This is a genomic window from Sphingomonas sp. TDK1 (genome assembly GCF_001650735.1).
In the GTDB taxonomy this organism is placed as follows: Bacteria; Pseudomonadota; Alphaproteobacteria; order Sphingomonadales; family Sphingomonadaceae; genus Sphingomonas.
The window spans coordinates 1-52599 of the sequence record NZ_LXVY01000017.1 but is presented as its reverse complement, the minus strand read 5'-3'; the positions used below and the strand labels follow the sequence as shown (position 1 = coordinate 52599).

At 67.1% G+C, this 52599-nt stretch carries 63 protein-coding genes and 1 tRNA gene (1 of these 64 only partly in view); 28 read left to right on the top strand and 36 right to left on the bottom strand.

Features of this window, described 5'->3' with window-relative positions:
* Positions 1 to 536 carry the 3' portion of a glycoside hydrolase family 16 protein gene (locus tag A7X12_RS10830; RefSeq protein WP_064311639.1) on the top strand. The gene continues 355 nt to the left of window position 1, outside the view, so 536 of the gene's 891 nt are visible here — the last part of the coding sequence; the start codon falls outside the window, past its left edge; its stop codon occupies positions 534 to 536.
* A 21-nt stretch (positions 537 to 557) separates the two neighbouring features.
* Here the strand turns inward: A7X12_RS10830 and A7X12_RS10825 are convergent, their stop codons facing one another.
* Positions 558 to 875 (bottom strand): 2Fe-2S iron-sulfur cluster-binding protein, encoded by a 318-nt coding sequence (locus A7X12_RS10825; protein ID WP_064311720.1) that lies wholly within the window; start codon positions 873 to 875, stop codon positions 558 to 560.
* A gap of 63 nt (positions 876 to 938) precedes the next feature.
* Between A7X12_RS10825 and A7X12_RS10820 the strand changes: the two genes are divergently transcribed.
* A complete protein-coding gene (locus A7X12_RS10820) occupies positions 939 to 1562 on the top strand; it encodes a DNA-3-methyladenine glycosylase family protein (RefSeq protein WP_064311638.1) in 624 nt (207 codons plus the stop codon).
* 52 nt (positions 1563 to 1614) lie between these two features.
* Here the strand turns inward: A7X12_RS10820 and A7X12_RS10815 are convergent, their stop codons facing one another.
* The 4 genes from A7X12_RS10815 to A7X12_RS10800 form a co-directional block, all read right to left on the bottom strand.
* Entirely contained in the window at positions 1615 to 3240 is a 1626-nt protein-coding gene (locus A7X12_RS10815) for an alpha-L-fucosidase (protein WP_064311637.1), read from the bottom strand.
* Positions 3241 to 3429: 189 nt separating this feature from the next.
* Positions 3430 to 3729 (bottom strand): DUF3297 family protein, encoded by a 300-nt coding sequence (locus tag A7X12_RS10810; RefSeq protein WP_064311636.1) that lies wholly within the window; start codon positions 3727 to 3729, stop codon positions 3430 to 3432.
* Between the two features lie 15 nt (positions 3730 to 3744).
* A complete protein-coding gene (locus A7X12_RS10805) occupies positions 3745 to 5385 on the bottom strand; it encodes an FAD-dependent oxidoreductase (RefSeq protein ID WP_064311635.1) in 1641 nt (546 codons plus the stop codon).
* 68 nt (positions 5386 to 5453) lie between these two features.
* On the bottom strand, positions 5454 to 5819 hold the full coding sequence (locus A7X12_RS10800) for a hypothetical protein (protein ID WP_064311634.1): 366 nt from the start codon (positions 5817 to 5819) through the stop codon (positions 5454 to 5456).
* Positions 5820 to 5946: 127 nt separating this feature from the next.
* Here A7X12_RS10800 and A7X12_RS10795 point away from each other — a divergent pair, with 127 nt between their 5' ends.
* On the top strand, positions 5947 to 6363 hold the full coding sequence (locus A7X12_RS10795) for an EVE domain-containing protein (protein WP_064311633.1): 417 nt from the start codon (positions 5947 to 5949) through the stop codon (positions 6361 to 6363).
* Here A7X12_RS10795 and A7X12_RS10790 read toward each other — a convergent pair.
* Complete coding sequence (locus A7X12_RS10790) at positions 6254 to 6874, bottom strand: hypothetical protein (protein ID WP_064311632.1); 621 nt, start codon at positions 6872 to 6874, stop codon at positions 6254 to 6256. The genes A7X12_RS10795 and A7X12_RS10790 overlap by 110 nt on opposite strands.
* An 83-nt stretch (positions 6875 to 6957) precedes the next feature.
* The gene (locus tag A7X12_RS10785; RefSeq protein ID WP_443029301.1) at positions 6958 to 7761 is read right to left on the bottom strand and encodes an N-acyl amino acid synthase FeeM domain-containing protein; all 804 of its coding nucleotides are present in this window, start codon (positions 7759 to 7761) and stop codon (positions 6958 to 6960) included.
* 251 nt (positions 7762 to 8012) lie between these two features.
* Between A7X12_RS10785 and A7X12_RS10780 the strand changes: the two genes are divergently transcribed.
* Positions 8013 to 8636 carry an FxDxF family PEP-CTERM protein gene (locus A7X12_RS10780; RefSeq protein ID WP_064311630.1) on the top strand — a complete coding sequence of 208 codons (624 nt, stop codon included), beginning with the start codon at positions 8013 to 8015 and terminating at the stop codon, positions 8634 to 8636.
* Here A7X12_RS10780 and A7X12_RS26770 read toward each other — a convergent pair.
* Positions 8605 to 8931 (bottom strand): carboxymuconolactone decarboxylase family protein, encoded by a 327-nt coding sequence (locus tag A7X12_RS26770; RefSeq protein ID WP_443029302.1) that lies wholly within the window; start codon positions 8929 to 8931, stop codon positions 8605 to 8607. The genes A7X12_RS10780 and A7X12_RS26770 overlap by 32 nt on opposite strands.
* Positions 8932 to 9049: 118 nt before the next feature.
* Between A7X12_RS26770 and A7X12_RS10775 the strand changes: the two genes are divergently transcribed.
* Positions 9050 to 9379, top strand: a complete 330-nt coding sequence (locus tag A7X12_RS10775; protein ID WP_232318458.1) for an ArsR/SmtB family transcription factor — start codon at positions 9050 to 9052, stop codon at positions 9377 to 9379.
* The gene (locus A7X12_RS10770; protein WP_064311629.1) at positions 9376 to 9900 is read left to right on the top strand and encodes a rhodanese-like domain-containing protein; all 525 of its coding nucleotides are present in this window, start codon (positions 9376 to 9378) and stop codon (positions 9898 to 9900) included. The genes A7X12_RS10775 and A7X12_RS10770 overlap by 4 nt, the downstream gene beginning before the upstream one ends.
* 149 nt (positions 9901 to 10049) lie before the next feature.
* Here A7X12_RS10770 and typA read toward each other — a convergent pair whose 3' ends face one another.
* Positions 10050 to 11891, bottom strand: a complete 1842-nt coding sequence (gene typA, locus A7X12_RS10765; protein ID WP_064311628.1) for a translational GTPase TypA — start codon at positions 11889 to 11891, stop codon at positions 10050 to 10052.
* Between the two features lie 188 nt (positions 11892 to 12079).
* Here typA and A7X12_RS10760 point away from each other — a divergent pair, with 188 nt between their 5' ends.
* Both A7X12_RS10760 and A7X12_RS10755 read left to right on the top strand, forming a co-directional pair.
* A complete protein-coding gene (locus tag A7X12_RS10760) occupies positions 12080 to 13285 on the top strand; it encodes a toxic anion resistance protein (RefSeq protein ID WP_064311627.1) in 1206 nt (401 codons plus the stop codon).
* Positions 13286 to 13291: 6 nt separating this feature from the next.
* Positions 13292 to 14002: a hypothetical protein gene (locus A7X12_RS10755; protein ID WP_064311626.1), complete on the top strand. Its 711-nt coding sequence runs from the start codon at positions 13292 to 13294 to the stop codon at positions 14000 to 14002.
* Between the two features lie 4 nt (positions 14003 to 14006).
* Here A7X12_RS10755 and A7X12_RS10750 read toward each other — a convergent pair whose 3' ends face one another.
* Positions 14007 to 14192 (bottom strand): hypothetical protein, encoded by a 186-nt coding sequence (locus A7X12_RS10750; protein WP_064311625.1) that lies wholly within the window; start codon positions 14190 to 14192, stop codon positions 14007 to 14009.
* A gap of 145 nt (positions 14193 to 14337) precedes the next feature.
* Between A7X12_RS10750 and A7X12_RS10745 the strand changes: the two genes are divergently transcribed.
* On the top strand, positions 14338 to 14709 hold the full coding sequence (locus A7X12_RS10745; RefSeq protein WP_064311624.1) for a response regulator: 372 nt from the start codon (positions 14338 to 14340) through the stop codon (positions 14707 to 14709).
* 144 nt (positions 14710 to 14853) lie between these two features.
* On the opposite strand, the gene A7X12_RS10740 is transcribed toward A7X12_RS10745, so the two are convergent.
* The 3 genes from A7X12_RS10740 to A7X12_RS10730 form a co-directional block, all read right to left on the bottom strand.
* Positions 14854 to 15795, bottom strand: coding sequence for a cation diffusion facilitator family transporter (locus A7X12_RS10740; protein WP_064311623.1), 942 nt, complete (start codon positions 15793 to 15795; stop codon positions 14854 to 14856).
* Positions 15796 to 15806: 11 nt separating this feature from the next.
* Complete coding sequence (locus tag A7X12_RS10735; RefSeq protein ID WP_064311622.1) at positions 15807 to 16166, bottom strand: hypothetical protein; 360 nt, start codon at positions 16164 to 16166, stop codon at positions 15807 to 15809.
* Between the two features lie 135 nt (positions 16167 to 16301).
* Entirely contained in the window at positions 16302 to 17069 is a 768-nt protein-coding gene (locus A7X12_RS10730; RefSeq protein WP_064311621.1) for a Bax inhibitor-1/YccA family protein, read from the bottom strand.
* 161 nt (positions 17070 to 17230) lie between these two features.
* On the opposite strand from A7X12_RS10730, the gene thpR reads away from it, so the two are divergent.
* Positions 17231 to 17767, top strand: a complete 537-nt coding sequence (gene thpR / locus A7X12_RS10725) for an RNA 2',3'-cyclic phosphodiesterase (RefSeq protein ID WP_064311620.1) — start codon at positions 17231 to 17233, stop codon at positions 17765 to 17767.
* On the opposite strand, the gene A7X12_RS26600 is transcribed toward thpR, so the two are convergent.
* Positions 17749 to 18306: a TetR/AcrR family transcriptional regulator gene (locus A7X12_RS26600; RefSeq protein WP_064311619.1), complete on the bottom strand. Its 558-nt coding sequence runs from the start codon at positions 18304 to 18306 to the stop codon at positions 17749 to 17751. The genes thpR and A7X12_RS26600 overlap by 19 nt on opposite strands.
* 56 nt (positions 18307 to 18362) lie before the next feature.
* Here A7X12_RS26600 and A7X12_RS10715 point away from each other — a divergent pair, with 56 nt between their 5' ends.
* A complete protein-coding gene (locus A7X12_RS10715) occupies positions 18363 to 18833 on the top strand; it encodes a monooxygenase family protein (protein ID WP_064311618.1) in 471 nt (156 codons plus the stop codon).
* A gap of 13 nt (positions 18834 to 18846) precedes the next feature.
* On the opposite strand, the gene A7X12_RS10710 is transcribed toward A7X12_RS10715, so the two are convergent.
* The 4 genes from A7X12_RS10710 to A7X12_RS10695 all read right to left on the bottom strand — a co-directional run bounded on the left by A7X12_RS10710 (position 18847) and on the right by A7X12_RS10695 (position 22761).
* Positions 18847 to 20232 (bottom strand): methyl-accepting chemotaxis protein, encoded by a 1386-nt coding sequence (locus tag A7X12_RS10710; protein ID WP_064311617.1) that lies wholly within the window; start codon positions 20230 to 20232, stop codon positions 18847 to 18849.
* A gap of 170 nt (positions 20233 to 20402) precedes the next feature.
* Complete coding sequence (locus A7X12_RS10705; protein WP_064311616.1) at positions 20403 to 21518, bottom strand: zinc-binding dehydrogenase; 1116 nt, start codon at positions 21516 to 21518, stop codon at positions 20403 to 20405.
* Between the two features lie 20 nt (positions 21519 to 21538).
* Entirely contained in the window at positions 21539 to 22009 is a 471-nt protein-coding gene (locus A7X12_RS10700; RefSeq protein ID WP_064311615.1) for a low molecular weight protein-tyrosine-phosphatase, read from the bottom strand.
* A gap of 212 nt (positions 22010 to 22221) precedes the next feature.
* Complete coding sequence (locus A7X12_RS10695; protein ID WP_064311614.1) at positions 22222 to 22761, bottom strand: superoxide dismutase family protein; 540 nt, start codon at positions 22759 to 22761, stop codon at positions 22222 to 22224.
* A gap of 234 nt (positions 22762 to 22995) precedes the next feature.
* Between A7X12_RS10695 and A7X12_RS10690 the strand changes: the two genes are divergently transcribed.
* The 4 genes from A7X12_RS10690 to A7X12_RS10675 all read left to right on the top strand — a co-directional run bounded on the left by A7X12_RS10690 (position 22996) and on the right by A7X12_RS10675 (position 25773).
* Positions 22996 to 23664, top strand: coding sequence for a DUF4893 domain-containing protein (locus A7X12_RS10690; protein WP_232318457.1), 669 nt, complete (start codon positions 22996 to 22998; stop codon positions 23662 to 23664).
* A gap of 198 nt (positions 23665 to 23862) precedes the next feature.
* Positions 23863 to 24534: a hypothetical protein gene (locus tag A7X12_RS10685; RefSeq protein ID WP_064311613.1), complete on the top strand. Its 672-nt coding sequence runs from the start codon at positions 23863 to 23865 to the stop codon at positions 24532 to 24534.
* Between the two features lie 89 nt (positions 24535 to 24623).
* Positions 24624 to 25040 (top strand): globin domain-containing protein, encoded by a 417-nt coding sequence (locus A7X12_RS10680; RefSeq protein ID WP_064311717.1) that lies wholly within the window; start codon positions 24624 to 24626, stop codon positions 25038 to 25040.
* 124 nt (positions 25041 to 25164) lie between these two features.
* Positions 25165 to 25773 carry a hypothetical protein gene (locus tag A7X12_RS10675; RefSeq protein ID WP_064311612.1) on the top strand — a complete coding sequence of 203 codons (609 nt, stop codon included), beginning with the start codon at positions 25165 to 25167 and terminating at the stop codon, positions 25771 to 25773.
* A gap of 26 nt (positions 25774 to 25799) precedes the next feature.
* Here the strand turns inward: A7X12_RS10675 and A7X12_RS10670 are convergent, their stop codons facing one another.
* From A7X12_RS10670 to A7X12_RS10655, 4 genes are read right to left on the bottom strand one after another with little or no spacing between them, the layout of a single operon-like run.
* Positions 25800 to 27113 carry an amidohydrolase gene (locus A7X12_RS10670; RefSeq protein WP_064311611.1) on the bottom strand — a complete coding sequence of 438 codons (1314 nt, stop codon included), beginning with the start codon at positions 27111 to 27113 and terminating at the stop codon, positions 25800 to 25802.
* A gap of 52 nt (positions 27114 to 27165) precedes the next feature.
* Positions 27166 to 27792 carry a DUF4893 domain-containing protein gene (locus tag A7X12_RS10665; RefSeq protein WP_064311610.1) on the bottom strand — a complete coding sequence of 209 codons (627 nt, stop codon included), beginning with the start codon at positions 27790 to 27792 and terminating at the stop codon, positions 27166 to 27168.
* A complete protein-coding gene (locus A7X12_RS10660; RefSeq protein ID WP_064311716.1) occupies positions 27789 to 28574 on the bottom strand; it encodes a 3-hydroxybutyrate dehydrogenase in 786 nt (261 codons plus the stop codon). Before A7X12_RS10660 ends, A7X12_RS10665 begins: the two co-directional genes overlap by 4 nt.
* Positions 28575 to 28587: 13 nt before the next feature.
* Positions 28588 to 29736, bottom strand: coding sequence for a patatin-like phospholipase family protein (locus A7X12_RS10655; protein WP_064311609.1), 1149 nt, complete (start codon positions 29734 to 29736; stop codon positions 28588 to 28590).
* A gap of 114 nt (positions 29737 to 29850) precedes the next feature.
* On the opposite strand from A7X12_RS10655, the gene ypfJ reads away from it, so the two are divergent.
* The 3 genes from ypfJ to A7X12_RS10640 are packed head-to-tail and all read left to right on the top strand — an operon-like array spanning position 29851 to position 32966.
* Positions 29851 to 30747, top strand: a complete 897-nt coding sequence (ypfJ, locus tag A7X12_RS10650) for a KPN_02809 family neutral zinc metallopeptidase (protein WP_064311608.1) — start codon at positions 29851 to 29853, stop codon at positions 30745 to 30747.
* Positions 30748 to 30803: 56 nt separating this feature from the next.
* Positions 30804 to 31898 carry a YjgN family protein gene (locus tag A7X12_RS10645; RefSeq protein ID WP_064311607.1) on the top strand — a complete coding sequence of 365 codons (1095 nt, stop codon included), beginning with the start codon at positions 30804 to 30806 and terminating at the stop codon, positions 31896 to 31898.
* A 12-nt stretch (positions 31899 to 31910) separates the two neighbouring features.
* Entirely contained in the window at positions 31911 to 32966 is a 1056-nt protein-coding gene (locus A7X12_RS10640) for a M48 family metallopeptidase (protein ID WP_084445340.1), read from the top strand.
* Here the strand turns inward: A7X12_RS10640 and A7X12_RS26595 are convergent.
* Positions 32963 to 33097 (bottom strand): hypothetical protein, encoded by a 135-nt coding sequence (locus A7X12_RS26595; protein ID WP_269747814.1) that lies wholly within the window; start codon positions 33095 to 33097, stop codon positions 32963 to 32965. The two genes, A7X12_RS10640 and A7X12_RS26595, sit on opposite strands and share 4 nt — an antisense overlap.
* A gap of 106 nt (positions 33098 to 33203) precedes the next feature.
* Here A7X12_RS26595 and A7X12_RS10635 point away from each other — a divergent pair, with 106 nt between their 5' ends.
* The 5 genes from A7X12_RS10635 (at position 33204) to A7X12_RS10615 (ending at position 36408) form a co-directional block, all read left to right on the top strand.
* The gene (locus A7X12_RS10635) at positions 33204 to 33935 is read left to right on the top strand and encodes an alpha/beta hydrolase (protein ID WP_064311606.1); all 732 of its coding nucleotides are present in this window, start codon (positions 33204 to 33206) and stop codon (positions 33933 to 33935) included.
* Positions 33911 to 34735, top strand: coding sequence for a tetratricopeptide repeat protein (locus A7X12_RS10630; protein ID WP_084445338.1), 825 nt, complete (start codon positions 33911 to 33913; stop codon positions 34733 to 34735). The genes A7X12_RS10635 and A7X12_RS10630 overlap by 25 nt, the downstream gene beginning before the upstream one ends.
* A 64-nt stretch (positions 34736 to 34799) precedes the next feature.
* Positions 34800 to 35234, top strand: coding sequence for a VOC family protein (locus tag A7X12_RS10625; protein WP_064311605.1), 435 nt, complete (start codon positions 34800 to 34802; stop codon positions 35232 to 35234).
* Between the two features lie 4 nt (positions 35235 to 35238).
* Positions 35239 to 35973 carry a hydroxyacylglutathione hydrolase gene (gene gloB / locus A7X12_RS10620; RefSeq protein WP_064311604.1) on the top strand — a complete coding sequence of 245 codons (735 nt, stop codon included), beginning with the start codon at positions 35239 to 35241 and terminating at the stop codon, positions 35971 to 35973.
* A 27-nt stretch (positions 35974 to 36000) separates the two neighbouring features.
* The gene (locus A7X12_RS10615) at positions 36001 to 36408 is read left to right on the top strand and encodes a DUF6491 family protein (RefSeq protein ID WP_198161993.1); all 408 of its coding nucleotides are present in this window, start codon (positions 36001 to 36003) and stop codon (positions 36406 to 36408) included.
* Between the two features lie 54 nt (positions 36409 to 36462).
* On the opposite strand, the gene hslU is transcribed toward A7X12_RS10615, so the two are convergent.
* The 4 genes from hslU to A7X12_RS10595 form a co-directional block, all read right to left on the bottom strand.
* Positions 36463 to 37755: an ATP-dependent protease ATPase subunit HslU gene (hslU, locus tag A7X12_RS10610; RefSeq protein WP_064311603.1), complete on the bottom strand. Its 1293-nt coding sequence runs from the start codon at positions 37753 to 37755 to the stop codon at positions 36463 to 36465.
* Between the two features lie 128 nt (positions 37756 to 37883).
* Positions 37884 to 38447, bottom strand: coding sequence for an ATP-dependent protease subunit HslV (gene hslV, locus A7X12_RS10605; RefSeq protein ID WP_064311602.1), 564 nt, complete (start codon positions 38445 to 38447; stop codon positions 37884 to 37886).
* 104 nt (positions 38448 to 38551) lie between these two features.
* Positions 38552 to 38628, bottom strand: a tRNA-Pro gene (locus A7X12_RS10600).
* A gap of 60 nt (positions 38629 to 38688) precedes the next feature.
* Entirely contained in the window at positions 38689 to 39579 is an 891-nt protein-coding gene (locus A7X12_RS10595; RefSeq protein WP_064311601.1) for an ROK family protein, read from the bottom strand.
* 296 nt (positions 39580 to 39875) lie between these two features.
* On the opposite strand from A7X12_RS10595, the gene A7X12_RS10590 reads away from it, so the two are divergent.
* The 3 genes from A7X12_RS10590 (at position 39876) to A7X12_RS10580 (ending at position 43374) form a co-directional block, all read left to right on the top strand.
* Complete coding sequence (locus A7X12_RS10590; protein ID WP_064311600.1) at positions 39876 to 41390, top strand: PAS domain-containing sensor histidine kinase; 1515 nt, start codon at positions 39876 to 39878, stop codon at positions 41388 to 41390.
* Complete coding sequence (locus tag A7X12_RS10585; protein WP_064311599.1) at positions 41387 to 42001, top strand: response regulator transcription factor; 615 nt, start codon at positions 41387 to 41389, stop codon at positions 41999 to 42001. The genes A7X12_RS10590 and A7X12_RS10585 overlap by 4 nt, the downstream gene beginning before the upstream one ends.
* A 119-nt stretch (positions 42002 to 42120) precedes the next feature.
* Entirely contained in the window at positions 42121 to 43374 is a 1254-nt protein-coding gene (locus tag A7X12_RS10580; RefSeq protein WP_064311712.1) for a NupC/NupG family nucleoside CNT transporter, read from the top strand.
* Positions 43375 to 43500: 126 nt separating this feature from the next.
* Here the strand turns inward: A7X12_RS10580 and A7X12_RS25920 are convergent, their stop codons facing one another.
* Both A7X12_RS25920 and A7X12_RS26210 read right to left on the bottom strand, forming a co-directional pair.
* On the bottom strand, positions 43501 to 43662 hold the full coding sequence (locus tag A7X12_RS25920; protein WP_198161992.1) for a hypothetical protein: 162 nt from the start codon (positions 43660 to 43662) through the stop codon (positions 43501 to 43503).
* 11 nt (positions 43663 to 43673) lie between these two features.
* Entirely contained in the window at positions 43674 to 44291 is a 618-nt protein-coding gene (locus A7X12_RS26210) for a hypothetical protein (RefSeq protein WP_232318456.1), read from the bottom strand.
* A gap of 76 nt (positions 44292 to 44367) precedes the next feature.
* On the opposite strand from A7X12_RS26210, the gene tgt reads away from it, so the two are divergent.
* The gene (gene tgt, locus A7X12_RS10570; RefSeq protein WP_064311598.1) at positions 44368 to 45498 is read left to right on the top strand and encodes a tRNA guanosine(34) transglycosylase Tgt; all 1131 of its coding nucleotides are present in this window, start codon (positions 44368 to 44370) and stop codon (positions 45496 to 45498) included.
* Between the two features lie 73 nt (positions 45499 to 45571).
* The gene (locus A7X12_RS10565; RefSeq protein ID WP_064311597.1) at positions 45572 to 47014 is read left to right on the top strand and encodes a DUF1593 domain-containing protein; all 1443 of its coding nucleotides are present in this window, start codon (positions 45572 to 45574) and stop codon (positions 47012 to 47014) included.
* Between the two features lie 9 nt (positions 47015 to 47023).
* Here A7X12_RS10565 and A7X12_RS10560 read toward each other — a convergent pair whose 3' ends face one another.
* The 7 genes from A7X12_RS10560 to A7X12_RS26705 all read right to left on the bottom strand — a co-directional run.
* Complete coding sequence (locus tag A7X12_RS10560; RefSeq protein ID WP_064311596.1) at positions 47024 to 47395, bottom strand: Mth938-like domain-containing protein; 372 nt, start codon at positions 47393 to 47395, stop codon at positions 47024 to 47026.
* A gap of 1 nt (position 47396) precedes the next feature.
* Complete coding sequence (gene secF / locus A7X12_RS10555) at positions 47397 to 48368, bottom strand: protein translocase subunit SecF (protein WP_064311595.1); 972 nt, start codon at positions 48366 to 48368, stop codon at positions 47397 to 47399.
* A 12-nt stretch (positions 48369 to 48380) separates the two neighbouring features.
* Positions 48381 to 49967 carry a protein translocase subunit SecD gene (gene secD, locus A7X12_RS10550; RefSeq protein ID WP_064311594.1) on the bottom strand — a complete coding sequence of 529 codons (1587 nt, stop codon included), beginning with the start codon at positions 49965 to 49967 and terminating at the stop codon, positions 48381 to 48383.
* Positions 49967 to 50305 carry a preprotein translocase subunit YajC gene (yajC, locus tag A7X12_RS10545; RefSeq protein WP_064311593.1) on the bottom strand — a complete coding sequence of 113 codons (339 nt, stop codon included), beginning with the start codon at positions 50303 to 50305 and terminating at the stop codon, positions 49967 to 49969. Before yajC ends, secD begins: the two co-directional genes overlap by 1 nt.
* 285 nt (positions 50306 to 50590) lie before the next feature.
* Entirely contained in the window at positions 50591 to 51892 is a 1302-nt protein-coding gene (locus A7X12_RS10540; RefSeq protein ID WP_064311592.1) for a hemolysin family protein, read from the bottom strand.
* A 79-nt stretch (positions 51893 to 51971) separates the two neighbouring features.
* Positions 51972 to 52400 carry a nucleoside deaminase gene (locus A7X12_RS10535; protein ID WP_064311591.1) on the bottom strand — a complete coding sequence of 143 codons (429 nt, stop codon included), beginning with the start codon at positions 52398 to 52400 and terminating at the stop codon, positions 51972 to 51974.
* A 53-nt stretch (positions 52401 to 52453) separates the two neighbouring features.
* Positions 52454 to 52599, bottom strand: a 146-nt coding sequence (locus A7X12_RS26705) for a YqaE/Pmp3 family membrane protein (RefSeq protein ID WP_332308538.1), incomplete at its 5' end; no start/stop codon positions are given.

Genomic DNA, 52599 nt, shown 5'->3' with positions numbered 1-52599 from the left:
GCTCCGCCCGCATCCGCACCCGTGGCCTCGCCAGCTGGACCTATGGCTTTGTGGAAGTCCGCGCGAAGCTCGCCTGCGGCAAGGGGCTATGGCCGGCAATATGGCTGCTCGGGACGGACGGCAGCGGCGGCTGGCCGCGACTCGGCGAGATCGACATGATGGAGCTGGTCGGCTGGGACCCGCAGACGGTCCACGGCACCATCCACACCGGCGCTTTCAACCATGCCCAGCACACCCAGAAGGGCGCAACGACGCAGGTGAAGGACGCCTGCACCGCCTTCCACAGCTATCAGCTCGACTGGAACAAGGACCGCATCCTGATCGGCGTCGACGGCCATGCCTATATGCGCTTCGATAACGACCATAAGGGCGATCCCGCCACCTGGCCGTTCGACAAGCCGCAATATCTGCTGCTCAACGTCGCGGTCGGCGGCTGGGGCGGCACCCATGGTATCGACCCCGCCGCCTTCCCGTCGCGGATGGAGGTCGACTATGTCCGCGTCTGGCAAACCGCGGACCAGGCAAAGGGGCGGTGATCTGCCCGCCCCTGCCTTCGCTCAATCCTCGGCGGCGATCCGCACGCGCAGGCCATCCAGCGCATCGGTGAAGGGCAACTGGCACGAAAGCCGCGAGGTCGCGTCGCGATCGCTCGTGCTGTCGAGCAGATCGTCCTCGTCCATGCTCATCTTCGGCAGTTTGTCCGCAAATTCCGGGTCGACATGGACATGGCAGGTGGCGCAGCTGCAGCAGCCGCCGCACAGCGCCAGCAGTTCGTCGAAGCCATTGTCGCGAATCACTTCCATCACACTGAGACCGGCCTCGCCGGTTACCGTGCGTTCGGTTCCATCACGCGTCACGACCGTAAGCTGGGGCATCTGCATCTCCTTGGTTCCCGGCGTCCATGCCGGTGAACCGAGCCCGTTTCAAGGAGCCAATCCATGGGCCTGACCGCCGACCAGCTGAAGGGGTCGATCGACGCATTGGCGGCGCTCGAACCCGCCTTCGCCGCCGCGCTGGAACGCGCCGGCTATCCCGAGCCGCGCATCCGCGAACCCGGCTATGCCACGCTGCTCCGAACGATCCTGGGCCAGCAGGTAAGCGTGGCCTCCGCCAAGGCGGTATGGAACAAGCTCGATGCGGCGCTGGGCGATGCCGAGGATCCCGCCCTGCTGGTCGCAGCCAGCGACGAGCTGCTGCGGAGTGCCGGCTTGTCGCGCCAGAAAATGGGCTATGCCCGCAGCCTCGCCGACGAGGTGACCAGCAGCACGCTCAACCTCGATGCACTGCCGGCGGACGACGAGGAGGCGATCACCGCACTCACGCGCATCAAGGGCATTGGCCGATGGTCCGCGGAAATCTATCTGCTGTTCGCCGAGGGGCGGCCAGACATCTGGCCGGCCGGCGATCTGGCGGTGCAGATCGAGATCGGCCGCATCCTCGGCCATCCCGAACGGCCGAGCGAGAAGCAGACGCGGCAATGGTCCGAAGCCTGGCGTCCGCACCGGGGCGCGGCGGCGATCTTCGCCTGGCATCATTATGGGATGGTGAAGAGCGCCATCTGAACCGTCGCGGGCGCGCTTGGGGCATGCGCCGCCGCGCCCACGCGTCCCGTGTTCACACCAGCCCGTCGCCCTCGACAATCAACGCGACGCCGATCGGGTTGCGCCGTTCATCAGGCAGGGTGACCGCCAGCGCATCCCCCTCGATACGTGCCGCAAGCGGTGCCGATTGTCCCGGCAGTGTCACCCGCGCCACCGTTCCCCGCTTGGCGAGCGCCGGCAATCGGGCCACGCCGTCCTCGGGCCAACCCAGGACGAAAGCGTGCACCGCGGCACCCTTGCGGACATAGCGGATATCCTGCGCGGTATAGGGCGATGTCGGCGCCCCCTCGTTGAAGTCGCCGCTCTTGGGGCGCGTAGGGCCCTCGCCGAACTGGTGCCAGGGCCGCGTCCCGTAGATGGCCGCGCCATATTGCCCCATCCAGGCGGCGATGCCTTCCACCACCGCCTCTTCCTTTTCGTCGATCGTGCCGTCGCCGCGCATCGGCACGGACAGCATCAGATTGCCGTTCTTGGAAACCACGTCGCACAGCGTGTGCAGGACCTTGGCCGGGGTCTTGTACCCGTCGCGCTCATACAGCGCGCGATCATAGTGCCAGTTTCCGAGGCATGTGTCAGTCTGAAACGGATAGGGTTGAATCTGGTCGTGCACCCCGCGTTCGACATCGTCAACGATGCCGCCGCGACGCTCCGCCGCCGTTCCCTTGGCGGTCACCACCGCTTCGTTGCGGCCATCGTGCCAGCGCATCGACTGGTTGTAGAAATGCGCCGTGATGTCGAGCCCGGCCTGGCCGAGGGGCAGATCGAAATTGTCGAAATAGATCATGTCGGGGCGATACCGATCGATCAGATCCTTGCAGCGCAGGAACCAGTTCTGCGTGAACCACGGATTGGCCGCGGGGGGCGTTTCGGTCCAGATCCGGTCATGCGCTTCATGCCAGGCATTGGCTGCCTTGATGGTGGTGACGCCATCCGGCATTTTCATGGTCGCGCCGGTGTAGAGCTGTTGCGGGTCCAGCCCGTCCCACCATTTTCCGTGCCCGGCGGCCTTGGTCAGCCAAGCCGCGTCATAGCGCCGGCCCGCCTGCGGCCCCTCCGGATCATAGCCATAGGCAGGCTGTAACCAGTGCCATGCATGGGCCGAATGGTTGGAGACACCGAAGCGCATCCCCCGCTCGCGCACCAGCTTGCTCCACCGACCGATGATGTCCTGCCGAGGGCCGATCCGAACCGCATTCCAGGCGTGGTGGCTGGAGGCATAGGTATCGAAATTGTCGTGGTGATTGGCGAGCGCCATGAAATATTTGGCGCCTGCGCGCTGATACAGGCCAATCAGCCGCTCCGGATCCCACCGCGCCGCCGTCCAGCGCGGGTACATTTCCATGAAACCGGTCTGCGAAGGGTGTCCGTAATGGGCGATGTGATGCTGATACGCACGCGTGCCCTGGAGGTACATTTCACGGGCATACCAGTCGCCCGACTCTGGCACGCACTGCGCCGACCAATGTGCCCAGATTCCGAACTTCGCGTCGCGGAACCAGTCGGGCGCCTGGTAGCCTTGCGTGAACGACCGCCAATCGGCGCTGAAGGGTTCCCTGCTTGCCGCCGCGCGCGCTCCGCTTGCCACCGCACCCAGACTCAACCCGGCTGCGGAAAGCATCGATCGGCGATCCAGGCGCATATCACCCTCCTGTCTGTTGTCGGCCCTACCGAACCGACAGGAGGCGCATCATGATCGACCGCTTGGATTGCGCAAGCGGATTTCAATTTCACCTGTGCAATAAAGCTTGGGCCGCCAGCCCCTTGAGGGCGGCGGCGCGGGTTTACGTAACGGCAAACCCGCGCGCCCGTGGCGCGCGGTCGGTCGGGCTCAGCCCTCCGCGCCGTCCTCGCCCTTTACCTCTTCCTGCGCCGCATCCGCCGCCACGTCGCCGCCGCTCTGGAACCAGGCTTCCACCGGACCGACCAGCTTGATCGTCAGCGGGTTGCCCTTGCGGTCGGTCTTCTTGCCCAGTGCCACGCGCACCCAGCCTTCGGAGATGCAATATTCCTCGACATCGCGGCGCTCGACGCCCTTGAACTTGATGCCGACGCCGCGCTCCAGCAGTTCGCGGGTGAAATAGGGGCTGCTCGGGTTGACCGACAGACGATCGGGAGGAGTATCGCTCATGCGCGGCTCATGCCGTCATTCGGGCGCGGGTTCAAGATAGCGGTGGATGGCGGAAACCACCACCGATCCCTCGCCCACGCCGGAGGCCACGCGCTTGACCGAACCGGAGCGCACGTCGCCCACCGCGAACACGCCCGGGGCCGACGAGCAGAAAAAGGTATCCCCGCTTCCCGTCCGCACAAAGCCGCCGCCGTCGAGATCCACACAGCCCTCCAGCCAGCTGGTGTTGGGCACCGCGCCGATCATTACGAACAGCGCGCCTACCGTGCGCGCCTCCGATGCACCGGTCTTGCGGTTGGTCCAGGTGACGCCGCTCAGTGACCGCTGGCCCTGCAGCGCAGTGACTTCGGTAAAGGGGTGCAAGGTGATCTGGTCCGATGCCTCGATCCGATCGATCAAATAGCGCGACATGGTCGCGGCAAGCCCGGGTCCCCGCACCAGCACATGAACATGGGCGGCATGTCGGGCGAGGAACACCGCTGCCTGTCCCGCCGAGTTGCCACCGCCGACGACCACCACGTCGGAGCCCGCGCACAGCCCAGCCTCCATCGCCGTGGCGGCATAATAGATGCCGTTGCCCTCAAGCTCGGCATAGCGCGGCAGGTCGAGCTTGCGGTAGCGCGCGCCCGTCGCGACCACCACCGCGCGTGCCTGCAGCGTGCCGCCGTCGTCGAGATGCAGCCGCAGCGGCCGCTGCTCGCATTCGATCCGGACGACCGATCGCGAGACGAGCAGCCGCGCGCCGAACTTCTGCGCCTGCACCTGCGCACGGCCGGCCAGCGCCTGCCCCGAAATGCCGGTGGGGAAGCCCAGATAATTCTCGATCTTCGAGCTCGTCCCCGCCTGCCCACCGGGCGCGACCGCCTCGATCACGATCGTCTCCAGCCCCTCGGACGCGGCATAGACCGCGGCTGCCAGCCCGGCCGGCCCGGCGCCTACGACCGCGACGTCGTGGACCTTTTCGGGATCCAGCGCGGTCGCCAGGCCCAGCGCATCGGCCAGCGCGGCATTGGCGGGGTTGCGCAGCACCTGCCCGGCCAGCACCACCACCGGCAGGTCGGCATCGGTCAGAGCGAAACATTCGAGGAAGCCCGCCGCATCCGGATCGGTATCGGTGTCGATCCGACGGTGCGGCATCGCGTTGCGGGTGAGGAAGGTCTCGATCCGGCCCATGTCCGCGCCATGTCCCGGCCCGGCCAGCGCCACGCCCGCATCGCTGTGGCGCAGCAATCCGACGCGGCGGAGGATGAAGGCGCGCATCACGATCTCACCGATATCGGGCTCGGCCACCATCATCCTGCGGAAGGCGGCACGCTCGATCCGCACGACGCGACTGCCCGGCAGTGCCCGGGCGCTGACCAGGATCTTGCGGTCGTTGAACAGGTCCAGCTCGCCGGTGAACTGGCCGGGTCCATGCGTGTGAAATACGTGTTCGCGCCCCTCGGCGTCGGTATCGATGATCGCTATCCCGCCGCCCAGGCACAGGAAGAAATCGACGCTATGGTCGCCGCGCGCATAGAGGACGGCGCCCTCCGCCACCGCCTCCTCGGTGCCGAAGGCGGCCATGCGCGCCATCATCTCGGGTGGCAGGACCGGGAAGGTCTGGGCGGATCGCGCATAGGGATCGGCCGGGTCGAGCGATTCGGAAGGTGCCATGCGCCCACCCTAGCGCCCCGCGTGCAACGCGCGACCCATCTCATCAGATGGTCGCGCGTCGCGCTGGCTCAGTCGCAATAGCGAACCAGTACCGGGCGGCCGAGATACGGGTCCCACACCCGCCGCACGTCGCAATATTCATAATAGCGATATCGCGGATAGTTATCCCGGTACCAATAGCCGTCCGTCGGGTAGTAGCCGCGCTCGCGATAGAAGCGGCGATCATAGTCATAGCGGCGGTCGTTCGAGATCGCGGCGCCGATCGCCAACCCTGCGATGCCCGCCACCAGCGCAGCACCCGCTACGTCGCCGCCGCGATCGCGGTAATAATGGCGATGCCAGCGCCAGTCCTGCGCCTGGGCGGGCGCGGCGGCGGCCAGCAGGCTCGCGGCACCCGCGATGCCCAGGACCAGCTTCTTGGCCAGATGGTTCATCCTATTTGCTCCTCACCTCCAGGGCAGCCGCGAGTCGTGCGGGCCCGATACCAGCCTTGTGCAGGATCGCGGCTTAATCGGTGCGGAACCGGCTATTCAGCCGCGGTTTAGCTGGGTAACGGGCGGCATGGCCTACTGGATCCTTCGCTCCGAACCCGATGTCTATGGCTGGCACGACCTGGTGCGCGACGGCAGCACCGAATGGAACGGCGTGCGCAACTATACCGCGCGCAATTTCCTGAAAGAGATGGTCCCCGGCGATCAGGCGATCTTCTACCATTCCAACATCCAGAAGGCCGCGGTCGGCATCATGGAGATCACCCGCGCCTGGCAGCCGGACGGCGACGACGGCAAATGGGCGAGCGTCGAAGTGAAGGCGCTCCACCCGCTCGCCACCCCCGTGCCCCTTCCCGATATCAAGGCCGAGCCGCGGCTCAAGGATCTTGAGATGGTGCGCCAGTCGCGCCTGTCGGTGACGCCGGTGCGACCGGCGGAATGGACGGTGCTGCTGGAGATGGGCGGGTTGGCGGCACCGGATCGCTGAGGTCGATCGGCACGCGGTTCGACTTGTCGGGCTTCTTCTTGAAGGCACGCCCCACGCCCTTGCCGGCATCGCCGACCAGCTTGAAGATATTGGTCGATTCCCCCGGCTCTTCGCAGCAGCTGTCTGGGCTGATGATCTTGCCGACGCCACGCACCAGCGTCGTCGCCGCGCCGAAGAGGTCGACGCCGACCTGGCAGCCGCCCACCCGCGCCGCGCACGGCGTGGGCACCGCCTCCAGCGCGCCGATCCCGGTCAAATTGGGGTTGCTCGGCATCGGACGATCAGGCGGGCCGCGCTCGTCCGGCAGCGGCAGGCGCGGCGCCTGCTCGCCCGTGCCGCACACCACGATCTGATTGCCGCCGGTCTGGGCCGAGGCGCAGGGATCCGCCAGCACCGACCAGCGCTGCGACCCGTCCGCCGTCCGTTCGGGCGCGGCCAAGGTGGCGCCCGGGGGTACCGCAGCCGCCCGGTCCTGCAACGACATTCCCAACAGCAACGCGGCCAGCAACATCGCAGACTCTCCCGGCAAGACCGGCCCCCCTTAGATCATGGCCGCGGCGGAATCGGAAGCCCGTTCCGCCGCCGCAGTCCGCCTCAACCCTGCGCGACCGCGTGCCCATGATCGCAGCCGGGCAGATGGCCCAGCATCCTCGACGCCGGGGCCGGCTGGGTCCGGCCCTCCAGTGCCTCCGCAACGCGCCGCTCTTCAACCGGCGAGAGGAAATAAGGGTAGAGCGAATGCTTGCCCATCGCCTGGTTACGGCGCACGGCCTCAATCTGCTGCCGGATCGCGTCGACGCTCAGCCACAGCAGGTAGGAAGGCGCGTTGACACTCCGGTTGGTCCGCGGTTCCGCCACCGCCCGAAATCCCAGCGCCGCCTCGTAGAACGCCTTGTGCCGGGGGTTCACCTCGATGAACAGATCGGTGCAGTTATATTCGGACGAACCGAAGATCAGCACCGTGTGGAACAGCGCCGCAAGCCGGCTCTTGGCGGGCCGGGACGTATCGAACGCGAATTTCGCCAGTTCGCAAAGACTTGCCCCCGGCGTCTTGCGGAATTCGTCCAATATGTCCCGAAACGTGTGGTCCGCCGCCAGTCCGCCGGAATGGTCCACCGCCAGCGACAAGGTCCCGATCACCGCATGCTCGGTTTCCGCCAGGAAGGTGGTGCAATGCTCGCCCGTCGGCAGTGCATGGCCCGACCCATAGCCGCGCCACCCGTACATCCGGTTGAGCAGCCCGGCCGCGCGCGCATGATCGGTCGCGCCCCGGGCTATTCCGATCCCTACGCCGTCGTGAAAAAAGCGCTCCCCTGAAGGCGGAGCGACGACGTTATTCTGATGATTTCCATGGCACGCGCACGCCTGCGCGGCCGGTATATGCGACCCGTACCCCACCCGCTTTTCTCCTCCACCGCTCGCCTTGTTAGGCACCCCCAGCGGTGAAGATTTTCCCAATGCGTAAAAGGGTTTAGCGGCAATATGAGGGTTTCCCGCGCCAAATTGTGTGCCATAGTGGAACTTTCGCGCGTCAACTCCGCAAAGCCCCGCACAGCCTTTTCTCAAAACCCGGGAACCATCAAGAACTCAAGAGGTTAGGCCAGCGCGAAGTGATTAACGACGCATTAACCAAGCGGAAGGTCAACTGTATGAAGCGTTCTCTCCTCCTGTTCGCGGCGGCGCCCGCGCTCCTCGCGTCGGCGACCGTCGCCAACGCCGCCACGATCATCACGCCGAGCGTCCAGCCGACGGGCACGACCTTCGTCGTCGCCGGTGACATCTTCAAGGGCCCGATCGCGGCAACCTTCGGTCACACCGGCATCGCCGCCGGCGAATTCACCGACATCTTCCAGTTCACCATCCCCCAGAACGGCGTCGGCAGCGGCTCGGTCACGACCGGCGTGACCAAGGGCGGCTTCGGCATGATGACCGATCTCGACATCACCTCGGTGATGGTGAACGGCCGTGCTGCCATCCGCACCCTGACCGACATCAACGGCGTTTTCTGCACCGATCGCAGCGTGGGCACCTGCGGCGCGGGCGAGACCTTCTCGGTCACCGACGCGATGGTCAAGTTCGGCGAGCTGAACTCGGTCACCGTGACCGGCATTTCGCGCGGCCTGGGGTCTTATGGCGGCAACGCCACCTTCATGCCGTCGGGCGTGCCGGAGCCGGCTTCGTGGGGCATGATGATCCTCGGCATGGGCGGCATCGGCTTCGCGACGCGTCGTCGTCGTGCAGTCAGCACCCGCGTTGCGTACGACGCCGCGTAACAAGCGGAACTTCCGTTGACCTTAAGAGCCGCCGATCCCCATCGGCGGCTCTTTTCTTTATGTGCAGGAGGCAGCAGCCCATCGCACCGGACGCGCCCCGCTCAGGTGGCTTTGTCGGCAAACCGATCATAGCGCGCAGCGCATCAGCCGCATCCATCAGCGCCGGGCAACCGCCCATATACACGCACATTGCCATGACGTCCGCCACCTCGGCGCGGCGGGTGCCCATGCCGACCAGCGCCCTGGCATGAAAGCCGATACGACCGTCACAGCGCTGCGAGACGCCGATCGCCAGCGCGATCAGTGCCTTGGCCTTGGCCTCGACCCGCGCCCTCCGCGCCCTCCGCCCCCGCAGCCTTGGCCATGGGGCGCCCCTATTGATTTACATATCCATGAATTGATATCATCATGGAATGAACGCAAGCTCTCCCGAGAATTTCCTGATGAAGGCGATGGCACCCAAGGCCGCCGGTGCCGCCGCGCTGCTTTCCGGCCTCGCCAATCCACACCGGCTGCTGATCCTCTGCGCACTGGTCGAGGGGGAGCGCAGCGTCGGCGCGCTGATCGGGGCGACGGGCATCGCGCCCACCTCGATGTCGCAGCACCTGAACAAGCTGAAGGAGGAGGGCATCGTCGCGGCCCGGCGCGAGCATCGCACCCTCTTCTATACAATCACCCACCCGGCCGCCCGGGATCTGATGGCGGTGCTCCACGCGCATTTCTGCGGAAAGGAAGACGCATGACCGCCACCATTGGCGCCCCCGAGGCGCACCGCCTGCTCGCCCGGGGTGAGGCCCTGCTGATCGATGTGCGCGAACCCGACGAATTCCGGGCCAGCCATATTCCCTATGCCGCCTCGATTCCGCTGGGCAGCCTGCCGGCGCTGCTTGCCGATGCCGATCTGCCGAAGCACCGGTTGCTGATCTTCCAATGCCAGAAAGGCGCGCGCGGCGCCCGGGCCTGTACGCTGGCGGAGCGCAGCCTGGGGGAGCGCGTGCGCAACCTGGACGGCGGCATTGAGGCCTGGACCGCTGCCGGGCTGCCGCTGGCGGGTGCCGGTGCTCCGCGCGTCTCCATCTTCCGTCAGGTGCAGATGATCGTCGGGCTACTGGTGTTCGCCGGCACGCTCGCGGGGCTGGTCGGGTTCGCGCCGGGCTTCTACGCGGCGGGGTTCTTCGGGTGCATGCTGGCCTTTGCGGGGGTCAGCGGCTGGTGCGGGCTCGGGATGGCGCTGCAACGCATGCCGTGGAACCGCGTGGCCTAGCGGCGCGACGACGGCGCCCCACCACGAGGCATTTCCTCCCCCGGCGCATGGTCGCGGCGCAGAAACGCCCTGCAGGCAAATGCCGCCCCAAAACGAAAAAGCCCCCGCCGTTACCGGCAGGGGCCCTTTCTTCGTCCTGGCGCCGTCGCTTACGCGGCCGACTTCGCCCGGCTCGCGCGCTTGCGCTCGTTCGGGTCGAGGAAGCGCTTGCGAAGACGGATGTTCTTCGGGGTCACTTCCACCATCTCGTCGTCGTCGATGTACGCGATGGCCTGTTCCAGCGTCATCTTCTTCGGCGGGGTCAGGCGGATCGCATCGTCCTTGCCGCCCGAGGCGCGGAAGTTGGTCAGCTGCTTCGCCTTCATCGGGTTGACCTCGAGGTCTTCCGTCTTGGCGTTCTCGCCGATGATCATGCCTTCATACAGCGCTTCGCCATGGCCGACGAACAGGATGCCGCGCTCTTCGAGCGGACCCAGCGCATAGCCCTGCGCTTCGCCGGCGCCGTTGGAGATCAGCACGCCGTTCTTGCGGCCTTCGATCTTGCCCTTGTACGGCCCGTACTTCTCGAACAGGCGGTTCATGATGCCGGTGCCGCGGGTGTCCGAGAGGAACTCGCCGTGATAGCCGATCAGGCCGCGCGACGGTGCCGAGAAGGTGATGCGGGTCTTGCCGCCACCGCTCGGACGCATGTCGGTCATCTCGGCCTTGCGCTGGTTCATCTTGTCGACGACCGTGCCCGAGAATTCCTCGTCCACGTCGATCACGACGGTTTCGTACGGCTCTTCACGGCCGTTCTCGCCGTCGCGGAACAGCACGCGCGGACGGCTGATGCCGAGCTCGAAGCCCTCGCGGCGCATCGTCTCGATCAGCACGCCCAGCTGAAGCTCGCCGCGGCCGGCGACTTCGAAGCTGTCCTTCTCGTCGCTCTCGGTGATCTTGATCGCGACGTTCGATTCCGCCTCGCGGAACAGGCGGTCGCGGATCATGCGGCTGGTCACCTTGCTGCCCTCGCGGCCCGCCATCGGCGAGTCGTTGACGGCGAAGCGCATCGACAGCGTCGGCGGATCGATCGGCTGCGCGTGCAGCGGCTCGCTCACCGAGGTGTCGGCGATGGTGTTCGACACGGTGGCGACGGCGAGGCCGGCGAGGCTGATGATGTCGCCTGCCTTGGCTTCTTCCACCGGCACGCGATCGAGGCCGCGGAACGACATGATCTTGGAGGCGCGGCCGGTCTCGACGATGTTGCCGTCATTATCCAGCGCGTGGATCGGCTGGTTGAGGCGCACCGTGCCGCTCTCGACGCGGCCGGTGAGGATACGGCCGAGGAAGTTGTCGCGGTCGAGCAGCGTCACGAGGAACTTGAACTCGGCCTCTTCGTCCACCTGCGGCGGCGGCACATGGTCGACGATCTTCTGGAACAGCGGGGTCAGCGTGCCCTCGCGTGCGTCCTGGTCGGTCGAGGCATAACCGTTGCGGCCCGAGGCGTAGAGCACCGGGAAGTCGAGCTGCTCGTCGGTCGCTTCGAGCGTGACGAACAGGTCGAACACTTCGTCGAGCACTTCCTGCACGCGCGAATCGGCACGGTCGATCTTGTTGACGACCACGATCGGACGCAGGCCCAGCTTCAGCGCCTTGCCGGTCACGAACTTGGTCTGCGGCATCGCGCCTTCCGACGAGTCGACCAGCAGGATCACGCCGTCGACCATGCTCAGGATGCGCTCCACCTCGCCGCCGAAGTCGGCGTGGCCGGGCGTATCGACGATGTTGATGCGGATGCTGTTCTCTTCCGTGCCGTCCGGCGACCAGTCGACCGAGGTCGGCTTGGCGAGAATCGTGATCCCGCGCTCCTTTTCGAGATCGTTCGAGTCCATCGCACGCTCTTCGACGCGCTGGTTGTCGCGGAAGGTGCCGGACTGGCGGAAGAGCTGGTCGACGAGGGTGGTCTTGCCATGGTCGACGTGTGCGATAATCGCCACGTTACGGAGGTTCATGCGATTTCCTGATTGGCGCGGAAGCGCGCGTACGGGCGGGCCCATAGCCGAAATGGTGCGTCGCGGGAAGGCCCCTGCTGCAAACGGCATTCCCGTTGAAACACATAGTGCCATAGCCATATACCACACTTGCGGGATACGTGCTTCGCCTGCATGGTTATCCCTACGGAGTTGGAGAGAGAGCGACGATGGCGACTGTGACGGAAACCGCAGAACAGGGTCTGGTGCTCACGCCCCCGGATCCCGTCCCCACCGTGGCGCCCGAAAAGGCGGCCGGGCTGGTGCCGGTCGAAGACACCAAGAAGTCCGAACTCGACAAGCGGGTCACCGGCTTTATCGACGAGCTGATCGCGCAGGACGTCAATTCGCCGGAATTCGGCAAGCGCGTCGATGCGATCGCGGCGATGGGCCAGAAGGAAATCCGCGACGCCGCCGGCCAGTCCAACCGTTTCCTCGATCGCCCGGTGCGCGCGATGGGCAATGACAGCGGCGTCGGCGCCGACCTGCTGGCACTGCGCAAGACGGTGGAAGAGCTCGACCCCTCGCGCAACGGCAAGCTGATCGGCGGCAAGGACGGCTTCCTCTCGAAGATCTTCGGCGGCGGCGCGCTGACCAACTATTTCCGCAAGTACCAGTCGTCGCAGAGCCACATCAACGGCATCCTGAAGAGCCTTGCCAACGGCAAGGACGAGCTGCTGCAGGACAATGCCGCGATCGCCACCGAGCGCGCGAACCTGTGGAACGCGATGGGCCGGCTGGAGCAGATGATCTATCTCTCCAAGGCGATGGACGAGAAGCTGGAGGACAAGGCCAACGAGCTGGATCACACCGATCCCGCCAAGGCCAAGGCGATCCGCGAGACCGCGCTCTTCTATGTCCGCCAGCGCACCCAGGACCTGCTCACCCAGATGGCGGTGACGGTGCAGGGCTATCTCGCGCTCGATCTGGTCAAGAAGAACAATGTCGAGCTGATCAAGGGCGTCGACCGCGCCTCCACCACCACCGTCTCGGCACTTCGCACGGCGGTCACCGTCGCGCAGGCGCTCAACAACCAGAAGCTGGTGCTCGACCAGATCACCGCGCTCAACACCACCACCGCCAACCTGATCGAGTCGACCGGCCAGCTGCTCAAGAGCCAGACCGCGGCCATCCACGAACAGGCGGCGAGCTCCACCATCCCGGTCGAGACGCTGCAGCGCGCTTTCCAGAACATCTACGACACGATGGACGCGATCGACACCTTCAAGCTGAAGGCGCTCGACAACATGAAGGTGACGGTCAACACGCTGTCGAACGAGGTCGAGAAGTCGAAGGGCTATATCGCCCGCGCGGAGGGTGCCGAGCAGAACCGGCTCGGCGGCCCGACGGACGGTTTCAAGCTGGAGGCGATGTAAACCGCGATGCCGAGTGACGTGGACCGCCTGCTCGCCCGCGGCGAGGAACTGATCGAGCGCTCCCGCGCCCGCACCGAAGGCGCGCTCGCCACCCGCACGCGCAAGCGGCGCGAGGCGGAGATTCTCGCGCGGCTGGGCCGCATCGCGGCAGCGGATGCGGTGATCGTCATCGCCGCGATCGTCATCGGCATGTTCACGCCGCTCGGCATGTTCGGCGCGCTGGCGGTAATGGCGCTGCTGATCCTGGCGACGCTGGTCTTCGCCTCGCTGCCCGTGACCAGCGCGCCGCGGGTGGAGCAGCTGGTGCAGGTGCCGCTCAAGGCGTTGCCTTCCACCACCGAGCGCTGGCTGGAGACGCAACGGCTGGCCCTGCCGGCGCCTGCGCGCACGCTGGTCGATTCGATCGGGGTAAAGCTGGAGACGCTGGCGCCGCAGCTCGCCCGGTTGGACGAATCCTCGCCCGCGGCCAACGAGGTCCGCAAGCTGATCGGCGAGCAGCTGCCCGAGCTGGTGAAGGGCTATGGCCGGGTGCCAGAACCGCTGCGCACCGTGCCCCGCAACGGCATGACGCCGGATCAGCAGCTGGCGCAGGGCCTTCAGGTGATCGACGAGGAGATCGCCGAGATGACCGCGCAGCTGGCGCAGGGCGATCTCGACGCGTTGGCGACCCGCGGCAACTTCCTGCAGATCAAGTACAAGGACGACGAACTGGGCTGAGCGTTCAGAGCAGCGCGAGCAGATAGCGGATCAGATCGGCGATGCCGCTCGCGCTGACCGGCAACAGCAGCAGGATCAACGCATAGAGCAGGAACATCCGCGTCAGGAATCGTTCCCGCTTGCCCGGCGGTGCGGGGATCGGCCGGGGTGGCTCGGGCCTGGGCCAGACGCGATTCTCGTCAAAGAACATCGCGCGCAAGGGTGCCGCATCGCCGTGTCTGCGGCAATGACCCCTTGGACCAGTCGGTCACCGCACGGGTTTGCACGCGACCTAGGGGGTTTGCGTAGAGACGCGACGCCCGGCGCGTGCGACACGGGCGGATCAAGCCCAGCCCATGACCATGCAGCATCCCACCCAGCGCCCCAGCGTTCTGCTCGTCGAAGATGATGACGGCGTGCGCCGGTCTACCCAGCTGCTGCTTCACGGCCAGGGCTATGACGTGCGCGCCCATAACGCCGCCGCGCCTTCCCTCGCGGATCCGATCGCGTCGGTGGCGGACTATCTGGTCGCCGATTATTGCCTGCCGGACGGAAATGGCATCGCCTTGCTGCGGGATCTGCAGGCGAAGGGCTGGTCCGGTCGCGCCGTGCTGATGACCGGCTACCCCAGCCCCGCGCTGTCCGCGGCGGCGGAAGCCACCGGCTATGCGGCACTGCTGGAAAAGCCGCTCCGCACCCATGAGCTGATCGACGCGCTGGGCGCGTGACGGCACCCCCGATCCTCCCCCGCCAGGGGGAGGTGGCGCCGAAGGCGACGCAGGGGGAGGACGCACCATTGCGGGGGGTCGCCTACCTCCCCCTCCGTCAGGCTTCGCCTGCCACCTCCCCCCGCCAGGGGGAGGACAAGGGGTTCAGGCCACCACCTCTGCGTCCTCGCGCTTTTCAGGCCGAATATAGATCGAACTGAGTTGCGGCAGCGCGGCCTTGAGCTTGGCTTCGATCCGCTCGATCAGCGTCTCTGCATCGCCCATCGCCAGGCTGTCGTCGAAGTCGGCGCTGATCGCCACGAACACGCGGTCGGGCGCGGTGTGGATGGTGCGGACATGGTTGACGCCCGTGATGCGCGGCTCAGCCTCGATCATCGCGCGCACCTGGGCGATCAGGTCCGGATTGGCGCGCTCGCCGATCAACAGTCCCTTTGCCTCGCGCGCCAGCAACGTCGCCACCGCCGCAAGGATCAGCCCGATCGCGATGGAGGCCATGCCGTCGATCCGGGGGTCCCCCCAGGCTTGGCTGGCCCACACGCCCACGCCTGCGACGATCAGCCCGGCCAGTGCGGCCGAATCCTCGAACAGGACGATGAAACCGGCGGGATCCTTCGATTCCCGGATCGCCTTCCACCAGCCGCAATCGCCCTTGCTTTCGCGGAACGCGCGGATCGCGATCACCCAGCTCGTGCCTTCCATCGCGGTGGCGATGCCGAGAACGATGTAATTGACCAGCGGATCGCGCAGTGGCTCCGGTTCGATGATGTGGAGATAGCCTTCATAGACCGACACGCCGGCACCCAGCCCGAAGATCAGGATCGCAACGACAAAGGCCCAGAAATACAGCTCGCGGCCATAGCCGAAAGGATGCTCGGCATCCGGGGGGCGCTTGGCCCGGCGCTGGCCGTAAAGCAGCAGGATCTGGTTGAAACTGTCGACCAGGCTGTGCACGCCCTCGGTGAGCATCGAGGACGATGCGGTAATCGCCGCCGCGACGAACTTCGCGACGGCGATACCGATATTGGCGGCGAGCGCCGCATAGAGAACCAGATTGGCGCGCCAGCCCGACGCGGGAGACGCGGCCATCCGTTGCGGCCTCAGTCGAGGCCGAGCTTGTGCAGCGCCTTGTCGATCACGCTGCGATCTTCCTTCGGCGCATCTGCCTTGCCCTCGGCGCGCGCGGCTTCTGCCTTGGGATCATAGCCCGAGCTTTCCGGGATATCGTTGTTGTGCACCGGCTGGGTCGACGCGGGCGGATCCGACGCGTCCATCGATTCGTCGAGCGCGCGGTCCAGCCGTGCTTCCTTGCTCGCGGGATCGCGGGCGAGCCGCTCCTCGATCGAGGAATCGGTGCCGGCATCGGCGGAATGCACTGCGCCCTTGGCGTCGTCATCGGCGCGGGGGTCGGGAGCGACCGACATCCGGTCCATCGCGGGGTCGAGGGGATTGTTGGTCATGCTGCACTCTCCTGAGCGTTACCCGGATTAAACGGACATGTCGGGATCCGCGTTCCGTCTCCTGCAAGCCACGCAAAACAAAAGGCCCGGCGGATCGCTCCGCCGGGCCCATGTGTCTTCCGTTCCGCGCGAGGATCAGTCGCGCGAGCTGCCGAACAGGCGCAGCAGGAACAGGAACATGTTGATGAAGTCGAGATAGAGGTTCAGCGCCCCCATGATCGCGACCTTGCCCTGTTCGCGCGTGCCCGCGACAACGCTGTAGATGCTCTTGATCTTCTGCGTGTCATAGGCGGTGAGGCCGGCGAAGATCAGCACGCCGACGGCGCTGATCACCAGGCTCATCACACCCGACTGCAGGAAGATGTTGACGATCGACGCGACGATCAGCCCCACCAGACCGATGATCAGGAAGGTGCCGAAGCCCGACAGATCCTTCTTGGTGGTATAGCCATAGAGGCTCAGCGCGCCGAAGCCGGCGGCGGTGCCGAAGAACACCTGGGCGATCGACATGTCGGTATAGGTGACGAAGATCGTCGAGAGCGACGCGCCCAGCAGGCCGGCATAGGCGAAGAACAGCGCCTTGAGCGTGCCCTCCGACATGCGGCTCTGCCCGAAGCTCATCGCGAACACGATCGCCAGCGGCGAGATCATCACCACCCAGCCGAGCAGCGTCGGCTGCAGCGACAGGCCGCGGGCGGTTTCCACCACCTGGAACAGCAGCGCCTGCAGCGAGGCGACCTTGCCGAACGCCAGCGCGACGATGCCGGTCAGCAGCACGCCGGACAGCATGTAGTTGTAGACCGACAGCATGTACGACCGGAGCCCCGCGTCATGCGCCGCGGCGCGTGCACTCGCGGTCGCGAAGGGCGACTCGCTCGTGCGGGGATCGGACCAGTTAGCCATTCGAAAAACTCCTTTGACCGGCGCAATGCCGGATGGCTGGAATATCGGCCTCGCCACAGGGGTTTTCAAGCGAAACCGGGCCCAGCAACGTTTCGATACACAGCTCGCGAAGACTTCTCGTTCGCTTTGAACAAGCTAGCCCGCACGCTAGAACGCGCCTGATGCATCGTCTGTTCGTCGGCTTCCGCCCTCCCTCCGCGATTCGCGCGCAATTGCTGGCGCTTGCCGGCGGTGTCTCCGGCGCGCGATGGCAAAAGGACGACCAGCTGCACTGCACGCTACGCTATATCGGCGAAGTCGAGCGCCCGGTGGCCGAGGATGTGGCGACCGCGCTGGGCGCGGTCCGGTTCGCACCGTTCGAGCTCGCGCTCGCCGGCGTGGGCGAGTTCGACTCGCGGGGTCGGCCCAACGCGCTCTGGGCAGGGCTTCGCCCGCACGATAAGGTGGCGCAGCTGCACCAGAAGATCGACCAGGCGATGGTACGCCTGGGGCTGCCGCCCGAACGGCGCGCCTATCTGCCGCATATCACGCTTGCCCGAATGAACGCACCGGCGGGCGCCAATGCCCGCTTTCTCGATACGCATGCCGGCCTTGCCAGCGCGCCCTTTCCGGTCGACAGCTTCCTCCTGTACGAAAGCCATCTCGGCCGCGAGGGCGCGAGCTACGAGGCGATTGGCCGCTATCCGCTGCGGGTCTGAGCGCCCGCCACGCCATCCGCCACCAGCGCCATCGCCGCCGCAACGACGCCATCCTCCGCGGGCACCTTGCCGTCGAGTGCCAGTGTCGACAGGCCATGCACCACGCCCCAGGCGGCCAGCGTCGCGGGTCCGGGATCGCCGCCCGCCAGGCTGGCGACACGCCGCGACAGGATCGCGAACGCCTCGCCATATTCCTTGGGCGCGACGGTGCAGCCGGGATTGCCGCCGAACATCAGTCGGAACATCGCAGGATGCGACTGGGCGAATCCGAAATAGGCGAGCCCCTGCGCGACCAGCGCCGCCTTGGGCGACTCCGCGCGATCCGCCGTCGCCAGCACCGCCGCGAGTTCGGCGAACCCCGCCTCCGCCACCGCGCCGAGCAGTGCCGCCTTGTCCGGGAAATGGCGATAGGGCGCCATCGCCGACACGCCCGTCGCCTTGGCGAGCGCACGCAGCGTCACGCCCCCCTCGCCTTGCGCATCCAGGAGGGCCGTTGCCGCGTCGATCAGCCGAGCGCGCAATCCGTCTGCAGGTTCCATCTTGTTTACACCGTAAACTCACTGTACTGTGTACATCGTAAACAAGGAGAGTAGCCATGCAAGCCATACCGCGCCGCGAGACGGTCGATCTCGCAGCCTATCCCGACCTGATCGTCGTGATCCTGGGGTTCAAGCTGCGCCGCTGGCGGGCGCTTCCTGCGATGATGCGGATCGGCCGCGGCCTCGCCGACATCAAGAAGAACCCGCCCGACGGACTGCTCGCGGAGGATGGCATGCTGTTCGGCTGGAACCATGTCGGCTTTCGCCAATATTGGCGCGACCTGCCGAGTCTGGAGGCCTTCACCCGCAGCGCACCGCACAGCCATTGGTGGCGGGATTTCCTGAAAGATCCGCAGGGCGCCGGCTTCTGGCACGAAGCCTATAGCGCCCGCGGCATCGAAGCGGTGTACGTCAATCTGCCGGGTCAGCGCCTCGGCCTTGGCATGTTCGCGCCGGTCGCGGAACCGGTGGGGGCGCTGCTAACGGCCCGCCAGCGACTCCATGCCCATGCCGGAGCGGAGGGCTGAGCCGGCAGCGCCGTCAGAACGATGCCCAGTCGCCATCCGCCATCGCGGGCGCCGGTGCGGGGGTGCGGGCGCGAGAAGCCCCGCTGTTTTTCGCGAGGACCGGCCGGCGCAGCGGCATGCTCATCCGCGAATTGTGCGCGCCATCAACGGTGAACGCCTGTGCCTGACGCTTCAGCGCTTCCACCTCGCTGCTCAGATTGCGCGCGGCGGCGGAGGTCTCCTCCACCATCGCCGCATTCTGTTGCGTCGCCTGGTCCATTACGGTGATCGCGGTGCTGATCTCGCCGATGGACGATGCCTGCGCCTGGTTTGCCGACGCCATCGTGCCGAGCAGGCCATGTACTTCGCGCACATCGGTCGCGATCGCCGCAAAGGCTTCGTCGACGCGCTGGACCATGCCCACGGCGGCGGTCACATCGGCCTGGGTGGTGGTCAGCTGGTCGCGGGCGCGGCCGGCCTCCTCCTCGGCGCGCATCGCCAGCGCGGAAACGAGATCCGCGACGACCGCGAAGCCACGGCCTGCCTCACCGGCACGACCGGCCTCCACGGCGGCGTTCATCGCCAGAACACGCGTCTGGAAGGCGATCTTGTCGAGGCCCTCGATCACGTCGTCGATGCCCTTGGCGCTTTCGGACACGCGGCTCATCGCCGACACGGCCTCGTCGGCGACGTCGCGACCGGCCTGGACCGAGGTGATCGCACCATCGGCGCGCGCCACCGTCTGGCTGGCGCTGCCGGCGGTGCTGCGCAGACGCTGGTCCATCTCGCCGATCGCGTGGACGGTTTCCTGCAGGCTGGCGGCGGCGCTCTCGGTCCGACGCGAAAGATCCTCGGACGCGCTGGCGATCTGCGCCGAACCCGTGCTGATGGTTTCCGCCGACAGCGTCACCGACCGCACCAGCTCGCGAAGCGCGGCCAGGGCTTCGTTGAAATTGGTCTTCAGCACCGCATTGGCACCCGGAAAATCGGCGGTCACGTCTGCCGTGAGGTCGCCCTTTGCGAGCTGCTCGAGGGACTGGCCGAGCACGCGCACGACTTCCGCCTGCTGCTCGGCAGCCTCGCGCTGCGCTACCGCCGCGTCCCGGAAGACCAGCATCGCGCGCGATATGCGGCCCACGCAGTCCTCATACTCGGTATGGGCGATCGGCGCTTCGAGATTGCCGGCCGCCAATCCTTCCATGCGCACCACGGTGGCGACATAGGGATCGGCGATCATCCGGCGAAACATGCGGGTGACGCCGAACGCGGCGGCGATCACCACCACGTCCAGGCCCAACATCACCCAATGCGGCAGGATCTGGTTCAGGACAGCGAGCACCGCCATGATGCCGAGCATCGCGCCGAATGCGACCTTCAGCTTCTCCCGAATTGGAGCCTTCACCTCGAACCAATGCAGCATACGTCAACCCTCTCGCTTTTTTCGCCTGGGGAAACCGTTCCCGCATGGCGTTGCGTTCAGCGCACCCGGATGCATTGTAGATGGCGATGGGGCTGGTAGGTCCGTTGTGACAATTATTAGAAACAATATTTCACAATGACCTAGGTATCGTTACGGGGTAGACCCGGCAATCAGCCCAGCCCGGGATCGATCAGGAACTTCTCGCCCGTCGCCTTGCGCTCATAGGCACGCAGCACGTCGGGATCGAGCGCCTCCGCCAGACCGATGGTCCGGGTGTATCGGCTGGCGAAGGTGGTGCTCAGCTCGGCCAGGATGCGCTTCCGCATCGCGCCCAGCGTCTCCATCCCGGCCCGGCGCAGGAAGGGCATCAGCAGCCAGCCGGACACGCTCCACTGGAAGCCGAAGGCCAGGCGGTTCAGCGTCGTCGGCGCCATGTCGAGCGCGCCATAGATGTAGAGCTGCTTGAACTGTTCAGATCCATAACGGCTATATTCGGACATCTGCCGCACTGCCGCCGCTTCCATCGCCTGCAGGATGTCGCTGCCGAGCGTGCCGCCGCCGATCGCGTCGAACGCCACCGTCGCGCCTGTCTCCGCAATCGCATCGGTCAGCTTGGCGCGGAAATCCTCGTCGCGGCTGTTCACGATATGCGTGGCGCCGATGTCGCGAAGGATCCCCGCCTGCTCGTCCGAACGCACGATGTTCACCAGCGGCACGCCGTCCGCGAGACAGACCTTCTGCAGCATCTGCCCCAGATTCGAGGCCGCCGCAGTATGCACGATGGCGGTGTGGCCGTCGCGCCGCATCGTCTCGACGAAGCCCAGCGCGGTAAGCGGATTGACGAAGATCGCCGCGCCGTCCGCCGCGCTGGCGGATTCGGGCAGTTCCACCACGTCGCGTGCCTTGAGCACACGATAGTCTGCGAACATCGCTCCACCGATCGCGGCGACGCGCTTGCCCATCAGCTGCGCCGCCTCGGCGCCGGCGGCGACCACGGTGCCCGCGCCTTCGTTGCCCACCGGCATGGACTGGCCCAGCCGTGCCTTCATGCTGCCCAGTCGGCCCTTCTGTACCTCGAACAGCAGCGCATCGCCGTCTTCGCGCAGCGTATCGACCTGCGCCGGGCCCAGCAGCAAGCCGAGATCGCTGGGATTGATCGGCGCGGCTTCGATGCGGACGATCACTTCGTCCGGCGCCGGCGCCGGATAGGTTACCTGCTCCAGCGACAGGCGAAGCGTGCCGTCCTCGCGCAACGTCGAGCGCAGTTCGCGTCCGGTAAATGCCATGTGCCTCTCCTTCTGTTGGTTCAACGGGTTCGTACGAGCGCGTCGACCAGCCGGTCGGCTGCCGTACGCACCTCGTCCCAGGTGCGTTCAAAGCCTTCGGGCCCGCCATAATAGGGGTCGTCGACGGCGCGCCCTTCCCAGCCGGGCACCGCATCGAGCAGCAGCCGTAGCTGCGCACGGGCGCCCGGTGGCGCGATCCGCCGCAGATCGGACAGATTCTGGGGATCGAGCGCGAGGATATGATCGAACCGCTCGAAATCGTCGCGGGTCACCTGACGGGCGCGCAGGCCGGAAATGTCGATGCCATGCTTCGCCGCGACCGCGATCGAGCGGCGGTCGGGCGCCTCGCCGGCGTGCCAGCCGCCTGTTCCGGCGGAGTCGGCAAGGGCGGGAATGCCTGCGGCATCGGCTGCCGCACGAAAGGCGGCCTCTGCCAATGGCGATCGGCAGATATTGCCCAGGCAGACGAACAGGAATGCCGGTTCGGCCATAGCGCACATCATCCTTTCGTAAATGGGGTACGCAGTCCCGTCCGCGCTGGCAATGCCCGAAGCCTTTCCGGGTGCGGCGGCAGAACGCCGCGCGGCCAGGCGCGGGACGGGGTCGGGGCGCGAGGCACCGGCCCCTTCAGGCCCCAGGCAGGACCCGCGCAGACCCGCGGGTCGGGCGACCCGCCCGACCCGCCGACGTCACCGCGCGCGGATCAGACCGTTTGGAACACGCCGCACGCGATCCGGCCGCCGCTGTTGCCGGCCGGATCGGACTTGTAGTCATCTTCGCCGGCATGGACGACCAGCGCCGCACCGTCCTGGTCCATCAGCTGGTCGAACGTGCCGCCGCTGAGCGTGAAGCTGATATGGCCATGGCCCTTCTCGTCGACCTTCATGTTCGGCAGGTCGCCGGCGTGGGGACCCATCGGGTTCTCCTTGCCGTGCTTGGTCGCGCCCGGGTTCCAGTGGCCGCCGGCGCTGGTGAAGTCCGGCGGAGTGCAGACGCCGATCGTGTGGACATGCACGCCATGCGGCCCCGGCGAGATGCCGTTCACGTCCACCAGCACGCGAATCGAACCTTCGACCTGCTCGGCCACGGCGGTGCCCACCACCTTGCCGCCGGCATCGTGCAGTTCGGCCTGCGCGCGGAAATGGCCGGCCATATAGCGTTCGTTGCGCGCCTTGGTGACGCATCCGCCCAGCAGCACCGCGCCGATCGCGACCGCGCCCACTGCGATTCCCCGAGCCTTCATCTTCAGTCTCCCGACCATGTCCCTATTGCAGCCTAATGGACCGTACGCGCGGCGGTTCCAAGGGGAGGCAGCCCATACTTCCGTTCATCTGCCGGCCGCGCGGGACGGGCCGCTTCGGTTCGCCGCACCAGAAAGCACGCCCACCGCAGCTTTTACCTTTCGTTAACATTCGTTTACGATTTTGATCCACAGGACCGGCGCGGGACCGCGCGTCCTGATATTCACAGGGGATAGATGATGGTCCGGCTCGCCTGCGCGATGCTCGCTTTGCCCATGCTTGTCGGCTGCCATGCCGGGAGCGCCGGAACGGATATGCACCCGACCGCGATCGTCGAAGCGGCCCCGCCGCCGCCGCTCTGGCGCACCCGTATCGCCGATGCCGATGTGCCGAGGCTCGAGAGTCTGCCGGCCGATTGGCGCCAACTCTATGAAGGCGTGCGGCCGCCCGTGCGCAAGGTGCAGGGCGCCGTGCTGGATCCGGACGCCGGCCAGCCGCATCCGGCGCTTCCGCCCGGCTCCTATCGCTGCCGCACGCTCCATCTGAAGCGCAGCCCCACCGGACGCGCGCTGGTGCAGCCGAGCCCGACCGGCTTCTGCTACATCTCGGCGGCGGACGCGCAGGACGACGAAGCCCCGCTCGGCCTCGCCAAGCAGACCGGCACCGACATCGTCGCCGGCTATGTGTTCCCGGACGGCAAACGCTATGTATTCCTCGGCGCGCGCCAGGCGAAGGCGGGCGCAAACGACATCGGCTACGGCAATCCGGGCGCGCGCGACGTGGTCGGCATGGTCGAGCGGTTCGGCGCGTTTCGCTGGCGGCTGGCGGTGCCCGGCGCCCTCCCCGGCAGCGTGGATGTCTATGAGCTGACGCCGGTTCCCGCCGAGGGCCAGCCCAAGGGCTGAGCGCCCGCACTGCGCAAACGTTCGTTCATCGGAGCGACAGAAACCGTTGCCGCAGTGCAACACTCCGGCACCAAAGCTTCGCGGCGATGCAACCTTGCCGATCACCCGGGCATTGTGCGCCCATCTCCGGCCGGCCCGCCTGTTGCAGCGGCATGTGCCGGGAGATGTGTGTTTCACCAGCGTAGAGGTTATCCCCCCATGCGTAAGATCATTGCCGTCGCGGCAGCAGCTGCCGCGCTTCCCTTCGCCGTCCCCGCCTTCGCGCAGGACACCACCACCACCGGTGCCGGCACGATGTCGACCACGAGCGCGGACACCAGCGGCACCATGTCCACCACTGCCGCGCAGGACAGCGAAGCGCCGCGCTCGCCGGACGGTTCCAAGGCATTCGGTATCGAGCCCTATGTCGGCGTGCTCGGCGGCTGGGAGCGTTTCGACCGCCAGCAGAATGCCGGTATCCCCATCCTGCCGAACAAGTATCGCCTCGACGGCGCGATGGTGCAGGGCGTGGTCGGCGTGAACGTGCCGCTCGGCCCGGTCTTCGTCGGCGCGGAAGGTAACGTCGCCAAGGGCGTCAGCGGCGACATCGACTGGGAATATGGCGCCGCCGGCCGCTTCGGCCTGCGCGCCGGTGACAGCGGCCTGATCTACGGCAAGGTCGGCTACCAGTGGGTCAATTTCGACAAGGTGCCGAACGCCAACCGCGACTATCACGCGATGACCTACGGTATCGGCGTCGAAGTCGGCCCGAAGGACATCGGTCTGGGCGGCATCACGGGCCGCAGCGGCCTGCGCTTGCGCCTCGAAATGAACACGTTCAGCGACGCGAAGAGCTTCCGCCCGATGGCGGGTGTGATCGCGCACTTCTGATCCCTGTGCCGCCCTCCTCGCAAGAGGGGGGCGGCATCGGCTTGATTACCGTCAACCCGCAGGCGGCGCGTTTCGGCTATGGTGCGTCCATGTCCGAGTCTTCCCTGCCCTTCGACCGCGTTGGCGGCGAAGCGTCCGTCCGCGCCATCGTCGACCGTTTCTACGACCTGATCGAGCAGGATCCCGCCTATGCCGCGCTCCACGCGATGCATCGGCCGGACCTTACCGCGCTCCGCCATTCGCTTACCCGCTTTCTGGTCGCCTGGCTCGGCGGCCCGCGCGACTGGTTCGATGCGCGGCCGGGCATGTGCATCATGGGCTTTCATCGCCAGCTGCGGGTCACCGGGCAAACCGCCGCCCAATGGGCGCACGCAATGGATCGCGCGATCGCGGCGGATCCTGGCATCGAACCCGAAACGGCACGCCAGATGAGCGACGCGCTGCACCGCATGTGCCGGGCGATGGCGGTGCAGGCCCGTACCGCAGCCGAGGCCGCGGCTTCCTGATCCGGGCGGGCGGGCGCCCCCATCCGGCGCGCGTCCGGTCCGGGTGGCGCGCCTGTATGGCTGGACCTCCCCGCATCCTGCGCTAAGGGAGGAAACCAGCACCCGAACCGTAGGAGCGGCGAGCATGAACGAACAGGTTTCCCAGAGCTTCGGCGCGGTCGCCGCCACCAGCGAGACCGGCTGGCTGACCATATCCTTCGTGCTGATCGCGCTCGGCGCCGCGCTGGCGGTGTTCGTGCTGATCTGGGGTACCCGGCTCGCCATCCGCCGGCGCCATGCACGTGCGGAACTGGAAGAGCGGGGCGAGCTCGAAATTGCCGACGCGCCCGAGCCGATGGCGACGATGACGCCGCCGCCCAGCACGCCGGAAGCACCGCCCGCCGTGGCGGAACCGGCGCCGCTCGCCGACGAACCCATCGCTGCCGCCGCACCGGTCGCGGCCCCCAGCGCCGCGCTCGCCGCCGACACCAATGCCGCTCCCAGCCCGGCCCCGGCAGGCGACGACCTCACCCGCCTGAAGGGCGTCGGCCCGAAGCTCGCCGCCCGACTCAACGAGCTGGGCATCACCCGTTTCGCGCAGCTCGCCGCACTCGACGCCGCCGCGGCCCGCGCGCTCGACGCGCAGCTCGGCAGCTTCCAGGGGCGGATGACGCGCGATCGCTGGATCGAGCAGGCCCGCTTCCTCGCCACCGGCGACACCGCCGGCTACGAAGCGGTGTTCGGCAAGCTCTGAGCGGCTGGCCGCCCAGGCCCCCGCGCCTACGGCTTGAGGATATCCAGCGCCGCCGCGGTCAGCGCCTCGGTGGCGGTGCCCACCACCGCTTCGGCATCGGGCGCCCATTCGGCGCTATGGAGCGACGGGAGCATCGCCTTCCCGCCCTGCGCCGCATCCCATTTCGCCTGCGGCACCCCGCCGACCCAGAAGATCGTGCTCTGGATGCTCTTGTCGGCGAGCCAGTAGCGGCTGAAATCCTCGCCCCCCATCACCGCCTTGGTCTCGATCACCCGGTCCTTGCCGAAGCGGGCGGTGAACAGCCCCTGCAGCCGCCCGGCGAGGGGCTGGGTGTTGAAGGTCGCCGGGGTATATTCGTCCTTCACCTTCATCACCGGCATGTGATCCTCGGGAACCCCCGCCGCGATCGCCTCGCCGCGGGCGATGCGGGCGATGCCGTCGAGCAGTTGCTGCCGCGATTCCGGCGTGAAGCTGCGCACGGTGAGCAGCATGGTCACGTCGTTGCCGATGATGTTGTGCTTCGATCCGCCATGGATCGCCCCCACCGTCACCACCGCGGGCTGCTGCGGGTCCATCTCGCGGCTCACCAGCGTCTGCAGCGTGGTGACGATCCGCGCGGCAAGCACGATCGGGTCCTTGGTCGTGTGCGGATAGGCGCCGTGCCCGCCCACGCCCTTCACCACCAGATCGACCGAGTCGACATTGGCGAGGGCATAGCCCGGCGTGATACCGATCTGCCCGGCGGGCAGGCTGGCGCTGTCGTGAAAGGCGATCGCGTAGCCGGGCTTGGGAAAGCGGGTGAACAGCCCGTCGTCCAGCATGTCCTTGGCGCCGCGCCCGCGCTCCTCGGCGGGCTGGGCGATCATCACCACGGTCCCGTGCCAGCGATCCTTCATCGCGGCGAGGTTGCGCAGCGTGCCGACCCAGCTCGCCATGTGCGTGTCGTGCCCGCAGGCGTGCATCACGCCGCTCTCGATGCCCTCGTCGGTCGTCGCGCGCACCTTCGAGGCGAAGGGCAGGCCGGTATTCTCGATCACCGGCAGCCCGTCCATGTCCGCGCGGATCAGCAGCACCGGACCCGGCCCGTTGCGCAGCACCGCCACCACGCCGGTGCCGCCCACCTTCTCGGTCACCGTATAGCCTGCTTCCCGCGCGGCAGCGGCGAGCTTCGCGGCCGTCTTCACTTCGTGCAGGCTGAGTTCGGGATTGGCGTGAAGCTCGCGATAGAGCGCCATCAGCTGCGGCATCGCCTTGGCCGTGGCATCGCGCACCGGATCGGCGGCGGCAGCGGCGGGCGTGCCGAGGGTCATCGCCCCGGCCAGCAGGAAAGACGTGAACATCGGACCCCCTTTGCGATCATGGGCCCGAGTGTCACGCCTGCCGCGCCGCCTGTCAAACCGCCGGGACGATCTCGATCACGTCGACCTTCGATTCGAATGCCGGATAGGGGATCACCAGCCGCCAACGCTTGTCACCGATCCGCTCGCCATAGCCGATCATGTCGCGCTTGCGATCGAGCCCGTAGCGCAGCGGCGCGCTGTCGTCGCCGACCTCCAGCGTGCCGAGAAACACCGCACGCGCGGCGACGTCGGGGAAGAAATTGCCCTCGGGTCGCTGCACGCCGCCTTCGATCCGGAAATGCCGCACCTTGCCCTGATCGGCCAGCAGGCAGGGCCGCCAGTCATAGGTCACGATCGCGCTCACCGCCGTACCGCCGCCGCCCAGCTTGAAGACGCGGCAGCGATAGGCGCCTGCCGGCGGCAGCGCATCGGGCTGGGCGCGATCCGGATCGAACAGTTCGGGATCGCCGTCGATCCGCTTCGCATCCGCCGCACGCGCCAGCGGCAGCGCTTCGCTCCACGCCTTGCGCCAGTCGCGCAGCTTGTTGCGGTCGGCGTCGGTGGCGACCCGGCGCCAGGCGAGACTCGTGTCCATGCCCGGCGAGGTCGCCTCGCGATAGACGCTGCACCCGGCCAGCGCCGCACCCAGACCGATGGCGAGGAACGCGCGCAGCATCATTCGGCGGTCCAGCCGCCGTCGATCGAATAGTTCGATCCGGTGATCTGCGCGGCTTCGTCGCGGCACAGGAAGAGGGCCAGCGCCGCCACCTGCTCGGGGAGCACGAACTCCTTGGTCGGCTGGGCATCGAGCAGCACGTCGTTGATGACCTGCTCGCGGGTCAGCCCGCGGGTCTTCATCGTGTCGGGAATCTGGTTCTCGACCAGCGGCGTCCAGACATAGCCCGGCGAGATGCAGTTCACCGTGATGCCGTGCGTCGCCACCTCCAGCGCCGCCGTCTTGGTGAGGCCGGCCAGGCCGTGCTTGGCGGCGACATAGGCGGCCTTGTTCGGGCTCGCGACCAGGCTGTGCGCGCTGGCGGTGGAGATGATCCGGCCCCATTTGCGCGTCTTCATGCCGGGGATCGCCGCCCGCATCAGGTGGAAGGTCGAGCTGAGGTTGATCGCCAGGATGGCGTCCCACTTCTCGATCGGGAATTCGTCGATCGGCGCCACATGCTGGATGCCGGCATTGGAAATCACGATGTCGACCGCGCCGAACTCGGCTTCCGCCCGCTGCACCATGCCGGCGATCTGATCGGGCTTGGTCATGTCGGCGGCGTCGTACAGCGCCTTCCCGCCGCTGGTCTCCGCAAGGGCCGCGCGCTCCTTCTCGATCGCCGCCGCGTCGCCGAAGCCGTTGATCAGCACGTTCGCGCCCTCGGCCGCCAGCGCCTTGGCATAGGCGAGGCCGATGCCCGACGTGGACCCGGTGATGATCGCGGACTTGCCCTTGAGGAACATCGGCATACTCCTTTTAACGCTGGGTGAGATCGAAGGCGGCAGTCTTGCCGTCGAGGATGTTCTGCGCGACGAGCCGCGAATTGGCCATGGTTTCGGCGACCGCGATGCGGCCGGCTTCCCAATGCTCGTGCATCGTCCGCGCGGAGAATTCGAAATCGCGCGAGCCGCCTTCCCACAGCTTGGCGCGGTAGATCAGCTGCACGACATTGACCGGATATTCGGTCACCAGTTCGCGCACCGCCTTCACCTCCGGCGTGTCGGCGACATGCTCGGGCAGCTTGTCGAGCAGCCGCCGCACCGTCTCGCGCGCCTTGCGCAGCCGCAGCCGCTCGTCGGAAATGGCGCGGGTGCGGCTGGAGAAGCGGATTTCCTTCTCGCGGCCCATCACGTCCATGATCGTGCGCGGCAATTCGTTTTCCGCGGGGAAGAGATCGACCTGGAAGACGAGCATCTCGGCCTCCTGCCGATCGAGGACATGGGTAAGCGGGGTGTTGGAGACGAGTCCCCCGTCCCAATACCAGCAACCGTCGATCTCGACCGGCGGCAGCCCGGGCGGCAACGCACCAGACGCCATGATGTGCCGTGCATCGATGCGTTCGTCGCGCGTATCGAAATAGCGGAAATTGCCGCTGTGCAGATTGACCGCCCCGACCGACAAGCGGACCGGCCCTTCGTTCAGCAGGTCCCAGTCGATGAGCCGGTCCAGCGTCTCGCGCAAGGGACTGGTATCGTAGAAGCTCAGCGCACCCGGCGTGCCCGGCACCGCGAAGGCAGGCGGGATCGGGCGCGGGCGGAAAAAGCCGGGAACGCCGCCCAGCATCACCGCGCCTGCAGCCCATTCATGGCTGATTTCGCGCGCCTGGTCGTTCATCGGCAGCAAGAATTCCGGCAAGGCGGACGTCACCTGCGCCCAGAATGCACGGATCGCGCCGAGCCGTTTCTCGGGGGGATTGCCGGCGAACAGCGCGGCGTTGACCGCGCCGATCGAAATGCCCGCCACCCAGTCCACGTCGATTCCGGCGGTGGCGAGTTCTTCGATGACGCCGGCCTGGAAACTGCCGAGCGCCCCGCCCCCCTGCAGCACCAGCGCGACGGTATCCGGCAGCGGCATGCCGGGTCCGGCATGGCGGCGACGGTGCGGGCGGGACTCAGCATCGGCCATGCGGTGCGATGTGGCGCATCCCATGCTGCGGAGCAATACGAACCTTGGTAGCGAGGCGTGCAACGCGCGGACGACTGGCGCATTGTTACGGCAACCAAATCAAGGGGAGGCCCAATGCGGCTCGACGATCTCGATCCTACCGACAATGCGCAGGACCTGGGCTCCGGCGGCGGGGGCGGCGGCGGTTTTCCGCTGCTGGGGCTGCTGCCGATGTTTCTCGGCCGGGGCATGGGCTGCGGCGGCATCGTGCTGGTGGGCATCATCGCGCTGGTGATGTTCGGCCTGGGCGGCGGTGGCGGCATGCTGGGGCAGAGCGGCGGCGGCAGCGCCGGGCGCTCGCCCACCGCGGGCCAGTCCGGCCAGCAGGTCTGCCGGGTCAACGAGCGCCGGCTGGAGGCATGTCGGGTGATGCGCAGCACCGACGATACCTGGGCGAAGATCTTCCAGGAAATGGGCCGCAGCGACTATCGCCCCGCGACGATCAAGTTCTTCCAGGGCGGCGCGAACACCGGCTGCGGCGCGGCGACCTCGGCGGTCGGCCCCTTCTACTGTCCGAGCGATGACGGCGTGTATATCGACACCGCCTTTTTCGACGAGCTGCAGAACCGCTTCGGCGCCAAGGGCGATTTCGCCCGCGACTATGTGATCGCGCACGAAATGGGCCATCACATCCAGGATCTGCTGGGCACCTCCACCGAGGTATCGCAGGCCCAGGCCCGCGCTTCCAAGACCGAAGGCAACCGGCTGTCGGTGAAGCTGGAGCTTCAGGCAGACTGCTATGCCGGCGTCTGGGCGGCGCGCAATCGCGACCGGCTCGAACCCGGCGACATCGAGGAAGGCCTGACCGCCGCCAACGCGATCGGCGACGACACGCTGCAGAGAGAGGCGCAGGGGACCGTGGTGCCCGACAGCTTCACCCATGGCACCTCGGCGCAGCGCATGGCCTGGCTGAAGCGGGGACTCGAAACCGGCGATCCGCGCAAGTGCGACACCTTCAACAGCCCGCTCTGATTGTTACTTGACGTGAACCCTTGGCCGATATTGGGTGTCGGCCAAGGGGGAAGGTCATGGATGAGCAGGCCGAGCGCGGTGCGTTCGAATTTTATGGTTCGTGGCGTGAATATGCGCCCATCGCCTTCACCAATCTGCTGCTGACGATCGTCACGCTGGGGCTCTACAGCTTCTGGGGACGCACCCGCACCCGCCGCTATCTGTGGAGCCAGACGCGCTTCATCGACGACCGGCTGGAATGGACCGGCAGCGGGCGCGAACTCTTGTTCGGCTATATGCTGGCGATGGCGCTGGTGTTCGTGCCGATCGCCTTCGTGAACCTGGCGATCGGCCTGCTCGCCATGCGCGGCACCGCGGCGGGGGCGGCGACTGCGGCGCTGCTGTTTCTTCTGGTCTATCTGTTCATCTTCGCGCTGGGGGGCGTCGCGATCTTCCGGGCGCTGCGCTATCGCCTCAGCCGCACCTATTGGCACGGCATCCGCGGAGGCAGCGACGCGCAGGGCTTTCGCTACGGCCTCTCCTATCTCTGGCGGACGATGCTCGGCAGCGCGGCGTTCGGGCTGCTGGTTCCCTGGGCGCTGGTGACGCTGTGGAACGAGCGCTGGAACGCGATGAGCTTCGGCCCGTACGCCTTCCGCTCGGGCGCCAGCTCGGACGGGCTGATGCGCCGCTATTTGCTGTTTTACCTGATGCCGGTGCTGCTCGGGATCGGCATGGTGGCGCTCCTTGTCGCCACCATGGTGATGGGGGTCGATCCGCGGATCGCGCCGGGGCATGTCGCACCGCTGTTCCTGATCGCCGGCGTCGCGATCCTCTACCTGATGTTCGTGGTGTTGTTCGGGCTGATCGCGCTGTCCTTCTACGCGGCCTATTTCCGGCAGGGGATCGGCAATCTCACGCTCGGCCATCTCGAATTCGAGTTCACCGCGCGCACCATGGATTGGCTGAAGCTCGCGCTGGGCACGATCGCGCTGGTCGTCTGCACGCTCGGCATCGGGTCGATCTTCATCGGCTATCGCAACTGGGCCTTCTTCGTCCGTCATCTCCGCGCCTACGGCACGCTGGAGCTCGACCGCTTCACCCAATCGACCACGCGTGCGCCCGGCCAGGGTGAGGGTCTGTTTGACAGTCTGGACATGGGCGCATTCTAAGGAGAACAGAGGGTGGAAACGCTGGTCTGGCATTATGATGGTCGCAGCGGCGAACGGCGGATGCCCAGGATCACGCCGACCGCCGACGAACGGTATTTCACGCTCGACGGCGATGGCGCCGAACCCGGCCCCTATGCCTTTGCCGACCTGACGCCGCACGGCACGTCGCACCATGAACGCGCCTTCGGCTTGAAGGGCAAGCCCGGCTGGCGCATCACCTTCCTCGAATTTCCTCCGTCCGACATCGCCGTGCAGCTGCCCAAGCCCGCCCGCTACGGCGCCTGGATCGATCGGTTCGGGCTATGGCGCTCTGCCGCCGTGCTGGCGATGCTGGCGGTGCTGGTCGTCGGCTTTACGCTCAAGCTCCCGCCGCTGATCGCGCGCCTGATCCCCGAATCGGTGGAACAGCGCATGGGGCGGCTGATCGTCGGCAACCTGGGCAGCTATGCCTGCTCCAGCCCGCAGGGCGAAGCGGCGCTGAAGGCGCTGGGTGCGCGGCTTCGGCAGGGCGACAACATCACGATCCGGGTAGTGCACGCGCCGATGATCAATGCCGTCGCGTTTCCCGGCGGTCAGGTGGTGCTGTTCGACGGGCTGATCCAGAACGCGACCTCGCCCGACGAGGTGGCCGGCGTCCTCGCGCACGAACTCGGCCATGTCGCGCACCGTGACGGGATGGAATCGCTGATCCGCCAATATGGCCTCAGCCTGTTGCTCGGCGGGTTCGACAGCAACATCAGCGGCTATGGCAACGCCCTGCTCAACGCGCGCTACTCGCGCAAGGCCGAGGCGGGCGCCGACGGCTACGCAATCGGCAGGCTGCAGGGTGCCAATATCTCGCCGCTTCCGACCGCGGCGCTGTTCGCGCGGCTCGCCAAGCAGGATGAGGAACCAGGGCAGGCGGGCATGTTGCTCAATTATCTGTCGTCGCACCCGCTCTCCTCGTCGCGCGAGCGGGCGTTCAGGGACAGCTTGCGCACCGATGCGGCGTATAGCCCGGCCCTGAATCAGGCGCAGTGGCAGGCCCTTCGCGCGATGTGCGGCGACAAGCCGGCGCCGCGCCGTTAAGCGAGCGCGCCGATCAGCTTGCCGGCCAGTACCGACAGGCCCGACACCGCGATCGCGGCGCCGAAGGCGAGCTGCGTGTTGGGAACGAACCGGCGGACCGGCAGGGCGATGGCTTTTTCTACGGTGCTCATGGCGCCTATGTGCTCCTTCGGGGCAGCGATGTCCTATGATCAATCCCGATCGCAGTGATCGGTTCCGTCGCTGGCGGCGAAAGGCCGGAGCAGCTACACCCCAGGGATGACCAGCCAGCCGCTTGCCCATAACCACACGCCCGGCGCGTCCCCCACCATCGTGTTCCTGCCCGGCTATCGATCGGACATGCAGGGATCCAAGGTGCTCGCGCTGGAAGCCTGGGCGCGGGACCGGGGTCGGGCGTTCCTTCGTTTCGATTATGCCGGTTGCGGAGAGAGCCCCGGTGCGTTCGAGGACCAGACGCTGGAGAGCTGGCGCGACGATGCTCTACGCATAATCGACACGATCGTAGAGGGCCCCGTGGTGCTGGTCGGCTCGTCGATGGGCGGCTGGCTCATGCTGCTCGTCGCCATCGCGCGGCCGGCGCGGATCGCGGGCCTGGTCGGCATCGCCGCCGCGCCGGACTTCACCCGCTGGGGCTTTTCAGATGCCGAGAAACGCACGCTCGCCGAACAGGGCCGGCTCGAGCAGCCGAGCGACTATGGCCCGGAGCCGATGATCACCACCCTGCCCTTCTGGACCTCCGGCGAAGCGAATCTCGTGCTGGAGGCGCCGATTCCGTTCGACGGTCCGGTCCGCCTGCTGCAGGGGCAGCGCGATGCCGAGGTGCCGTGGGAACTGGCACTGCGCCTTGGCGATACGCTCCGTTCAGACGATGTGCAGGTGACGCTGGTCAAGGGCGGAGACCATCGCCTGTCCCGGGAAACCGATATCCGCCTGCTGCTCCGCGCTACCGAGGACATACTGACCGCATGCTTTTCCCCCTCCTCCTGCTGATCGCCCAGCAGAACGCGGCGATCGCGCCCAAGGCCGGCCCGGTCCTGCGCGATGCCGAGCGCGCCCGCGCCGCCGCCAAGGCCGCCGCGCCCGCCCCGGCCGGCGAGCCGCCCCGTTTCACCAAGTGCATGGATCTCGCCACCGGCGATCCTGCCGCGGCGGTGGACGAGGCGGTGAAGTGGCGTACCGACAAGGGCGGCATGTTCGCCCGGCAGTGCCTTGCCGTCGCCTATGCCAACCAGGGTCGCTGGGATTCCGCTGCGGCGGCGTTCGAGGAAGCCGCCGGTGAAGCAGAGGGCGTTAAGGACGGCGCTCGCGCTGCGACCTACTGGACCCAGGCCGGCAATGCCTGGCTTGCCGCCAAACAGCCACCCAGGGCGCGTGCCGCGATCAACGCAGCGCTCGCCAGCGGCATGCTGAAAGGGCTTGCGCTGGGCGAGGCCTATCTCGATCGCGCGCGCGCCGCCGTCGCCTCAGGCGAGAACATGGGCGCCCGGGCCGATATCGACGTGGCGATCGCCAAGGCCGGCGACGACCCGCTCTCCTGGCTGCTCTCCGCCACGCTTGCGCGGCGCATGAACGATCTGCCGCGCGCGCGGAAGGACATCGCCGAAGCTGTGAAGCGCTCGGGCGACGATGCCGCCGTGCAGCTGGAGGCGGGCAACATCGCCGCCGCCAGCGGTGACGAAGCCGGCGCCAAGACCGCCTGGAACAAGGTGGTCACCGCCGCCCCCGCCAGCCCCCAGGCGACCGCCGCCCGCGCCGCGCTCGCCCAGTTCGAGGCCGCCCCGGCCAAATAGCCGGGTGGCACCGGGCGGCCCCCGCGCCTATCTCGCGGAGGAAGCCAATCCAGGGAGTTGCCCCGTGAAGTTTCTCCACACCATGATCCGCGTCACCGATCCGGGCGCGAGCATCGCCTTTTTCGAGCTGCTGGGCCTGAAGGAGACCCACCGCATCACCAGCGAGAAGGGGCGCTTCACCCTCATCTATCTGGCAAGCGAGGCGGACATCGATCCGGAAACCGGACGCGGCCGCGCCGAGGTGGAGCTGACCCACAACTGGGAACCGGAGGAATATACCGGCGGCCGCAACTTCGGCCACCTCGCCTTCCAGGTCGACGATATCTACGCAACCTGCCAGCGGCTGCAGGATGCCGGCGTGACGATCAACCGCCCGCCGCGCGACGGCCACATGGCGTTCGTGCGCACGCCGGACAAGATCTCTATCGAGCTGCTTCAGAACGGCACGCTGCCGCCGCAGGAGCCCTGGGCATCGATGCCCAACACCGGGGAATGGTAAGCGCATGACCCCGCTCCAGATCGTCCGCATTCCCGCACTCAGCGACAATTATATCTGGCTCGTCCATGACTCCGTCTCCGCCGAGACGATCGTGGTCGATCCGGCACAGGCGGATCCGGTGCTCGCGGCACTGGCCGAACGCGGCTGGACGTTGCGGGCGATCTGGAACACGCATTGGCACCCCGATCACACCGGCGGCAACGCCGCGCTGAAGGCAGCGACCGGCTGCACCGTGATCGCCCCTGCCGCCGAAGCCGCGAAGATTCCGACCGCGGACCGGCCGGTCGGCGAGGGCGATACGGTGGCGATCGGCAGCCACCACGCGACTGTGCTGGACGTGCCGGCGCACACCGCCGGCCATATCGCCTATCACTTCGCGGAGGATGCGACGATCTTCGTCGGCGACACGCTGTTCGCGATGGGCTGTGGACGGCTGTTCGAGGGCACGGCGGAGCAGATGTTCGCCAACATGCAACGCCTCGCCGCGCTGCCGGACGAGACCCAGGTCTATTGCGCACACGAATATACGCTGTCGAACGGCCGCTATGCGCTGGTGACCGAGCCGGACAATGCGGCGATACGGGACCGCATGGAAGCGGTGGCGCGACTTCGCGCGGCAGGCGAGGCGACGGTGCCGACCACCATCGGTGCCGAGCGCGCCACCAACCCCTTTCTCCGCGCCGCCGATGCGCGCATGCTTGCCGAACGCCGCGCCGCGAAGGACAGTTTCGCGGGCTGAGTCGTAAGTAGCGTGAGGAGAGACGGGATGCGCTTCGCCATCATTGCCGCGGGGGCCCTGGCGCTCTCCGGCTGCGCGCAGAATGCCGAATATCAGGCGCAGCGCGACGCCCAGGCGCGGCGCGAACTTGCCGGCGCGCTGGGGAACCGGGTGCCGGGCAAGCCGCAGGACTGCATCAACCCCACCTTTACCGATGGCCCCCAGATCATCGACCGGCGCACCCTGATCTACCGCCAGGGCGCGACGCTGTACCGCAACGACCTCGTTTCCGAATGCCCGTCGCTCGCGCCGCTGACCACCGTGATCGTCGAGATGCGCGGCAGCCAGCTCTGCCGCAATGATCTGTTCCGGGTGCTGACGCCCGGGACGAGCATCCCCGGCGCCTATTGCCGCATGGGCACGTTCACGCCGTACACCCGGGCAAAGGGCAGTTGAGGTCGGGCAAAGCCCAAGCCCCTCCCCGAAGGAGAGGGGCTTAAGAACCGAACGTCACAGCACGTAGCGGCTCAGGTCCGTGTTCCGCGCCACGCTGGCTAGCTGCTTGTCGACATAGGCCGCGTCGATCACCACCGCGCTGCCGCTACGGTCCTCGGCTTCGAAGCTGACTTCCTCCAGCAGCTTTTCCATCACCGTCTGCAGCCTACGGGCACCGATATTCTCCACCTCGGCATTCACCTCGGCGGCGATCTTCGCCACGGCGCGGATGCCATCCTCGGTGAAATCGATCGAAACGCCCTCGGTGCCCAGCAGCGCCGCGTATTGCCGCACGAGGCTCGCCTTGGTGTCAGAAAGGATCGCAACGAAATCCTCCTCGGTCAGCGCCTTCAGCTCCACCCGGATCGGCAGGCGGCCCTGCAGCTCGGGCAGCAGGTCGCTGGGCTTCGCCACATGGAACGCGCCGCTCGCGATGAACAGGATATGGTCCGTCTTCATCGGGCCGTACTTGGTCGCGACGGTGGTGCCTTCGATCAGCGGCAGCAGGTCGCGTTGGACGCCCTCGCGGCTCACCGACCCGCCGCGCACATCGGACACCGCGATCTTGTCGATCTCGTCCAGGAAGACGATCCCGTTCGCCTCGGCGTCCGCCAGCGCCACCCGGCTCACCTCGTCCTGGTCGAGGCGCTTGTCGGCCTCTTCCTCGACGAGCTTTTCCCAGGCGGAGCGGACGTTCAATTTGCGGCGCTTTAGCGGCGTGCCGGTCAGCCCCTTCATCATTTCCGACAGGTTGATCATCTGCGGCGCACCGCCCGGAATGTCGAACGGCATCTGCGGCGCCTGCTCCACCTCGATCTCGATCTCGGTGTTGTCCAGCAAGCCCTCGTTGAAGCGCTGCTTGAACGCCTCGCGCGTCGCGGTGCTCGAATCCTTGCCGGTCAGCGCGTCGAGCAGCCGGCCCATCGCCGCCTCCTCAGCCTTGTCTTTCACCGCCGAGCGGCGGCGCTCCTTCTCCAGCCGGATCGCTTCCTCGACCAGGTCGCGCGCGATCTGCTCGACATCGCGGCCGACATAGCCGACCTCGGTGAACTTGGTCGCTTCCACCTTCACGAAGGGCGCATCGGCCAGCTTGGCGAGGCGGCGGCTGATCTCGGTCTTGCCGCAGCCGGTGGGCCCGATCATCAGGATATTCTTCGGCGTCACCTCGTCGCGGAGGTCGGCCGAAAGCTGCTGCCGGCGCCAGCGATTGCGGAGTGCGACGGCGACGGCCTTCTTGGCGTCTTTCTGGCCGATGATGTGCGCGTCGAGCGCGGCGACGATCGTCTTGGGGGTGAGATTCTGGTTCATGTTGTTCTCGCAAGCCCCTCCCCTTCAGGGGAGGGGTTGGGGGTGGGGCAGTCAGGGTAGCGGGCGGGTCGCTCGTGGAGAGCTCCCCACCCCAACCCCTCCCCTGAAGGGGAGGGGCTTAAGGAAGGTCACGCCGCGGCCAGCGTCTCCACGGTCAGCCGGTCGTTGGTGTAGACGCACAGCTCGCCGGCGATCGCCATCGCCTTGCGGGCGACCACTTCGGCATCGGGCTCATATTCGATCAGCGCGCGCGCCGCGGAGAGCGCGAAATTGCCGCCCGAGCCGATAGCCGCGACGGTGCCATGCTCATGCGCCTCGGGCTCCAGCACATCGCCATTCCCGGTGATCACCAGCGTCACGTCCTTGTCGGCGACGAGCAGCATCGCCTCCAGATTGCGGAGATATTTGTCGGTCCGCCAGTCCTTGGCGAGTTCCACCGCCGCGCGCAGCAACTGGCCGTGGTGGCGCTCCAGTTTGGCCTCCAGCCGCTCGAACAGGGTGAAGGCATCGGCGGTGGCGCCGGCGAAGCCCGCGATCACCTTGCCGTCGCCCAGCGGACGCACCTTGCGGGCATTGGGCTTCATCACGGTGTTGCCGGCCGAAACCTGGCCGTCGCCCGCGATCACCACTTTGCCGGATTTGCGCACGGAAAGGATCGTCGTGCCGTGCCACGCAGCGTTCTTGTCGTTCATGGACGCGCATATGGGTGGCGGGTGCGGGCGTGCAAAGGGGGCGTTCCCCTAAGGCCGCGTCACCGCAACGATACAGCGATTTTCAGGATTTCTTGGGTGTGGCTTGGTCGGGGCGACAGGATTCGAACCTGCGACCCCCACACCCCCAGTGTGATGCGCTACCAGGCTGCGCTACGCCCCGACCGAGGGTGCGCCCTGTATGCCGCTTGGCGGCAGGACGCAACCCCCAAACGCCTGTCGCTCAACGATCGAGTGCTTCGAGCCCCATTGCGATCGCGCCCAGCGGCCCCGCCATGTCGCCCAGCCCGGGCGGGCCGACGCGGGTATCGAGCTCGGCGCAATAGCCGGCGAGCGCGCCATAGCCGTTGATGCTCGCCGCCACCTTGGCGCGCACCGCGCCGAACAGCTGCGGCCGCCGCGTCATCACCCCGCCGCCGATCGCGATCCGCTCGGGCGCGAGGCTGACGATCAGATTGTGGAGCAACGCCGCCAGGTCGTGCGCGAAATAATCCCATTCGGGTGCATCGTCGCCGACGTCCTGCCCCGGCCGGCCGAATCGCGCCGCCAGGGCGGGGCCTGAAAGCAGCCCCTCCGCGCAATCGCCATGATAGGGGCACCAGCCTGCGAAACTGTCGCCCGGCGCCCGGGCCGAGCGCATGTGCCCGGCCTCGCCATGCGCATAGCCCATGATCGGCCGGCCATTGGCGACCAGCCCCACGCCCACCCCGGTGCCGATGGTGATATAGGCATGCGTCGACAGCCCAGCCGAGGCACCCCAGCGCGCCTCGGCCAGCGCCGCGCCGTTGACGTCGGTCTGGATCGCCAGCGGCTTGCCGTAGCGGGCGGACAGGCGGCGGGTGAGATCGGTATCGTTCCAGCCCGGCTTGGTGGTGGCGATGATCGAACCGAAATTCGGCCGTGCCGGGTTGAGCTCGATCGGGCCGAAGCTGGCAATGCCGATCGCGTCGAAGGTCCAGCCATCGAGCACCGACTCGATCGCGGCGAGCGTGGTCGCCGGGTCCGTGGTCGGCACGACATGCTGTTCGCGCACGTCACCGGGGCCGCTGCCCAGCGTCGCCACGCATTTGGTGCCGCCCAGTTCGAGGCCGGCGATCGACAATTTTGCAGTCATGCAAAGGCGCTAGCGCGTGGCGCCACGCGGGGGAAGCCCGTGCGGCTCAGCGATCGCGCGGATGGAGATATTCGCTCAGGCTGACGGACGCCAGCGCGATTGTGAAGATGCCCATCGCGGCCATGACCATGTAAAGATAATTGCTGCCGATAACTTCCAGCATGACGGCCTCCACCAAGAAGACTGGAAGCATCCCGTAGTTACCCGGTGTTTACTTTGATCCCGATCAAATTCAGGTTTACGTGTAGCGGGATTGATGCAAACATGTGATGAAAAGCATAGACGCGTTTTCTTTTATGATCGATCGCCCGGCTCAAGACATTGCGGCCAATACGCTTCTTATCGAAGCGGCGAGCGATCGTGGCGTGATCTTGCTCGATCCGGAAGGCCGCATCGCGAGCTGGAGCCGCGGCGTGGAGTTGCTGGACGGCTGGGCGCCTGCGGAACTGGCGGGCGCCAACCTCGCCTTGCACTATCGTCCGGCCGATGCCGCCGACGCGAAGCCGGCCCGCGATCTGGAACAGGTACGCACGGAGGGACGGCTGATCGAGGAAGGCTGGCGCATCCGCCGCGACGGCAGCGAATATCTGGCAGAGATCCAGCTCACCGCTCTGATCGACGCGGACGGTATCCTGCGCGGCTATACCGAGGTGTTTCACGACGTCGCCAGGGAAAAGGCTACCCGGGGGGCGCTTGCCGGCAATGCGCTGCACCTGCGATCGATCCTCGCAACCGTCCCTTCGGCGATGGTCGTGATCGACGCGCATGGCGTCATCCTCTCGTTCAGCGCCGCCGCCGAACGGCTGTTCGGCTGGGAGGAGAGCGAAGTCGTCGGCCACAATGTCAGCATGCTGATGCCGACGCCGCACGCCCAGATGCACGACGGGTATCTGATGCGCTACCTCAACACTGGCGAGCGCCGGGTGATCGGCATCGGTCGCATCGTCGTCGGCCAGCGGCGCGACGGGACCGAGTTCCCGATGGACCTGCAGGTCGGCGAAGCCAACAATGACGGACACCGTATCTTCACCGGGTTCATCCGCGACCTGACCGAGGAGCAGCGCACCGAAGTTCGCCTGAAGGAGCTGCAATCGGAACTGATTCACGTCTCGCGCCTGTCCGCGATGGGCACCATGGCCTCGACTCTGGCGCATGAACTCAACCAGCCGCTCACCGCCATCGCCAATTATCTCGAGGCGGGTCGCCACCTGATGTCGCAGCAGAGCGACGATCCGGAGGACCAGGCGATGATCGAGGAGGCCATGGAGGAATCGGTCAAGGAGGCGCTCCGGGCAGGCAATATCGTGCGGCGGCTGCGCGAGTTCGTTTCGCGCGGGGAGGCAGACATGAACCTCGTCGATCTGCCGCGGGTGATCGACGATGCCGGCCGACTGGCGCTTGCCGGCACGCGCGAACTGGATGTGCGGGCCTTCTATGCGCTGGACCCCCAGGCCACGGCCGTGCTGTGCGACCGGGTACAGATCCAGCAGGTGCTGGTGAACCTCATCCGCAACGCCATCGAAGCCATGGCGGACAGCCCTGTGCGCGAAATCACCATCGGCTCCGAAGCAAGTCCGCAGAACCAGGTCCGCATCTGGGTTGCCGATAGCGGCCCGGGAATCGCCGCCGAACAGGTCCCGCGCCTGTTCCAGGCCTTCGCCACGACGAAGGAGCGCGGCATGGGTCTGGGCCTTTCGATCTGCCGTACCATCGTCGAAGCGCACAACGGTCGCATCTGGGCCGAGTCGCGTCCCGAGGGCGGCACCATATTCAACTTCACTCTGATGTCCGCGAACGAGGGATCGGCATGAGCGACCGCAAGCGCATTCATCTGGTAGATGACGAGGAATCGGTTCGCCGATCGACCAGCTTCATGCTGCGAACCTCCGGATACGAGGTGGAGACCTACGCCTCCGGCATGATCTTTCTGGAAAAGGTGGAGGAGGCGCGTCCCGGCTGCATCCTTCTCGACGTCCGCATGCCTGGGATGGACGGGATCAAGGTACAGGCCGAGCTGAGCCGACGCTGCGTCGACTTCCCGGTGATCGTGCTCACCGGGCATGGCGATGTCGTCACGGCGGTTGCGGCGATGAAGGGCGGGGCGGTCGACTTCCTGGAAAAGCCCTTCGATCGCGGCGTCCTGCTGGACGCGATCGAACGCAGCCACCAGCGGCTGGAGACCGGCGAGCACGTCGTCGCCTCGGGCGGTGAGGCGACCCGGCGGATCGCGATGCTCTCGCCGCGCGAGCAGGACGTGCTGCGCGGGCTGGTGCGCGGCCATCCCAACAAGACCATCGCCTATGATCTCGGCATATCGCCGCGCACCGTCGAGGTCCACCGCGCCAACGCCATGGCCAAGCTCGAGGCGCGCAGCCTTTCGGAGGCGCTCCGCGTGGCTTTCGCCGCCGGCCTCGACGGCTAGACGGCCCCGCCCCTGTCCCGCGGCCGGCGCGCAAGCGGCTGGCAAGACGCGCCATCCCGTGTATGGTCGATGGGTTTGCTGGCCGCGATTCCGCCGGCGATGGGGACGAACACTTCAGAATGACTCATTTCCCGATCGGCATTTTCGGGGTGCTGGCGATTTTGGGTATCGCCTTCCTGCTTTCCAGCAATCGCCGGGCGATCCGCCTGCGCGTGGTCGTGCCTGCCTTCCTGCTTCAGGCCGGCATGGCGATCATCGTCCTGCGCACCGGCTGGGGCCAAGTGGCGCTGCACGGCATGGCGAACGGTGTTTCGGCGCTACTCGGCTATGCCAGCGCAGGCACCCAGCTGCTGTTCGGCAATCTCGCCAAGCCCGAGCTGGGCGGGCAGAGCCTAGCCATAGCGGCCCTGCCCGTGATCATCTTCTTCGCGGCGCTCGTCTCGATCCTCTACCATGTCGGCATCATGCAGCTGGTCGTGCGCTGGATCGGCGGCGCGATCGAAAAGGTGACCGGAGTCAGCAAGGTCGAATCGCTCTGCGCGGCGGCGAACATCTTCGTCGGCCAGAGCGAGGCGCCGCTGGTGATCCGCCCCTATCTCGCCCGCCTCACCCCCTCGCAGGTGTTCGCGGTCATGAGCGTCGGCATGTCGGGCGTCGCGGGGACGATCCTAGCCGCCTATGCCAGCCTGCTGGGTCCTGCGTCGCTCCCCTACCTCCTCGCCGCCTCGTTCATGGCGGCGCCGGGCGGGCTGATGATGGCCAAGATCATCATGCCGGACGAGCCTGCCGTGATCGACGCGCCCATGTCCGGCGAGGACGAGGTGATCCGCGTCGCCGAGGAAGATTTCCAGGAGGAACGCGCCGCCAACATCATCATGGCGGCGGCCAACGGCGCCTCGACCGGCGTGAAGATCGCGGTGGCGGTGGGCGCGATGGTGCTGGCATTCGTCGCGCTCGTCGCGCTGGCCAACGGGCTGCTCGGCATGGTGGGCGGCTGGTTCGGCTATGCGCACCTCAGCTTCCAGGCGATCATCGGGGCGATCTTCGCGCCGGTGATGTACCTGCTCGGCATCTCGTGGCACGAATCGCTCACCGCGGGCGGTCTGTTCGGCACCAAGGTGGTGCTCAACGAATTCGTCGGCTTCATCGAGCTGGGCAAGGCGACCGACCTCGCGCCGCGTTCCAAGGCGATCATCACCTTTGCGCTGTGCGGCTTCGCCAATTTCAGCTCGATCGCGATCCAGATGGCGACGACGGGCAGCCTAGCGCCCAACCAGCGCCCGGTCATCGCGCGGCTGGGGATCAAGGCGCTGATCGCCGGGAGCCTGGCCAACCTGATGTCGGCGGCGCTGGCGGGGCTGTTGCTGCCGTAAGCCACCGCAGTACGGCGCTTCTGCCCTTTTCGTGCTCCTGCGAAAGCAGGAGCCCAGGGTAGGAAAGGGAATCCCTCGTAGCCCTGGGCCCCTGCTTTCGCAGGGGCACCGCTGGGGTTTCGCTGGTTAGCCCCCGCCAATCCCCTCGATCACCTTGCCGCTACCGCCGCAGTTCGGGCATTCACCGCCGTCGATCCGGCTCGAGCCGCCGCAGCGGCGGCAGACATCCTCGCCGGTGCCGGGCGTGCCCGGCGCCGCGTCGTCGCCGGGATTGAGGGGTTCGGCCATGGGTCCTGCTCCTATCCGTCCAGATGTACGGCCAGCCAAACGCTCGGCCGGTCGCGCGCGGTCCATGTGACCCAATGTTTCTGGCCGGCGGCGATCAGCAGATGATCGCCCGGGGCCAGCCGCACCTCCGCCGAATCCTCGATGCGGAGGCCGGCCGCTCCCTGCAGCAGCACTACCCATTCGTCCCAGTCCTGCACCATCGGAGCATCCTCGGGCGTCGCCTGCCCGCGCGAGACGATCCGCTCGATCCGCACGCCCGGGCGCTTGAGCAGATCGGCGAACACCTCGTCGTCCTTCGCCTCGGGCAAGGCACGCAGCAGGTTCGCGACCTCGGGCTTGAAGCGCGGTTTGGGCGGCGGGGCGGACTTGGGCTGGGGCTTCGATTTGGGCGCGGGTTTCGGCTTGGCGGCGCCCTTGCGCCCCGGCGTGGCCGCGACGGAGCTGCTCCAGTCGCTCCGCATTCCGCCGCGCAGGAAATCGCGGATCGCCCCGGCATCCGCCGTCAGCCCGTCCGGGCCGAAGCCGAACACCTCGGCGCCGCCCGCATCCTTCAGCCCATACCGCCCGAAGTCGCCGCCGGCCTTGCGCCGCCGTGACTTGACCAGCTTCAGCCCGCGATGCGTCGCCATCGCCCGCAGCGTGTCGTCCTGTTCCGCCAGATGGCCCTCCCTTGGATTCCCGGCCCAAACGCGCCAATAGCAGCCGATGCCCCGTTTTCAGTTCACCATCCACACCACCGACGGCAAGGCGCGTCGCGGCACCATCGCCATGCAGCGCGGCGAGATCCGCACCCCGGCGTTCATGCCGGTCGGCACCGCCGCCACCGTGAAGGCAGTGAAGCCGCAGGACGTGCGCGCCTCGGGCGCCGACATTCTGCTCGGCAACACCTATCACCTGATGCTGCGCCCCACCGCCGAGCGCGTCGCGCGGATGGGCGGGCTGCACAAATTCATGGGCTGGGACCGGCCGATCCTCACCGATTCGGGTGGCTATCAGGTGATGAGCCTGTCGGAACTGACCAAGCGCAGCGAGGAAGGCGTCGCCTTCGCCTCGCATCTCGACGGCTCGCGCCACATGATGAGCCCCGAGCGTTCGATGGAGATCCAGCGGCTGCTGGGTTCCGACATCGTCATGGCATTCGATGAGCTGGTGCCGACCACCTCGACCCGCGAGGTCCAGGCCAAGGCGATGGAGCGCTCGATGCGCTGGGCCAGGCGCAGCCGCGCCGGCTTCGATTCGGGCGAGGAGCATGCCGCCCGCGCCGCGCTGTTCGGCATCCAGCAGGGCGCGCTCGACGAGGGCCTGCGCAAGGTAAGCGCCGACGCGCTGAAGGACATCGGCTTCGACGGCTATGCGGTCGGCGGGCTTGCGGTCGGCGAGGGCCAGGAAGCGATGTTCGGCGTGCTCGACTATGCCCCCGGCCAGCTCGACGAAACCAAGCCGCGATACCTGATGGGCGTGGGCAAGCCCGACGACATCGTCGGCGCGGTCGAGCGCGGCATCGACATGTTCGATTGCGTGCTGCCGACCCGCTCGGGCCGCACCGGCCAGGCGTTTACGCGCGAAGGGCCGATCAACATCCGCAACGCGAAGTTCGCCGAGGATCAGGGCCCGCTCGATCCGGCCTGCCCCTGCCCGGTGTGCGGCACCTGGAGCCGGGCGTATATCCACCACCTCGTCCGCGCCGGCGAGATCCTGGGCGCGATGCTGATGACCGAGCATAATCTCTGGTTCTACCAGACCCTGATGGCGGACCTGCGCGCGGCGATCGAGGAACAGCGGCTCACCGCCTTCGCCAACGACTTCCGAGCGAAGTACCAGGCGAAGCAGGGCTGAAACCGCCAGCTTTTCCGTGACAGGCGCCGCCCCGCCCCTCTAGGCTCCCGCCAAACGGGAGAGGGGCGGGCGCATGCGAGGGTTCGGCATCGGTTTGGCGGCGGTGATCACCGTGGCGGCACCTGCGCAGGCGGTGGGCGATCCGGTGGTCGAGAAGCAGCGGCTGATCGTCCTCTCGGACATCGAGGCCGAGGCGGACGACAGCCAGTCGCTGATCCGCCTGCTACTCTACGCCAACGAGATCGACATCGAGGGGCTCATCGCCACCACCTCGATCTGGCTGAAGACCGATCCGCAGCCCGAGACGATGCGCCGGATCGTCTCGGGCTATGGCAAGGTCCAGCCCAACCTGCTGCGCCACGCGCCCGGCTATCCCTCTGCCGCCCAGTTGCTGGCGCTGATCCAGACCGGCCAGCCCGGCTATGGCATGGCCAGCGTCGGCACGGGCAAGGACAGCGCCGGGTCGGCGCTGCTCCTACGCGCGCTGGAGCGCCCCGATCCGCGGCCGCTCTGGGTGGCGGTGTGGGGCGGCGCGAACACGCTGGCACAGGCGCTCCACACCTTGCGCGCTACCCGCAGTCCGGCCGAGGCGGCCCGGCTGATCGCCAAGCTGCGCGTCTACACCATCTCCGATCAGGACGATTCGGGCGCCTGGCTGCGCCGGGAGTTTCCGACCCTCTTCTACATTGTCAGCACCGGCCCCTACAGCAACGGCAGTTGGACCGGCATGGGCACGCCGGTCGAGGGTATCGACAACGGCTTGGTCTCCAACGATTGGATTGCCCGCAACGTCCAGCAGGGGCGCGGTCCCCTGGGCGCACTCTATCCCGACGTCGCCTGGACGATGGAGGGCGACACGCCCTCCTTCCTCAACCTCATCCCCACTGGCCTCAGCGTGCCCGAGCATCCCGAATGGGGCGGCTGGGGCGGCCGCTACGAAAACTACCTCCCCCGCCCCTTCCCGCCCGGCGAGACGGTGACCGGCGGCGTCCCGCTCGCGCCCGAGACGCGGCCGCTCTGGACCAATGCCGACGACGCCTACACGCCGATGCTCCCCACGCCTTTCTCGCGACCGATCGCTTCGAACAAAACCTTCCGCGGGCCGACGGTGACGGTGTGGCGCTGGCGGGAGGCCTATCAGAACGACATGGCCGCGCGGATGGCGTGGACCACCCGGTTGTTCGCCGACGCGAACCACCCACCGGTTCCCCGCCTCGCCCATCCCGATCGGCTGACGGTGCGTTCGGGTGAGAAGATCCTCCTCGACGCCGCGCCGAGCACCGATCCGGACAGCGACAGCCTGTCCTTCGCCTGGTTTCCCTATCCGGAGGCGGGCAGCTGGAAGCAGCCGGTGCCGATCAACCCGCCCGAAAATGTCTATCGCGCCAACGCCACCGCGCCGGTGGTCGACAAGCCCGAGACGCTGCATTTCGTCCTGGCGGTGACTGACAAGGGCAAGCCCGCGCTCACTCGCTATCGGCGGATCGTCGTGGCCGTCGTGCCGGCGGCGAACTAGGCCCCGGGCTCAGCCCAGCGGGTAGAGCGCGCCGGCGACCCAGCGCAGTTCGGCGCGCAGCACGCCCCAGGCGCGCGCTGCCGCGCGGCTGTCCATCGCCTCGATGCCGATGCCGCGCGCTTCCAGCGCCTTCACGAGCGCAGCCGGCGGGCGAATCAGGGTCGCCCCCGTGCCGAGCAGCAGGAATTCCGGCTGGGGATCGAGCGCGAAGGCCGGCGCAAGGTCGGCCTCGGTCAGCGCTGCGACCGCCGGTGGCGACCACCCGTCCGCACGCTGCGGCGTGATGATCAGCCCCTGATAGACATTCTCGTCGACCCGGAAGCCGCCGCCGGAAAAACCGGAAATCAGCGGACCTTCGGCGCTGCGACGCTCGATCTTCACCTTACGGGCGCTCGCGCGGTGCCACGCGCTCGGCATTGCTGGCGACCGAGTCCGCCTTTTCGGGCTTCACGCCGGGCTTGAGGCCCAGGGTAATCAGCAGCGACGAGGAAACGTAGATCGACGAATAGGTGCCGACCACGATGCCCAGCATCATCGCCGAGGTGAAGCCGCGCAGCACGTGGCCGCCGAATACCAGCAGCGAAGCCAGCGCCAGCAGGATGGTGAGCGAGGTCATCACGGTACGCGGCAGCGTCTCGTTGACCGACAGGTCGATCAGCTCGCTCATCCCCATCTTGCGGTACTTGCGCATGTTCTCGCGGATGCGGTCGTCGATCACCATCTTGTCGTTGATCGAATAGCCGATGATCGTCAGCACCGCAGCGACGATGTTCAGGTCGAACACCATGCCGGTCACCGCGAAGAAGCCGAGCGTCATCAGCACGTCGTGCAGGATGGCGACCGCGGTCGAGACGCCGAACTGCCATTCGTAGCGCAGCCAGGAGAAGATCGCGATGCCGATGATCGCCAGCACCACGGCGAGAACGCCGTTGCGGATCAGCTCGTTCGAGACCTTGCCCGAGACGGTCGAGTAGGTGGAGAAGGTCGCGCCGGGGAACTTGGCCGCCACCGCGCCCTTCACCCGTTCCACCATGGCGTTCGTGGCCGCCGGATCGCTCGACTTGGGCACGGGCAGGCGGATGGTGACGAGGTTCTTGCCGCCCATTTCCTGCAGCGTGGTTTCGCCATAGCCGAGCTGGTTCACCGTCTCGCGCAGTTCGTCGAGCGGCGGGGCCGAGGCGAACTTCTCTTCAATCGACACGCCGCCGATGAAGTCCACGCCAAGGTTGAGGCCGTGCACCGCGACCAGCCCGATCGCGGCGATCGTCAGCAGCGCGGTGATCGCGAACGCGACGAACCGGATGCGGACGAAGCCGATATTGGTGTTGTCGGGAACGATCTTGAGGAGCCGCATGTCGGCGCTTCCTTAAATATGGATCTCGCTCGGGCGCTTGCGGCGCAACCAGAGCGTGACGAGCATGCGCGTGAACACCACGGCGGTGAAGACGGAGCTGGCGATGCCGATCAGCAGCACCACCGCGAAGCCGCGGATCGGGCCGGTGCCCAGCACCAGCATGATTGCGCCGGCGATCGCGTGGGTGACGTTGGCCTCGAAGATGGTGCGGCTGGCTTCCTTATAGCCGAGCTCCACCGCCTGCATCACGCTGCGGCCGCGACGGCGTTCCTCGCGGATACGCTCGTTGATCAGCACGTTGGCGTCGACCGCGGTGCCGATGGTCAGCACGAAGCCGGCGATGCCGGGCAGCGTCAGCGTGGCATGGAGCATGCCCATCACTGCCAGGATCACCAGCACGTTCAGCGTCACGGCGAAGTTCGCATAGACGCCGAAGCGGCCATAGGTCAGCACCATGAACACGATGACGGCCACGATCGCGATCACCGACGCGGTGACACCGGCGCGGATCGAGTCGTTGCCCAGTTCCGGACTGACGGTCGATTCCTGAATGACCTTCAGGTTGATCGGCAGCTTGCCCGAACGCAGCGCGACGGCGAGCTGGTTGGCGCTGTCGACCGTAAAGCCGCCCGAGATCGAGGCGCTGCCGCCGAGGATCGGCGTGTTGATGTTCGGCGCCGAGATCACCTTGTTGTCGACGATGATCGCGAACGGCTTGCCGGTATTTTCCTGCGTCACCCGGGCAAAGCGCTTGGCGCCCGCGCCGTCGAGCTGGAGGGTCACGTCGGGGCGGCCCTGCTCGTCATAGCTCTGCTTGGCATCGACCAGCATGTCGCCGGTGATCATCGCGGTACGATTAACCACGATCGGCGCGCCATTCTCGTACTGGAGCAGCTGCGAGGTGACGGGGATGTCGTTCGAAGCGATCTGCTGCGGCGTCACGCTCAGATCGACCAGCTTGAACTCGAGCTTGGCGGTCTTGCCGAGCAGCGCCTTGAGCTGGCTGGGATCCTGCAGACCCGGCACCTGCACGACGATGCGGTTGCTGCCTTCGCGGATCACGGTCGGCTCGCGGGTGCCGAGCGCGTTGATGCGCTTGTCGACCACTTCGCGCGCATCGTTCATCGCGGTTTCGATCTGCTGCGCCAGCCCCGCCTGGGTGGGGGTCAGCACGAAGCGGGTCGAATCGACGACCTGGATTTCCCAGTCACGCTGGCCGGTGGTGCCGACACCGTTGGTCATCGGCAGCAGCTTCTCGCGGGCCGCGTCCACCTTGCCCGGATCGCGGACCATGAAGCTCAGCTTACCGCCGGCGATCGAGATATCGCCGATGTCCACGCGCGGATCGCGGCGCATCGCCAGGCGCACCTGCTCGCGCATCTGCTCGAGCTTGGTCTGCTGCACATCGCTCGTATCGCCCTCGAGGAGCAGGTACGAACCGCCCGCGAGGTCGAGGCCGAGATTGACGGCGGGCCTGGGCACCCAGCTCGGCCAGCTGTTGCGGATGCTCTCCGGCACCAGGCTCGGCACCGCGAGCAAGACCATCAGGGCAAGGCCGAGGGTGATCGACCAGACCTTCCAGCGCGGGAAATCCAGCATCAGTCGTTCGCGGGCTTGGCGCCGTGCGGGCGCACTTCGGCGAGCGTCGACTTGATCGCGCGGACCTTCACGTTCGGGCCGAGCTCGATCTCGACCTCGGTCTCATCTACCTTCGTGACCTTGCCGATCAGGCCGCCCGCGGTGACGACCGTGTCGTTCTTCTTCACCGCCTTCAGCGAATCCTGCAGGGTCTTCATCCGCTTCTGCTGCGGACGGATCATCAGGAAGTAGAAGACGACGAAGATCAGGACGAGCGGCGCTACCGACGCGATCCCGGCCAGAGTGCTTCCCTGACCAGCCGCGCCTGCGGCCTGTGCATATGCTGGAGTGGCGAACATGGGTTCCCGAAAAGCCTGAAGTTAGGGACGCGGAATGGCCCCATTCAAGCGGCGGGCGCTACCATGCGGCGCAGTGGGGCGCAACTATAAGGGGCGCGGCGGGATTTCCGAAACTGGACGATACTCTCCATGCACCTCCCGTAGAGCGTCCCCTCCCCCGCCAGGGGAGGGGGGTGCCGAAGGCGACGGAGGGGAGGATGCCAGAACGGAGCGTGCGTGCTTCCGCCCACACCGAGCCACTGCGCGGCCCACCTCCCCCTGGCGGGGGAGGATACGCTTTCAAATCTACGCGCCCTCGCGGCTGACCAGCAGCTTGTCGATCTTGCGGCCATCGAGGTCGACGATCTCGAACCGCCATCCCTGCTGCTCGAACACCTCGCCCTCCACCGGCAAATGCTTGAATACCGCCAGCGCGAGGCCGGCGACCGTCGCGTAATCGCGATCCTCGGGCAGATCGATTCCCAGCCGTTCGGCGAGCTGGTCCGCCGGAGTCGCGCCGGCGACGAGCAGGGATCCGTCCTCGCGCTCGACGATATTGGGATTGTCGCCCGGCTCGGCGTCCGACGCGAACTCGCCGGCAATCGCCGCGAGCAGGTTGGCGGGCGTGACGATGCCTTCGAAATGGCCATACTCGTCATGCACCAGCCCCATCGGCACATCGGCCTGGCGAAGGGCGGTGAGCGCATCCATCGCATCGACCTGGTCGGGCAGCACCGGCGCCTTGCGCATCAGCTTGCGCAGGTCGAGCGGCTCGCCCCGAAACAGCGCGGCGGCGATGTCGCGCGCCTGTACCACGCCGATGACCGCGTCGATCGAGCCTTCCGCCACCGGCAGGCGGGTATGCGGAGTCGCCAGCAGTTCCTCGCGAATGCCCGCGCCATCCAGATTCACGTCGAGCCAGTCGACCTGGGTGCGCGGCGTCATCACCTCGCGCACCGGCCGATCGGCCAGGCGCACCACGCCCGAGATGATCGAGCGCTCATGCTCCTCGATCACGCCGGACTTACTGGCTTCCGCCACGATCAGGTGCAGTTCCTCGACGGTGACGCGATTCTCCGATTCGCGCTTTAGGCCAAGCACGCGAAACACCAGCCCGCTCGACGAATCGAGCAGCCACACCACCGGGGCGGTACCCCAGGAGAGCCAGCGCATCGGCAGCGCCATCGCCGCGGCAATCGGCTCGGGCGAGCGGAGCGCGAACTGTTTGGGCACCAGCTCGCCGATCACCAGCGACCCGAAGGTCGTCAGGCCGATCACCAGCGTGATGCCCAGCGTATGCGCGAGACCGGCGGAGATCCCGAGCCCCTCGATTCGCTGCGCCACCGGCTCGCCCAGGCTGGCGCCGGAATAGGCACCCGAAACGATGCCGATCAGCGTGATGCCGATCTGCACGGTGGAGAGGAACTTGCCCGGATCCTGCGCCAGTTCCATCGCGGTCTTGGCGCCGCGGTTCCCCAGCCGGGCCAGAGCCTCCAGCCGCGCGGGACGGGCGGATACGATCGCCAGCTCCGACATGGAGAAAATGCCGTTGATTGCGATCAGCACAAAGATGATCGCTACGTCGATCCAGGGAAAAGGTGCGCTCATGGTGCACCGCCCTCATATCCGCAGCGGCGCCCTGTTCACAACCTTTTGCGGTGCAAAAGGCAAATGCGCCCGAAAAGGCTCAGCGGCGGAGGCGAAAAAAGTCGCGCAGCAGCGCGCCTGCCTCCGCCTCGCCGATGCTGGCGTAAATCTCGGGGCGATGGTGGCAGGTCGGCTGTCCGAACAGGCGCGGGCCATGCTCCACCGCGCCGCCCTTGGGGTCGCTTGCGCCATAATAGAGCCGGGCGATTCGGGCGTGGGCAATCGCGCCCGCGCACATCGCACAGGGCTCGAGGGTGACCCAGAGATCGCAATCTTCCAGCCGATCGCGTGCCAGCACCTGCGCGGCGCGGCGAATCGCAAGAATCTCGGCATGCGCGGTCGGGTCCTGCAGGGCCCGCGGGGCATTGGCCGCCGTCGCGATCACCTCGCCCCGCAGCACGACCACCGCGCCGACGGGCACTTCTCCCTGCCCGGCGGCAGCCTGGGCGGCAGCAAGGGCCGCACGCATGGGAGGGGGCACGGGGAACATCGCGGCGGGCTTAGCGCGCCGGCGATTGCGGGTCACCTGTCGACAGGCAACGCCGCGCGGGATCGGCGTAGCAGCCGCCACAAGGCATATGCCGCCCCCGGCAGGAAACCGAGGACCGTCAGCCCGCATGCGACCTGGAAAGGGCGCCCGGCCCCCTCCTCCCGAGGCTGTGTAAAAA

Excerpts from the sequence above, each read along its gene's own strand:
- A7X12_RS10825 (WP_064311720.1), bottom strand. The coding sequence starts at position 875 with ATGCCCCAGCTTACGGTCGTGACGCGTGATGGAACCGAACGCACGGTA.
- A7X12_RS10820 (WP_064311638.1), top strand. The coding sequence starts at position 939 with ATGGGCCTGACCGCCGACCAGCTGAAGGGGTCGATCGACGCATTGGCG.
- A7X12_RS10815 (WP_064311637.1), bottom strand. The coding sequence starts at position 3,240 with ATGCGCCTGGATCGCCGATCGATGCTTTCCGCAGCCGGGTTGAGTCTG.
- A7X12_RS10810 (WP_064311636.1), bottom strand. The coding sequence starts at position 3,729 with ATGAGCGATACTCCTCCCGATCGTCTGTCGGTCAACCCGAGCAGCCCC.
- A7X12_RS10805 (WP_064311635.1), bottom strand. The coding sequence starts at position 5,385 with ATGGCACCTTCCGAATCGCTCGACCCGGCCGATCCCTATGCGCGATCC.
- A7X12_RS10800 (WP_064311634.1), bottom strand. The coding sequence starts at position 5,819 with ATGAACCATCTGGCCAAGAAGCTGGTCCTGGGCATCGCGGGTGCCGCG.
- A7X12_RS10795 (WP_064311633.1), top strand. The coding sequence starts at position 5,947 with ATGGCCTACTGGATCCTTCGCTCCGAACCCGATGTCTATGGCTGGCAC.
- A7X12_RS10790 (WP_064311632.1), bottom strand. The coding sequence starts at position 6,874 with ATGTTGCTGGCCGCGTTGCTGTTGGGAATGTCGTTGCAGGACCGGGCG.
- A7X12_RS10780 (WP_064311630.1), top strand. The coding sequence starts at position 8,013 with ATGAAGCGTTCTCTCCTCCTGTTCGCGGCGGCGCCCGCGCTCCTCGCG.
- A7X12_RS10775 (WP_232318458.1), top strand. The coding sequence starts at position 9,050 with ATGAACGCAAGCTCTCCCGAGAATTTCCTGATGAAGGCGATGGCACCC.
- A7X12_RS10770 (WP_064311629.1), top strand. The coding sequence starts at position 9,376 with ATGACCGCCACCATTGGCGCCCCCGAGGCGCACCGCCTGCTCGCCCGG.
- typA (WP_064311628.1), bottom strand. The coding sequence starts at position 11,891 with ATGAACCTCCGTAACGTGGCGATTATCGCACACGTCGACCATGGCAAG.
- A7X12_RS10760 (WP_064311627.1), top strand. The coding sequence starts at position 12,080 with ATGGCGACTGTGACGGAAACCGCAGAACAGGGTCTGGTGCTCACGCCC.
- A7X12_RS10755 (WP_064311626.1), top strand. The coding sequence starts at position 13,292 with ATGCCGAGTGACGTGGACCGCCTGCTCGCCCGCGGCGAGGAACTGATC.
- A7X12_RS10750 (WP_064311625.1), bottom strand. The coding sequence starts at position 14,192 with ATGTTCTTTGACGAGAATCGCGTCTGGCCCAGGCCCGAGCCACCCCGG.
- A7X12_RS10745 (WP_064311624.1), top strand. The coding sequence starts at position 14,338 with ATGACCATGCAGCATCCCACCCAGCGCCCCAGCGTTCTGCTCGTCGAA.
- A7X12_RS10740 (WP_064311623.1), bottom strand. The coding sequence starts at position 15,795 with ATGGCCGCGTCTCCCGCGTCGGGCTGGCGCGCCAATCTGGTTCTCTAT.
- A7X12_RS10735 (WP_064311622.1), bottom strand. The coding sequence starts at position 16,166 with ATGACCAACAATCCCCTCGACCCCGCGATGGACCGGATGTCGGTCGCT.
- A7X12_RS10730 (WP_064311621.1), bottom strand. The coding sequence starts at position 17,069 with ATGGCTAACTGGTCCGATCCCCGCACGAGCGAGTCGCCCTTCGCGACC.
- thpR (WP_064311620.1), top strand. The coding sequence starts at position 17,231 with ATGCATCGTCTGTTCGTCGGCTTCCGCCCTCCCTCCGCGATTCGCGCG.
- A7X12_RS26600 (WP_064311619.1), bottom strand. The coding sequence starts at position 18,306 with ATGGAACCTGCAGACGGATTGCGCGCTCGGCTGATCGACGCGGCAACG.
- A7X12_RS10715 (WP_064311618.1), top strand. The coding sequence starts at position 18,363 with ATGCAAGCCATACCGCGCCGCGAGACGGTCGATCTCGCAGCCTATCCC.
- A7X12_RS10710 (WP_064311617.1), bottom strand. The coding sequence starts at position 20,232 with ATGCTGCATTGGTTCGAGGTGAAGGCTCCAATTCGGGAGAAGCTGAAG.
- A7X12_RS10705 (WP_064311616.1), bottom strand. The coding sequence starts at position 21,518 with ATGGCATTTACCGGACGCGAACTGCGCTCGACGTTGCGCGAGGACGGC.
- A7X12_RS10700 (WP_064311615.1), bottom strand. The coding sequence starts at position 22,009 with ATGGCCGAACCGGCATTCCTGTTCGTCTGCCTGGGCAATATCTGCCGA.
- A7X12_RS10695 (WP_064311614.1), bottom strand. The coding sequence starts at position 22,761 with ATGAAGGCTCGGGGAATCGCAGTGGGCGCGGTCGCGATCGGCGCGGTG.
- A7X12_RS10690 (WP_232318457.1), top strand. The coding sequence starts at position 22,996 with ATGATGGTCCGGCTCGCCTGCGCGATGCTCGCTTTGCCCATGCTTGTC.
- A7X12_RS10685 (WP_064311613.1), top strand. The coding sequence starts at position 23,863 with ATGCGTAAGATCATTGCCGTCGCGGCAGCAGCTGCCGCGCTTCCCTTC.
- A7X12_RS10680 (WP_064311717.1), top strand. The coding sequence starts at position 24,624 with ATGTCCGAGTCTTCCCTGCCCTTCGACCGCGTTGGCGGCGAAGCGTCC.
- A7X12_RS10675 (WP_064311612.1), top strand. The coding sequence starts at position 25,165 with ATGAACGAACAGGTTTCCCAGAGCTTCGGCGCGGTCGCCGCCACCAGC.
- A7X12_RS10670 (WP_064311611.1), bottom strand. The coding sequence starts at position 27,113 with ATGTTCACGTCTTTCCTGCTGGCCGGGGCGATGACCCTCGGCACGCCC.
- A7X12_RS10665 (WP_064311610.1), bottom strand. The coding sequence starts at position 27,792 with ATGATGCTGCGCGCGTTCCTCGCCATCGGTCTGGGTGCGGCGCTGGCC.
- A7X12_RS10660 (WP_064311716.1), bottom strand. The coding sequence starts at position 28,574 with ATGTTCCTCAAGGGCAAGTCCGCGATCATCACCGGGTCCACGTCGGGC.
- A7X12_RS10655 (WP_064311609.1), bottom strand. The coding sequence starts at position 29,736 with ATGGCCGATGCTGAGTCCCGCCCGCACCGTCGCCGCCATGCCGGACCC.
- ypfJ (WP_064311608.1), top strand. The coding sequence starts at position 29,851 with ATGCGGCTCGACGATCTCGATCCTACCGACAATGCGCAGGACCTGGGC.
- A7X12_RS10645 (WP_064311607.1), top strand. The coding sequence starts at position 30,804 with ATGGATGAGCAGGCCGAGCGCGGTGCGTTCGAATTTTATGGTTCGTGG.
- A7X12_RS26595 (WP_269747814.1), bottom strand. The coding sequence starts at position 33,097 with ATGAGCACCGTAGAAAAAGCCATCGCCCTGCCGGTCCGCCGGTTCGTT.
- A7X12_RS10635 (WP_064311606.1), top strand. The coding sequence starts at position 33,204 with ATGACCAGCCAGCCGCTTGCCCATAACCACACGCCCGGCGCGTCCCCC.
- A7X12_RS10630 (WP_084445338.1), top strand. The coding sequence starts at position 33,911 with ATGCTTTTCCCCCTCCTCCTGCTGATCGCCCAGCAGAACGCGGCGATC.
- gloB (WP_064311604.1), top strand. The coding sequence starts at position 35,239 with ATGACCCCGCTCCAGATCGTCCGCATTCCCGCACTCAGCGACAATTAT.
- A7X12_RS10615 (WP_198161993.1), top strand. The coding sequence starts at position 36,001 with ATGCGCTTCGCCATCATTGCCGCGGGGGCCCTGGCGCTCTCCGGCTGC.
- hslU (WP_064311603.1), bottom strand. The coding sequence starts at position 37,755 with ATGAACCAGAATCTCACCCCCAAGACGATCGTCGCCGCGCTCGACGCG.
- hslV (WP_064311602.1), bottom strand. The coding sequence starts at position 38,447 with ATGAACGACAAGAACGCTGCGTGGCACGGCACGACGATCCTTTCCGTG.
- A7X12_RS10595 (WP_064311601.1), bottom strand. The coding sequence starts at position 39,579 with ATGACTGCAAAATTGTCGATCGCCGGCCTCGAACTGGGCGGCACCAAA.
- A7X12_RS10590 (WP_064311600.1), top strand. The coding sequence starts at position 39,876 with ATGATCGATCGCCCGGCTCAAGACATTGCGGCCAATACGCTTCTTATC.
- A7X12_RS10585 (WP_064311599.1), top strand. The coding sequence starts at position 41,387 with ATGAGCGACCGCAAGCGCATTCATCTGGTAGATGACGAGGAATCGGTT.
- A7X12_RS10580 (WP_064311712.1), top strand. The coding sequence starts at position 42,121 with ATGACTCATTTCCCGATCGGCATTTTCGGGGTGCTGGCGATTTTGGGT.
- A7X12_RS25920 (WP_198161992.1), bottom strand. The coding sequence starts at position 43,662 with ATGGCCGAACCCCTCAATCCCGGCGACGACGCGGCGCCGGGCACGCCC.
- A7X12_RS26210 (WP_232318456.1), bottom strand. The coding sequence starts at position 44,291 with ATGGCGACGCATCGCGGGCTGAAGCTGGTCAAGTCACGGCGGCGCAAG.
- tgt (WP_064311598.1), top strand. The coding sequence starts at position 44,368 with ATGCCCCGTTTTCAGTTCACCATCCACACCACCGACGGCAAGGCGCGT.
- A7X12_RS10565 (WP_064311597.1), top strand. The coding sequence starts at position 45,572 with ATGCGAGGGTTCGGCATCGGTTTGGCGGCGGTGATCACCGTGGCGGCA.
- secF (WP_064311595.1), bottom strand. The coding sequence starts at position 48,368 with ATGCGGCTCCTCAAGATCGTTCCCGACAACACCAATATCGGCTTCGTC.
- secD (WP_064311594.1), bottom strand. The coding sequence starts at position 49,967 with ATGCTGGATTTCCCGCGCTGGAAGGTCTGGTCGATCACCCTCGGCCTT.
- yajC (WP_064311593.1), bottom strand. The coding sequence starts at position 50,305 with ATGTTCGCCACTCCAGCATATGCACAGGCCGCAGGCGCGGCTGGTCAG.
- A7X12_RS10540 (WP_064311592.1), bottom strand. The coding sequence starts at position 51,892 with ATGAGCGCACCTTTTCCCTGGATCGACGTAGCGATCATCTTTGTGCTG.
- A7X12_RS10535 (WP_064311591.1), bottom strand. The coding sequence starts at position 52,400 with ATGCGTGCGGCCCTTGCTGCCGCCCAGGCTGCCGCCGGGCAGGGAGAA.